48 protein-coding genes and 1 pseudogene (2 of these 49 cut by a window edge) are annotated in these 57,671 nt (G+C 51.0%); 29 read left to right on the top strand and 20 right to left on the bottom strand.

Features of this window, described 5'->3' with window-relative positions:
- From FDP08_RS02085 to FDP08_RS02100, 4 genes are all read right to left on the bottom strand, one after another.
- A protein-coding gene (locus FDP08_RS02085; protein WP_137434383.1) for an ABC transporter permease crosses the window boundary here: on the bottom strand, window positions 1–1,751 show its 5' portion. The gene continues 754 nt to the left of window position 1, outside the view; only the first 1,751 of its 2,505 coding nucleotides appear in the window; its start codon is at window positions 1,749–1,751; its stop codon lies off the left edge, out of view.
- Complete coding sequence (locus tag FDP08_RS02090; protein ID WP_137434384.1) at window positions 1,748–2,434, bottom strand: ABC transporter ATP-binding protein; 687 nt, start codon at window positions 2,432–2,434, stop codon at window positions 1,748–1,750. Before FDP08_RS02090 ends, FDP08_RS02085 begins: the two co-directional genes overlap by 4 nt.
- 9 nt (window positions 2,435–2,443) lie before the next feature.
- Entirely contained in the window at window positions 2,444–3,190 is a 747-nt protein-coding gene (locus FDP08_RS02095; RefSeq protein ID WP_137434385.1) for an outer membrane lipoprotein-sorting protein, read from the bottom strand.
- Between the two features lie 275 nt (window positions 3,191–3,465).
- Window positions 3,466–4,296, bottom strand: a complete 831-nt coding sequence (locus tag FDP08_RS02100) for a hypothetical protein (protein WP_137434386.1) — start codon at window positions 4,294–4,296, stop codon at window positions 3,466–3,468.
- Between the two features lie 307 nt (window positions 4,297–4,603).
- Between FDP08_RS02100 and FDP08_RS20360 the strand changes: the two genes are divergently transcribed.
- The 3 genes and pseudogenes from FDP08_RS20360 to ccoG all read left to right on the top strand — a co-directional run.
- On the top strand, window positions 4,604–4,981 hold the full coding sequence (locus FDP08_RS20360; protein WP_206077261.1) for a hypothetical protein: 378 nt from the start codon (window positions 4,604–4,606) through the stop codon (window positions 4,979–4,981).
- Between the two features lie 92 nt (window positions 4,982–5,073).
- Entirely contained in the window at window positions 5,074–6,480 is a 1,407-nt protein-coding gene (locus FDP08_RS02105; RefSeq protein ID WP_137434387.1) for an aminotransferase-like domain-containing protein, read from the top strand.
- A gap of 120 nt (window positions 6,481–6,600) precedes the next feature.
- Window positions 6,601–7,506: pseudogene (gene ccoG / locus FDP08_RS02110) on the top strand (cytochrome c oxidase accessory protein CcoG); the annotation flags it as partial.
- A 15-nt stretch (window positions 7,507–7,521) separates the two neighbouring features.
- Here the strand turns inward: ccoG and FDP08_RS02115 are convergent.
- Window positions 7,522–8,663, bottom strand: a protein-coding gene (locus FDP08_RS02115) for an IS3 family transposase (protein WP_137434388.1) whose coding sequence is annotated in 2 segments (ribosomal slippage) — window positions 7,522–8,402 and window positions 8,402–8,663 — 1,143 coding nt in all. Because the reading frame shifts where the segments join, the coding sequence is not laid out codon by codon here.
- A 76-nt stretch (window positions 8,664–8,739) separates the two neighbouring features.
- On the opposite strand from FDP08_RS02115, the gene FDP08_RS02120 reads away from it, so the two are divergent.
- From FDP08_RS02120 to FDP08_RS02135, 4 genes are all read left to right on the top strand, one after another.
- Window positions 8,740–9,228, top strand: a complete 489-nt coding sequence (locus FDP08_RS02120; RefSeq protein WP_137434389.1) for a FixG Ig-like domain-containing protein — start codon at window positions 8,740–8,742, stop codon at window positions 9,226–9,228.
- A gap of 46 nt (window positions 9,229–9,274) precedes the next feature.
- Window positions 9,275–9,346, top strand: a complete 72-nt coding sequence (locus FDP08_RS20665) for an integrase core domain-containing protein (RefSeq protein WP_137437190.1) — start codon at window positions 9,275–9,277, stop codon at window positions 9,344–9,346.
- Between the two features lie 131 nt (window positions 9,347–9,477).
- Window positions 9,478–10,215, top strand: coding sequence for a DNA/RNA non-specific endonuclease (locus FDP08_RS02130; RefSeq protein ID WP_206077262.1), 738 nt, complete (start codon window positions 9,478–9,480; stop codon window positions 10,213–10,215).
- Window positions 10,216–10,557: 342 nt separating this feature from the next.
- Window positions 10,558–11,214, top strand: coding sequence for a hypothetical protein (locus tag FDP08_RS02135; protein ID WP_137434390.1), 657 nt, complete (start codon window positions 10,558–10,560; stop codon window positions 11,212–11,214).
- A 589-nt stretch (window positions 11,215–11,803) separates the two neighbouring features.
- Here FDP08_RS02135 and FDP08_RS02140 read toward each other — a convergent pair.
- From FDP08_RS02140 to FDP08_RS02145, 3 genes are all read right to left on the bottom strand, one after another.
- Window positions 11,804–12,394 carry an exopolysaccharide biosynthesis protein gene (locus tag FDP08_RS02140; protein ID WP_137434391.1) on the bottom strand — a complete coding sequence of 197 codons (591 nt, stop codon included), beginning with the start codon at window positions 12,392–12,394 and terminating at the stop codon, window positions 11,804–11,806.
- Between the two features lie 310 nt (window positions 12,395–12,704).
- Window positions 12,705–12,836 (bottom strand): hypothetical protein, encoded by a 132-nt coding sequence (locus tag FDP08_RS20575; protein ID WP_257791947.1) that lies wholly within the window; start codon window positions 12,834–12,836, stop codon window positions 12,705–12,707.
- A 287-nt stretch (window positions 12,837–13,123) separates the two neighbouring features.
- Window positions 13,124–14,002, bottom strand: a complete 879-nt coding sequence (locus tag FDP08_RS02145; RefSeq protein ID WP_137434392.1) for a PhzF family phenazine biosynthesis protein — start codon at window positions 14,000–14,002, stop codon at window positions 13,124–13,126.
- A 126-nt stretch (window positions 14,003–14,128) separates the two neighbouring features.
- On the opposite strand from FDP08_RS02145, the gene FDP08_RS02150 reads away from it, so the two are divergent.
- Entirely contained in the window at window positions 14,129–15,016 is an 888-nt protein-coding gene (locus tag FDP08_RS02150; protein ID WP_137434393.1) for a LysR substrate-binding domain-containing protein, read from the top strand.
- A 579-nt stretch (window positions 15,017–15,595) separates the two neighbouring features.
- Here FDP08_RS02150 and FDP08_RS02155 read toward each other — a convergent pair.
- Window positions 15,596–16,408, bottom strand: a complete 813-nt coding sequence (locus FDP08_RS02155) for an MFS transporter (protein ID WP_228263335.1) — start codon at window positions 16,406–16,408, stop codon at window positions 15,596–15,598.
- Window positions 16,409–16,411: 3 nt separating this feature from the next.
- Between FDP08_RS02155 and FDP08_RS02160 the strand changes: the two genes are divergently transcribed.
- The 8 genes from FDP08_RS02160 to FDP08_RS02195 all read left to right on the top strand — a co-directional run bounded on the left by FDP08_RS02160 (window position 16,412) and on the right by FDP08_RS02195 (window position 24,448).
- Window positions 16,412–16,783, top strand: coding sequence for a hypothetical protein (locus FDP08_RS02160; protein ID WP_137434395.1), 372 nt, complete (start codon window positions 16,412–16,414; stop codon window positions 16,781–16,783).
- A 102-nt stretch (window positions 16,784–16,885) separates the two neighbouring features.
- On the top strand, window positions 16,886–17,215 hold the full coding sequence (locus FDP08_RS02165; RefSeq protein WP_137434396.1) for an MBL fold metallo-hydrolase: 330 nt from the start codon (window positions 16,886–16,888) through the stop codon (window positions 17,213–17,215).
- Between the two features lie 820 nt (window positions 17,216–18,035).
- Window positions 18,036–18,827 (top strand): hypothetical protein, encoded by a 792-nt coding sequence (locus FDP08_RS02170; protein ID WP_137434397.1) that lies wholly within the window; start codon window positions 18,036–18,038, stop codon window positions 18,825–18,827.
- Between the two features lie 741 nt (window positions 18,828–19,568).
- Window positions 19,569–20,900, top strand: a complete 1,332-nt coding sequence (locus tag FDP08_RS02175) for a hypothetical protein (RefSeq protein WP_137434398.1) — start codon at window positions 19,569–19,571, stop codon at window positions 20,898–20,900.
- A gap of 18 nt (window positions 20,901–20,918) precedes the next feature.
- Window positions 20,919–21,734, top strand: coding sequence for a hypothetical protein (locus tag FDP08_RS02180; RefSeq protein WP_137434399.1), 816 nt, complete (start codon window positions 20,919–20,921; stop codon window positions 21,732–21,734).
- A 423-nt stretch (window positions 21,735–22,157) separates the two neighbouring features.
- Window positions 22,158–22,985, top strand: coding sequence for a hypothetical protein (locus FDP08_RS02185; protein ID WP_137434400.1), 828 nt, complete (start codon window positions 22,158–22,160; stop codon window positions 22,983–22,985).
- Window positions 22,986–23,012: 27 nt separating this feature from the next.
- Window positions 23,013–23,993, top strand: a complete 981-nt coding sequence (locus FDP08_RS02190) for a MotA/TolQ/ExbB proton channel family protein (RefSeq protein WP_137434401.1) — start codon at window positions 23,013–23,015, stop codon at window positions 23,991–23,993.
- Window positions 23,994–24,163: 170 nt separating this feature from the next.
- A complete protein-coding gene (locus FDP08_RS02195; RefSeq protein WP_170978957.1) occupies window positions 24,164–24,448 on the top strand; it encodes a hypothetical protein in 285 nt (94 codons plus the stop codon).
- A 648-nt stretch (window positions 24,449–25,096) separates the two neighbouring features.
- Here FDP08_RS02195 and FDP08_RS02200 read toward each other — a convergent pair.
- A protein-coding gene (locus FDP08_RS02200; RefSeq protein WP_137434388.1) for an IS3 family transposase occupies window positions 25,097–26,238 on the bottom strand; the annotation gives its coding sequence in 2 pieces (ribosomal slippage) (window positions 25,097–25,977 and window positions 25,977–26,238; 1,143 coding nt in all).
- 142 nt (window positions 26,239–26,380) lie between these two features.
- On the opposite strand from FDP08_RS02200, the gene FDP08_RS02205 reads away from it, so the two are divergent.
- The 7 genes from FDP08_RS02205 (at window position 26,381) to FDP08_RS02235 (ending at window position 34,959) form a co-directional block, all read left to right on the top strand.
- Complete coding sequence (locus tag FDP08_RS02205; protein WP_137434403.1) at window positions 26,381–26,761, top strand: hypothetical protein; 381 nt, start codon at window positions 26,381–26,383, stop codon at window positions 26,759–26,761.
- A complete protein-coding gene (locus FDP08_RS02210; protein WP_137434404.1) occupies window positions 26,758–29,253 on the top strand; it encodes an Hsp70 family protein in 2,496 nt (831 codons plus the stop codon). The genes FDP08_RS02205 and FDP08_RS02210 overlap by 4 nt, the downstream gene beginning before the upstream one ends.
- On the top strand, window positions 29,253–30,743 hold the full coding sequence (locus tag FDP08_RS02215) for an ATP-binding protein (protein WP_137434405.1): 1,491 nt from the start codon (window positions 29,253–29,255) through the stop codon (window positions 30,741–30,743). The genes FDP08_RS02210 and FDP08_RS02215 overlap by 1 nt, the downstream gene beginning before the upstream one ends.
- Window positions 30,744–30,745: 2 nt before the next feature.
- Entirely contained in the window at window positions 30,746–32,392 is a 1,647-nt protein-coding gene (locus FDP08_RS02220; RefSeq protein WP_137434406.1) for a hypothetical protein, read from the top strand.
- A gap of 19 nt (window positions 32,393–32,411) precedes the next feature.
- Entirely contained in the window at window positions 32,412–33,440 is a 1,029-nt protein-coding gene (locus FDP08_RS02225) for a peptidoglycan-binding domain-containing protein (protein WP_137434407.1), read from the top strand.
- 366 nt (window positions 33,441–33,806) lie between these two features.
- On the top strand, window positions 33,807–34,571 hold the full coding sequence (locus tag FDP08_RS02230) for a Crp/Fnr family transcriptional regulator (RefSeq protein ID WP_137434408.1): 765 nt from the start codon (window positions 33,807–33,809) through the stop codon (window positions 34,569–34,571).
- Window positions 34,572–34,755: 184 nt separating this feature from the next.
- Window positions 34,756–34,959 carry a hypothetical protein gene (locus tag FDP08_RS02235; protein ID WP_137434409.1) on the top strand — a complete coding sequence of 68 codons (204 nt, stop codon included), beginning with the start codon at window positions 34,756–34,758 and terminating at the stop codon, window positions 34,957–34,959.
- 287 nt (window positions 34,960–35,246) lie between these two features.
- Here the strand turns inward: FDP08_RS02235 and FDP08_RS02240 are convergent, their stop codons facing one another.
- Window positions 35,247–35,597 (bottom strand): MbcA/ParS/Xre antitoxin family protein, encoded by a 351-nt coding sequence (locus tag FDP08_RS02240; protein ID WP_137434410.1) that lies wholly within the window; start codon window positions 35,595–35,597, stop codon window positions 35,247–35,249.
- Between the two features lie 114 nt (window positions 35,598–35,711).
- Window positions 35,712–36,062, bottom strand: a complete 351-nt coding sequence (locus tag FDP08_RS02245) for a hypothetical protein (RefSeq protein ID WP_137434411.1) — start codon at window positions 36,060–36,062, stop codon at window positions 35,712–35,714.
- 528 nt (window positions 36,063–36,590) lie between these two features.
- On the opposite strand from FDP08_RS02245, the gene FDP08_RS02250 reads away from it, so the two are divergent.
- The gene (locus FDP08_RS02250; protein WP_137434412.1) at window positions 36,591–37,235 is read left to right on the top strand and encodes a metallophosphatase domain-containing protein; all 645 of its coding nucleotides are present in this window, start codon (window positions 36,591–36,593) and stop codon (window positions 37,233–37,235) included.
- 237 nt (window positions 37,236–37,472) lie between these two features.
- Here FDP08_RS02250 and FDP08_RS02255 read toward each other — a convergent pair whose 3' ends face one another.
- The 5 genes from FDP08_RS02255 to FDP08_RS02275 form a co-directional block, all read right to left on the bottom strand.
- Window positions 37,473–38,075 (bottom strand): hypothetical protein, encoded by a 603-nt coding sequence (locus tag FDP08_RS02255; protein WP_137434413.1) that lies wholly within the window; start codon window positions 38,073–38,075, stop codon window positions 37,473–37,475.
- A 900-nt stretch (window positions 38,076–38,975) separates the two neighbouring features.
- Complete coding sequence (locus FDP08_RS02260; protein WP_137434414.1) at window positions 38,976–39,839, bottom strand: hypothetical protein; 864 nt, start codon at window positions 39,837–39,839, stop codon at window positions 38,976–38,978.
- 716 nt (window positions 39,840–40,555) lie between these two features.
- Window positions 40,556–41,524 (bottom strand): ATP-binding protein, encoded by a 969-nt coding sequence (locus tag FDP08_RS02265; protein WP_137434415.1) that lies wholly within the window; start codon window positions 41,522–41,524, stop codon window positions 40,556–40,558.
- A complete protein-coding gene (locus FDP08_RS02270) occupies window positions 41,521–43,071 on the bottom strand; it encodes a hypothetical protein (RefSeq protein WP_137434416.1) in 1,551 nt (516 codons plus the stop codon). The genes FDP08_RS02265 and FDP08_RS02270 overlap by 4 nt, the downstream gene beginning before the upstream one ends.
- Window positions 43,072–43,439: 368 nt before the next feature.
- Window positions 43,440–44,117: a hypothetical protein gene (locus FDP08_RS02275; protein ID WP_137434417.1), complete on the bottom strand. Its 678-nt coding sequence runs from the start codon at window positions 44,115–44,117 to the stop codon at window positions 43,440–43,442.
- Window positions 44,118–45,090: 973 nt separating this feature from the next.
- Between FDP08_RS02275 and FDP08_RS02280 the strand changes: the two genes are divergently transcribed.
- Entirely contained in the window at window positions 45,091–45,831 is a 741-nt protein-coding gene (locus FDP08_RS02280) for a tyrosine-type recombinase/integrase (RefSeq protein WP_137434418.1), read from the top strand.
- A gap of 632 nt (window positions 45,832–46,463) precedes the next feature.
- Window positions 46,464–50,330, top strand: coding sequence for a PIN domain-containing protein (locus FDP08_RS02285; RefSeq protein WP_137434419.1), 3,867 nt, complete (start codon window positions 46,464–46,466; stop codon window positions 50,328–50,330).
- Window positions 50,331–50,642: 312 nt separating this feature from the next.
- On the opposite strand, the gene FDP08_RS02290 is transcribed toward FDP08_RS02285, so the two are convergent.
- Window positions 50,643–51,386 carry a hypothetical protein gene (locus tag FDP08_RS02290; RefSeq protein ID WP_137434420.1) on the bottom strand — a complete coding sequence of 248 codons (744 nt, stop codon included), beginning with the start codon at window positions 51,384–51,386 and terminating at the stop codon, window positions 50,643–50,645.
- A gap of 726 nt (window positions 51,387–52,112) precedes the next feature.
- On the bottom strand, window positions 52,113–52,937 hold the full coding sequence (locus FDP08_RS02295; RefSeq protein ID WP_137434421.1) for a MipA/OmpV family protein: 825 nt from the start codon (window positions 52,935–52,937) through the stop codon (window positions 52,113–52,115).
- A gap of 205 nt (window positions 52,938–53,142) precedes the next feature.
- On the opposite strand from FDP08_RS02295, the gene FDP08_RS02300 reads away from it, so the two are divergent.
- Together FDP08_RS02300 and FDP08_RS02305 are read left to right on the top strand one after the other, a co-directional pair.
- Window positions 53,143–53,334 (top strand): DUF1127 domain-containing protein, encoded by a 192-nt coding sequence (locus tag FDP08_RS02300; RefSeq protein ID WP_137434422.1) that lies wholly within the window; start codon window positions 53,143–53,145, stop codon window positions 53,332–53,334.
- A 128-nt stretch (window positions 53,335–53,462) separates the two neighbouring features.
- Window positions 53,463–54,206 carry a Crp/Fnr family transcriptional regulator gene (locus tag FDP08_RS02305; protein WP_137434423.1) on the top strand — a complete coding sequence of 248 codons (744 nt, stop codon included), beginning with the start codon at window positions 53,463–53,465 and terminating at the stop codon, window positions 54,204–54,206.
- Between the two features lie 11 nt (window positions 54,207–54,217).
- Here the strand turns inward: FDP08_RS02305 and FDP08_RS02310 are convergent, their stop codons facing one another.
- Window positions 54,218–56,218 carry a hypothetical protein gene (locus tag FDP08_RS02310; RefSeq protein ID WP_228263213.1) on the bottom strand — a complete coding sequence of 667 codons (2,001 nt, stop codon included), beginning with the start codon at window positions 56,216–56,218 and terminating at the stop codon, window positions 54,218–54,220.
- A gap of 214 nt (window positions 56,219–56,432) precedes the next feature.
- Between FDP08_RS02310 and FDP08_RS02315 the strand changes: the two genes are divergently transcribed.
- Window positions 56,433–57,671, top strand: the 5' portion of a protein-coding gene (locus tag FDP08_RS02315) for an ATP-grasp domain-containing protein (protein WP_137434424.1). The gene runs 69 nt beyond the window's last position; 1,239 of the gene's 1,308 nt are visible here — the first part of the coding sequence; its start codon is at window positions 56,433–56,435; the stop codon falls past the right edge of the window.

The raw sequence follows: 57,671 nt of genomic DNA on the forward strand, positions 1-57,671 counted from the left end.
TCCAGATCGTCTGCCAGTTTCTGGCCGATCACGATGCCGTCGCCGGCGGGTTCCACATAATGGCCTTCAACGATGTAATTCGCCAATCGGGTCACCTGCCTTTCCCGCTCCGGGTCCACGCCCACCACCTCCACCGGGCGGCTGGTCTTGGGATTGGCGACCATGGCCTTTACCTGCACCCGCGGGGCGATGGCTTCGACGTTGGGCCGCTGCGCCAGCGCCTGCACGCGGGAGGCGGTATCGGAGATACGCAGGGCCGGAGACAGATCCACATCATGGCCCCGCTGCATCACCTGCACATGGCCACTCAACTGTTGGGTGGAGTTGCGGATCATCTGCTCGAAGAAGCCATCGGTGAAACCGTACAGGAACAGATAGGCGGCGAGCCCGAACGCGGTAGCCGAGGCGGTGATCAGGGAGCGGCGCGGATTGCGGAACACCGAGCGCAGGGCCATCTGGGCAAAAATCAGCAGACGATTGTTGGCGGTGACCTCGGCACGGACCCGGCGCAGACGGTTGCTGGCGCTGCGATGGGCGTCCATGGCTTCCAGGGGCGTATGGCGACTGGCAATCCAGGCCGGCACAACGGCGGCCAGCAGGGCCACAATGACCACCACCACGCCAATGATCAGCCAACGGCCGGGACTGGTGGTGGGATAAACGATCCCGCTCAGCCCCGGCATGGTGTCCATGGCCTGGATGTAGGCGGTAAAGTCGAGGCCGTGGCTGGCGTAATAGGTGGTCACGGCCAGGCCCAGGATCAGGCCGAGGGCATAGCCCACCAGGGCCAGCAGGGTGGTTTCCATCAGCACCAGTTGCACAATACGAGACCCGGAGGTGCCCAAAGCCATCATCACCCCGAACTCCCGGCCGCGCTCCATCACGGACATCAGGATGGTGTTGACGATACCGGCCGCCACCACCACAAACACCACGAAGATAACGATGTAGGTCACCACGTTGTGGAAATCGACCATTTGCATCAGCGACGGCATCAAGGCGGGCCAGTCGAGGACTTCCACACCACGCTCGTCCAACTGTGTCTCCAGGGTTGCCACGACACCGGTGAGGCGGTCGGGATCATCCACCCGGGCGGCGATCTCCGTAACCCGGCCCCAGAAGGCATACAGGGACTGGGCTGCATCAAGAGGGATCTGCGCCACACCGCCGTCTATGCGTTTCACGCCGGTTTCAAACAGTCCCACCACCTTGAAGCGGTCGGCGCCAATGGAACCGTCCGCTGCCTGCACCACCAGGGCTAGTTCGTCGTCCAGGGCCACCTCCAGTGCCCGGGCGGCGCCCGTACCAAGGACGATTTCGTTACCGGATTGCAGATAGCGGCCCAGGACGATGGATCGGTCCAGCCGCGTGACGGAGCGCTCCTGCTCTGGCGCCACCCCCATTACCTGCAGGGCCCGGGACTGGTCGGCGAGACTGGCCAGGGCGTGGCCGGTGACCCGGGGCGTGGCGGCGTCCACTCCGGGGACATCGGCGATAGCCTCCCTCAGCTGCCATTGCTGCGGCAAAGCAATGTTCATTTCTCGATCGTCGTGGAAGCCGCGTTTGTGCACCTTGAGGTCGCCGGTCACGTAGCCGGTCATGTTATTGATCATCTGGGCGTTGATGCCGTCGATAAAGGCCCACAGGAACACCAGTCCGGCCACACCGACGGTCAGGGAGAGCAGGGTGATGCCAGTACGGCGGCGGTTGGCGCGCAGGTTGCCCAGGGCCAATCGCAGCCAGGCCATCATGACCGGTGCTCCTCACGCTCGATGCGACCGTCCTTGAGGTGCACCACCCGGCGGGCCCGCTCCATCACCATGGGATCATGGGTCGAGAAGACGAAGGTAACGCCGTGCTCGTCGTTCATCCGCCGCATCATGTCCAGCAGGGCGGCGCCGGTTTTGGAGTCGAGGTTGGCAGTGGGTTCGTCGGCCAGAACAATGGCCGGCTGGCTGACAATGGCACGTGCCACCGCCACCCGCTGCTGCTGACCGCCAGACAGTTCGTTGGGCAGGCGACCTTCCATCCCTTCCAGACCGACCTCTGCCAATATCTGCCGCGCCTTTTCGCGTCGCTCGCGGAACGGCATACCGCGCAGCATCAGCACGTATTCCACGTTTTCCTGGGCCGAAAGCACGCCGATCAGGTTGTATTCCTGGAACACGAAACCGATCTTCCACAATCGCAAGGCGGTGCGCTTCCTGCGGTTGAGGCCGGTGATCTCCTGACCATCGATCTGGATACGGCCGGAGGTGGGTTCATCCAGGGCACCGATCTGGTTGAGCAGGGTGGTTTTGCCGGAACCGGACGGCCCTACCAGGGTAGTGAATTCACCGGCCTCGATAGCCACGGAAACGTCATCGAGCGCTTTGACGGCCACGCTGTCCTGACGGTAGATGCGCGAGGTTTTTTCCACATTCACAATCGCCATGACGTGTCCTCACTGTGGATTGCGCAGGCGGCGCAAGGTGAAGAGCTCTTCCTCTAGGGGGACGTTAAACTCTATGGACTCAATCTCGATCACGGTGCGGGATTTGGCGTCGTCGGAATCCACCATGGTCCAGCGGGTCGGGATGCGGCGCCCGCCCATGGTCTCGATGGCGCTATAGGTCATTTCCTTCACCGACTGATCCCGCTCGCCGAAGTAGGTCACGGCTACGGGTATATGGTCATCGCGGATTTTGAATTCCAGGCGGCTCCACACGACCGGAGCGTCGGGCTTGGGGGTAGAGCGCACGAGGTAGACGGTCACCCCGTCCTGCTCCTCGCTGCCGGTGATTTCGTGGCTGTAGTCGTTGACGAATGAGCTTTCCTTGACCAGGTCGTCATTGCTGAAGTTGGAGCCCATCCAGGGTTGTAGCATCATCGAGGGCGGGATCTTGATGGTCCGATCCACCTTGGGCAGGTAGTTCCACATGGCATCCTTGATGCGTAGCGAGCCGATGCCGGCTTCTTTCTTGGGCGCGTGGATGCGGATCAGGGTTTTTTCGGGCCGGTCCATCCATGCTTCCAGGTCCAGCTCGCGGGTCCAGTACTCGGTCTCGATGCGCATGGTAAAACGGCCATGATTGGAATCGCCCCAGAGGGTGTCTTCCATTCCATCGACCAGCTCCTCGCCGCCAGGCGACGACTCGGCAGCGACCGCAAACAAAGGAAACAAGAGCAGGGCTGGGAGAAGCCTATTCATCACGAAGTCCTTTGTCGTTATCCTGAGACATGGCTACGTCCGACGATTACTTGACTCTTTTCCAGATTGAATCAAGTGACGTTGCCCCGTAATGACCTCCATCAAGTCCAGGGGCAGAACAATCATAAAAGCTATGAGGGTGGCGCTGCGGCCATTGATGCTTCTCTTGAGCGGATAGGGTCTGACTACATCGACCTAATGAGAATCCCCAGCCCGCAGTCTCGGGACCACTTTGGCGAGGAAGACCGGTTTGTGGCGGGAAACAGTCCAGCCCACTAGAAGTAAAACGATCCGTATATCCGTGTGCCCCGGTAAAGGTCGTCCACACGGCCTTTGAAATCGTCGTCATCTACATCAACCGCAATGGCCAATCTAGATAGTGAGGCACCCACAGAGAAATTCCGCAGCAAGCGGTACCCGGCGCCAACCTGAAGTTCTAGCAGGGAGCCACGGATTTTGTCTTCGAAGTCGAAGTAGAAGCTGTCAGTTCGGAACCTGGCCGTTAAGCGTGGTGTTACCGCGTAGTCCATCCTGAAACCAAAAACCGGCATGGGAGCGGTGGTAGACGCCGTTTCTGCGAAGTCTCCCGCAGATGAGGCCAGCCGAACCTCATAGTCCAGTACGTTGAAACCCGCAGATATCGCCAGCTCCACTCTATCTGCGTGATAAAAACTGTAGGCGTACGCAAGTTTGTAGATATCGTTATTGATAGAGCTGTCGATCTGGATACTGCGGGAGAAAGTCCGATCCCGAAAGGTGATTTCCCGCGTGATCACTCGGCTGCCATCGCGTTCAAGCTGGAAAACTGCCAGCTCTAGTCGGTGCCGGCTATTGAAGCGGTAATAAGTCTCGAATGACGGAGTGGTAATGGTGGAATCTCCATCAAGATCATTCTCGAAATCAATGGTTGTGCCAATGCCGGTTTTTGCGCCGCCCGCAGAAAACGACGTGTCTGAGTCGAAGACAAATAATGCCCCCAGCTGGATCATTCCACGATCGGGAAAGTTCTTGCCATCGGTCTCGGCCGAAAATGCTTCAGTTGAGGTCAGGGTGGTTCCGAGAAGTATCGGTAAGCAGGCGAGCTGCAGTAGCTTTTGCAGTTTCATGCGATCAAGCCTCCGGCCTTTTTGTGTTCTGACAGGACGGCTTAATCTGTCTGTTTAACTGATTTTAGTTTAGTTCGGCGATGGTGATGAGCAACCCATTTTGTGTAAAAGACGGGGCGACTACACGCCAGAAAATTCGTGAATTTTGAAGAAATCCAATCAAGGCTTGATGCAAGCAAAGCTCAATTGCTGGGTCTTGTGACTGGCCCGATATTATTCCATGTGTTCCTAAACCCTAAAAAGTGACCTAATCTGATAAGGCCATTGAATCCTTTGAAAATCATCCGAATTGCTGGAGATTAGCCAGATGAAAACAAAACCATCGATCCTGCTCGGTCTTGCATTAGGCATTGGGGTGACCGGATGCTCTGCAATGAAATCTTCTGAGCCCTCTGACACTGTCACAAAGACATCCGACTCACCAATGGCTCAGTTTAAATGCGCGGACCGTAATGGCAATGAATATATTGATCAGTCTGAGCTCGTAAATTTGCGCCAATGCGGTATCGGAGAAGATCTCGCTTGTGGGAGTGTTCCAGAGTCAAGCAAAGAGCGACCTGCGAAAACCGACTTCGATCTTGGACTAAGATTTCTGCAGATTACAGACGCTGACGGAGACGATCGGATCAGCAAACTGGAATTTCGGGCTCATTGTAACGACGACGAATTTCGTACTTCTTATTAAAATTTAGTACGTTCTGTGGCTACTCTTTAGCACTTTGAATAGGTGCAGGTGTATGAAATTGCCGATGCATCAGGGCAAGATAATGGCGATAAATGACTGACGAGTACCGCTATCAGCAACTGGAAGGCTGGTTATTGAAGGGAATCCTGGACCAGCGTTGGCGGTTGGGAGAGCGCCTGCCTTCGATCCGAACACTGTGTGCCGAACAGAAATTGTCCAAGGCAACGGTTCAGCACGCCCTGCAGCGACTGGAGGCCCAGGGCCTGATCGAGGCCCGCCCTAAAGCCGGCTACTTTGTTTCCTTGCAGCCGGACGGAGTGAAGAAGCCGGTTAGTCGTGCCCGGATAGAAGCCCCACGCCCGGTAAATGTCAGCGATCTGCTGCTGGATATCATGGGCCGTAGTGCGGCGTTTGATTTACTGCCGGATCTTCACCGTGGCGACCTTCCGCCAGGAATAGTGACTCTGAACCGTTCGATAGGCCGGGCACTGCGGCGCCAGAAGGGCGAAGACTCCCAGTATTACGATAAGCCTGCAGGGTTTGTCGGCTTGCGGGAGCAGTTGGCGCTCCATCATGCCAGGCGAGGGTGGGCCGTCTCACCGGAACAGCTTTGCATCACCTCAGGTTGCCAACATGCTCTGTTTCTGGCGTTGATGGCATCCTGTGAGCGTGGGGATGTGGTCGCTGTCGAATCCCCGGGATTTTATGGTGTATTGCAACTTCTGGAACAGCTTGGCCTTAAAGCGGTGGAAGTGCCCACGTCCTTGGAGACGGGCATGGACATGGATAGCCTTGAGGAAGTACTTGAGCGTTGGAAGGTAAGAGCCTGTATTGTATCTCCTTCATTTTCGACACCGGGAGGTGCGTTGATGCCGGAGCCCGACAAAAAACGCCTGCTTTCGTTGGCGGAACGGCATGACCTCGCGGTGATCGAAGACGATATCTATGGAGATACGGCACTTGGTCGTTCTCCTGATCCGCTGAAGGCCCTGGATGGTGAGGACCGGGTGATCCTGTGCAGCTCTTTCTCCAAATCCCTGTCCCGGGATTTGCGGCTTGGCTGGATATCCGGTGCGCGATGGCACGACAGGATCCTTCACCTGAAGCTGGTCACCCAACTGGCCAGCAGCCGCTATCTCCAGCAGGGCGTGGCGGACTACATGGCCGATGGCAGTTTCACCTCCCATCTTCGCCGTCAGCGCCATGAACTGAGCGCTAACAGGGACAGGTTGATTGCGTCGCTCCATACCTGGCCCGGGGAGGTGCGCGTCAGTACCCCGCAAGGTGGCCTTACCGTCTGGGTGGAGTTGCCGGAGACGGTCGACACACTGGCGGCATACACGAATGCCCTGAAGCACGGCATCATCATCACACCGGGCCCGCTGTTTTCGGTATCTGGCCAGTTCGAAAACTGCGTGAGAATAAGCTTCGCCCATCCCTGGAACGAATCCCGAATGGACGCTCTCCGGCAATTACCCGGTTTACTGCACATCGAGTAGAAACGTCTGGCCGTATCTGAAAAACTGTACCCATCAACATTATAAAAAGTGAGACTGTGCCCATTAGGTGCTAAGCATTACTCTCCCCGCCAGTCCAATTATTGTCGGGGAGAGTATCCGTTGAGTAACGCCATTCCTGTTCGTAACCTTGCCGTAGGGCCTGACGACAACGGCAAAATCCACACCCGTAAGTTCCAGGGCTTTTTCAGACGCTTGAGAATTGCCGGCGGAACACTTCTGTTTACCCTGTTTTTCGGCACCGTGTGGTTGTCCTGGGGCGACCGCCAGGCGGTGTTGTGGGACTTGTCCGAAAAACAGTTTCATATATTTGGCAGCACCTTCTGGCCCCAGGACTTGGTACTTCTGTCCGCTATCCTGCTCATTTGCGCCTTCGGACTGTTCTTCATAACGGTCGTTGCCGGCCGCGTATGGTGTGGCTACACCTGTCCACAAAGTGTCTGGATGTGGGTATTCATGTGGGCCGAAAGGGTGGCAGAAGGTGACCGAAACCTACGCAAAAATCTGGATAAGGCGCCTTTGTCACCATCGAAGATCTACAAACGGGCGTTAAAGCACGGAATATGGCTGGCAATCAGCCTGGCAACCGCTGTGACTTTCGTTGGCTATTTTGCCCCAATCCGGCAGCTGGTTACGGATCTGTTCACCCTGCAGGTCACTGGCATGGCCGCGTTCTGGGTGTTCTTCTTCACTGCCGCCACCTATCTCAATGCCGGCTGGCTTCGCGAAAACGTCTGCCTGCACATGTGTCCCTACGGGCGCTTTCAGTCCTCCATGCTGGACAGGGATTCCCTGGTCATCAGCTACGATGCCCAGAGGGGAGAGAACCGGGGGCCCCGCAAAGCCGGCTCGGATTACAAGGCTGAAGGCCTCGGTGATTGTATCGATTGCCAGATGTGCGTTCAGGTCTGCCCAACCGGCATTGATATCCGAGATGGCCTGCAGATGGAATGCATCGGATGTGCGGCCTGTATTGATGCCTGCGATTCCATCATGGACAAAATGGATGACCTTAACCCCGTTTTAGTACCGCTCATTGTCAGAAAAATCCGGCTCTAATTGCGGTTCCAGATAACCTGAAACAGCGTGTTTTCGGGCGTAGTCAGAGGGCGTCGACCACCCCAATGCGGAGTGGGGTCTGACTTGATTATAGAACGTTCTCCAAGCCTCAATCTTCTGCTCGGCATCTGTCAGTGACAGGAACCAGTTCTCGTTCAAGCATTCCTGGCGGAGTCTGCCGTTGAATGACTCCACAGTCGCATTGTCCGTGGGCTTGCCGGGCCGAGAGAAATCAATTTCTATCTGTCTCTCATAGGCCCACCGGTCCATGACCTTGCCGGCGAATTCGGAGCCGTTGTCTGCTTTTAGTAGTTTCGGGTTACCTCGAAAACGAGCGATCCGCGTCAGTGCTTCTTTGACGTCTTCGCCTTTCAGGCTTTGTCCGACGATGATGCCAAGGCACTCCCTAGTGAACAGGTCAATGATGGTCAGCAACCGCAGCCGGCGGCCGTCAAACAGGGCATCCGATACGAAATCCATGCCCCAGATGTGATTGGGAAACTCGCCCTGAGACACGGGCTGCCGGTTCTTCGCAGCCTTGTTCCGCCTGGGGCGTTTCAGGCGCAGAGACAGGCCCTGCTCACGGTACAACCGGTACACGCGTTTGTGGTTATCCTGCCATCCTTCACGTTGCAACAACACGTGGACACGACGGTAGCCATAATGGATCCGCACCTGGGTGATCTCCCGGATCCGCATCGATAGCGCAGAGGCGTCACGAGTCACCGATTTGTAGTGATAGGAGGCTCTGGAGAGTCCCAGGACCGCACAAGCCTGCCGCTGGCTGACTCCGAATCGCTTCTGGAGATCATCGACCAGCTGACGCTTGCGAGGCGGTCTCAGATCTTTTTTGACAGCACATCCTGAAGCATGGCCTTGTCCAGGCTCAGATCCGCCACCACCCGTTTCAGGCGCTGGTTTTCCTCCTCCAGCTGCTTCAAGCGTCTGAGTTCGGAAGGCCCTAGTCCGCCGAATTTCTTGCGCCAGGTGTAAAACGTGGCGTCAGAAATACCCATTTTCCGGCAGACTTCCGGAACCGGCGTTCCCAACTCCGCCTGCTTCAGGGCGAAGGCAATCTGCTCTTCGGTGTAACGGGATCGCTTCATGGCATGACCTCCTGTTCAAGGGTCTATCATGCCGGATTTTCCAGTTTTAAACGGTTAAGAATTCCGGGTCAGGGTCATGGACTATGCTCCGGGCCTTATCCGTTATACCAGTGAAAGGGAACTGGAAGGTGGACGACTGAGGATCCTCCGCCCAAGGCTGCTGGGATACGGCGCTCTGTTGGTGTCGTTTATTGCCATCTTTTCCTGGGCGATGATGGTCAGACCCATGGTCGAGTTTGGTGTGGTCAAAGACAGGGGACTGTTCCGGTTCGACGAAAAGGGGAATATTGAGAACAGCTATATCCTGAAAGTGCTCAACAAAAGTCAGGATAGCCAGACCTTCGAGTTAAGTGTCAGCGGTATGGACGGCCTGAGCCTGATCGGACATCAGAACATCGTCGTGGGTGCGGGCGAATGGCGTGAAATGCCAGTATCGGTAACCGCGGTACCGGAGGCACTTGATCGTGGCGTGACTGATATAGCGTTTTACCTGGACTCAGTAAACGACGGCGGCCAACGTCTGGTCGAAATCAGCCGCTTTATCGGGCAGCCGATGGCGCCGTAATCGGTGTGTTCCTAAAAGCACTTATTGAACGACCACAAGAACTTTTTTGTCACTGGCTGATGCCGAACACAAGGTTGAGGTTTGGAGAACGTTCTATAATCAAGTCAGGCCTCATTAAGCGCTCATAATTTTTCGATCTGAATTCTGTTGGAGATAGCTTATTCACCAATAATTGATCTCTCTAACTGGCACTGAGTATAAGCTGAAATCACACATGCATTATACGAAGCCACAGTTCGAGGTAATGATTTGAAACACTTGGTTTCGACAGTGGTTATTGTGTTCTTCTCCGCGACCGCAGCAGGCGATGTACTGTCAGTTCATTGTCCGCTCGGTTGTCCGTCAGTTGCTATCGGCAATGACGTGGTGTTTGGGCATGTCTATGCACTATCCAACAATCCAGACACAAAGTTTGCAGACTGGGTTGCTTATGAAGTTAATGTCTTGAATTTTGGACCTTCACCTGGGCGTGTGTGGAAAGCCGACCCTTTGATAGAGGGCGACAAAACTCTTGAAGAGGATGACTACCGAGGAGCGAACGCTAGCGCCCTTGAAGCAGACCGCGGACATCAAGCTCCTCTTGCGTCGTTTGCAGGTTCGCATTACTGGCCAGAGTTGAATTACCTTAGCAATATCACTCCCCAAGATAGGGATTTGAACCAAGGACCGTGGCTCGGATTAGAGGAGGCTGTGCGTAATGCAGTCAGCTACGGGAATTCTCTTTACGTTATCACTGGCCCACTCTACGTCCTTTCGATGATAACCCTGCCTAATGCAGATGAGCCTCATCTCGTCCCAAGCGGTTATTTCAAAGTCGTTTACGACAAGGATAGATTGGGAGCCGGTTTTGTTATGCAACAGAATGTCGACAGAGGGAAGGACTATTGCGAGACAAAAGATTCATTGCTTGATATTGAAGCCTTGAGTGGTGTGAAGCTGCCCCTGTTAATTGAAAGTTCGATTATTTATCAAAGGCTTGGATGCTAGGTTTGAAGGGCAAGGAGCGGTATAGCCGTTGTCCAGGCTAGGTGGGCCTCCCTGTTTTTCTGAGCACCCATTCCAAACCTATTAATTCAGCATCCCTTTACTACCTTGCTTTTCACCAACAATTTTTTACAGACTTTCAAAATTGCTGGAGGGGTATACCGTCGCCGAATTGTTCGAGGCCAAGAGTGAGGTTCTCAGGCTGCGTGCCCAGACGCGACGGATTGGATCTATCACCAGCCACTTAATTATGACTGGAAATGCAGCACCGTCGCAGAGAATGTTTGCTATGTTTCTATCTAATATGACCCCAACTGCACTTGCAGGTGGTAACCGGTTTCCTTCATGGACGCATTAAAAATGAACGCTACAAAGAAATGCCCCCGATCCAACGGTTTTTTGATCGCCACCATCCTTGCCTTCCTGTTATTTGGCGGGTGCGCCTCTGGCCCGGAGGTAACAAGCGTTCGCAAGTCACCCGACGTTTCGCAATCCCCCCGGAATCTGCTGGTGCTGGCGATCAGTTCCGATGAGGAAATTCGGGCAGTAATGGAAAAAGCCCTGGTGGCCCGCCTCAAAAATGCAGGATACCAAGCTGAAGCCTATGGCCCTGTGACGTCGATGCCCTGGGACGATCCCGAAGCGCTGCAAAAGAGGGTTCAGCAACGGGGGCAGCCACAAGGGGTCGACGGGGTATTAACCGTTTCTCTGGTTAGCAAGAAAAAACAGATTGACCACATTCCCGGCCAAGTCGTGTTTAATCCAGTAGTAACAAGCATTGGACCGCTCGCGTCCGTCACCTATATGGAAACCATGGTGATACCGGAACGCTTTGAGGAATCAACCCGATACGTTTTGCGTACCACACTCTTTGACAGTAAATCCGGCGACTCCATCTGGCAGATGTTCTCCAGTACCGTCGACCCGAAATCCTTGGAACAGGCCACCAGAGACTTTTCCCGCGTCGTCGTTCGCGAACTACAAAAATCCTTCACGGAATGAGCGCCCCCTGACAAGCCGTACTCCCTCGACCACACTGAATACGAACCATATCTCATCGAATATCAGGGCTATGGTTTGGATGACCTGTTCAAGCTTAATGCTGAAGTGGAATCGGTTGTCGACTTTAGGGGAACGACGGTCCACTTCAGGGGTAGGATACGAACTGATGACCCTGGAATCGAAAGGTTGCGACCAACGACCTATCTTCATGCCTACATTCGTTTCTCGGGTCTGCGTTCTGGGACTGATTATTCAGAACACGCTAAGACACTCAAGGTGTTAATCGACCATTGTGCCGGGCAGACCATTCTCGTATTCAAGAACGTCGACTCTGAGTGGAAACAGCACGTTGATTCATGGACGCCTCAGTAAATTGAACCGGGGGACAGAGTTGAATTCTTTCCCCCGACTATAACCTGTCCCGCTGTAATTACCCGATCACTTGAGCCAGGGCACTTTTTCACGTTTTAAGGGGGCAGTCAGTCCAACTAAATAGTTAATATACCTAAGCTGAAAAACGTTAGTCTAGAAGAGAAGGCTCAATGCCAAAACCGTTAATTGCCCATTGAACCCGAGTGAAAACGAACTTCTAAGGCCCTGTTACGCTAGAGAAAACCAGCCAGAGGGTAGACGTTGTGACAACGATACCCAAAAGGGCAGCCAATCCGTCGTGTGCTAACAGGGCCAACCCAAGCAGGGTGAGCGACAGCCCCGCGCCAACCGCGGAGAAAGGCACAAGCTCCATCGGCGGCATCATTAGCGCTATAACAATGCTGATAAGGGCGATGACATAAACCCCAACTCCATTGATGAGGAAGGTGAGGCGTGGACGAAGGAAGAAGTCAATAAATCTGGCGGGGCGAAGCATCCAGCGGCGGGACGTTTCAAGCTTGGAGCGAGATACGGAGCGATTGAGAAGCCAAGCAGGAAGCCAAAACGATCGCCGACCGAATAACAACTGCACCGACACTAGCAAGATCAGTACGGCCATAACTGTAGGGACACCCGGGATACTTCCTATGGGCAATAAGGTGACGAGTCCGGGCAATAAAAGCAGTGGCGCAAAAGAGCGACGCCCCAGCGCGTTTACCACCGCTCTGGTAGAGGTATGGTCACCGTCATGGTCTTCGGCTTTTCCGATGCGCGTCAGGATGTCTTCAAGACTGGCGGGCTCTTCCATTACGATCCACCTCTGGGCGCTGAATGGTCTCCGTGAATTTACCATCCCCAGGCGACCCCCATCCGTGCGGTAACGGACTGTCGGAGGTGTTGGAGTTAGCATAGAGTTGCCCGGGCCAGGGCATTCCTACCGGGTTGCCGGTAGAGCAACCGATGTGCAAGTGAGGATCAAAATCCAGTCCTGACAGGTCTAGCCTGCGCACCAGCACCCCTGCGGTCCGCGCCCCCTGGCAGAAGAAGGCCTCCGCCAACGCTCCGCAAAAGCTATCGGCGCGGGGGTGCCTACAAAAATTCCGGCTTCGAGACAATTGCTAGCCGATCAGTTGATTTTCGTTACGCTTCTCAATGGCCTGAATTTTGCCAGCAGCATAACTGAGTGTAACGGCTAGAGTGAAAAATGCCGCCAAGCCGCCAAACAGAGTAATTACAGGGATAATGTTCATTAGTTCAGAAACCTCCAGTGGTTTGTCGTTGTGGCGTGCTTCCGTTTCCAGAAGCCTTTCCTATCGATCAGGTTCAGCGAACACAATTCGTTGGCTGCCACATAGGTTACATGCTCATCATTAGTGTACTAGGTATAGGCTCTCCAAGCCGTATGGAGAAACCATTACTCGGTAGACGAACACAGAAAGTACTAAATTCGGCATCCAAGTCAGAAATACCGCGAGCGGCGCGGCCCCCCTCGGGACGAATATCACCAGAGCCCGGATGTATTAAACGTGTCTCAGAATCACCATAATTCAACTTCTGTGGTTTCTTTGAGAGCTCCCCGTCCTCCGGCAAACAGGCTTTCTACGTTGCCATTAGCGCCAATATGTAAACGGACATTGATAACGCTAGGTGAGGGCGGTGACATCCAGCGTCCCTGCTCAAGTGAGAACTCCGCTTTATCGATGCCGAGATGCTCCCGCAGATAACATGCTAATGGGCCAGCAGCCATGCCCGTAGCGGACTCTTCCTGTATCCCATACCGGGGCGCGAACATTCGGGCCCCTGCGTCCCGTCCATATTCGACGCCATCAAAGGAAAAAACGTAAAAACCGATCAAATCAAGAGCGTCACTGAGCTTCTCAATCAAATCAAAGTCTGGCTGGAGACGCTTGATAACCTCAGCGTTGCGAATACCGATCACGACAAAGCTATTACCTGTATTCACGAGTTTTGGCTCGGCCCCCGCAATCAGGTCAGCGCTGGTTATCCCGAGAGCAGCGAGAACCAACTCCAAATCGGCATCAGTTAATTGCTCGTACCGGGGGGCTTTTTGCTCCATATACGCCAAGTCGCCCTCCATGTTTATTGAGCGTCGTCCATCAATCGTTTCCTTGGATGACTGATCGTGGGTCAGCAGACCGTTTTGACGCAGATAACTGAATGTCGCGATCGTCGCATGGCCGCAGTGAGCGATCTGCCGGGCTGGCGTAAAGAATTCCAGCTTTATATCTGCTGACTCAGACGGAGAAACAAAAGCCGTTTCCGACAAGCCGACAGCCGCCGCGATCTTCTGTTTTTGCTCATAACTGAACCGCTCAGCGTTCAAAACAACACCTGCCGGGTTTCCACCGGAATCGCCGTCAACAAAGGCACTTACGATTGGAACTTCAATCTTCATGGTGGTTTCTCCTTAGTGCTGATCTGGTTTGTGTCACCTGAATTCTTTCAGTCGACGGTGATGGGAACAAACGGGTAAAATGGTTCTATGCTTAATTAAAAGTTAACCGTAAGCTGAGCGAATCCAATGCAGAAACTCCCTCCACTCAGGGCATTACAGGCCTTTCGCTACGCCGCCAGAGAATTGAGCTTCAAGGCCGCAGCGGAGGCGCTGAACATTTCCCAAGCGGCCGTCAGCACCCATATCCGTGGCCTCGAAGATTTTCTGGGTTTGAAGCTCTTTGTTCGTTTAACCCGGCAAGTGCAATTGACGCACGAAGGCAGGGCGCTTTCAGGGTATGTAGAAACGGGATTTCAAGAGCTGGAGAGAGGCATAGCGCTGTTTGCGCCGAATTCTGATCCCGGGCGTTTAACCGTGGCAACGGTGCCATCCTTTGCCAGTCGGTGGCTTGTTCCCAGAATTGACTCGTTCCTGAAAGCTCACCCGGAGATCCAGCTAGGCCTGCAACCCAGCGTCCAGTTGGTGGATTTTCAGGGTGATGGTGTCGACCTCGCGATTCGTTTTGGGAGGGGGGACTATGCCGGGCTCGAATCCAGACCATTACTCGAAGAGAAACTGCTGCCGGTCTGTCACAGCATGCTCATTGATAACGAGCCTGTGACGCCCGAGAGCCTGGCGAGGCTTCCCTGGCTTATCGATCAATCGATCGACATGGAAAGCTCGTGGATTGCGTTTCAGGAAGAGCTTGGCATCGAAATATCTGAAAGCTCGATAACGCTGCGAGTTACAGAGGGAACGACGCTTGTAGAAGCCGTGCTTGCAGGCAGAGGTATTGCGTTGATGCGGTACAGTCTTGTTGCCGATCTACTTAAAGCCGGCTTGCTTCAGTGCCCAATCGACATTTCGGTGCCGTCGGAATACCAGTATTACCTCGTTGCACCAGAGGCAAAATTTCGCACGGACAAGGTTCGTGCATTCGTTTCGTGGATTACCGGGGAAGTGGGCTCAAATTAGCGCTGAAGACCCGAGCTAATGGCCAATTTTGGGGGAGACATCAACTCCCCCTTAAATCAATGTCCCAGTATATCGGTTTCATTTTTCTTTGCGTTTTTCTCCTTCTTTTTTTCCTTGGCGGTTAAAAGCGGTTTCTTTTTAGTGTCTTTTTTTCTGTCCTGGCTTTTACTCATGCGGTCTGTCCACCTCTGTCTGATGCCCATGCTTTCAGCATCCAGTATGAACCCAATTTCGAGTAACTGATAGGATTTAGAGCGTGGCTCACACATTGGCAATCGCTCACTCGACCTGGCGCTCGTGAGGAACTTTCCAGGACTCAGCCGGAGGACGTTAAGAAGAAATACTACAATCATGGACGACCACAGAAAGTACTAAACCCTTCCCAACCACGAATCAGTAACTTGCACCCACAATTCCACGCAAAGTACTACACAAACTTAAAGTGAATTCTAGAATAGAGGGCTAGTTTCGATTTGCACACAAAGTACTAAATTAGGCGTCCAGGTCACGACTGGAAAAGGTCAGGGCAGAAGGGAGTTATGGTTAACCGACTATTCCATCGTTGCCTCTCGGGTACTGTTAGCGGTACCCCTTAAGAAGCCTGTTGCCGGACCCAACCAGTAAGATCGCCAAGCCGGATAACAGGGCGCTGCCGATAAATGTCGCATGGATTCCAATCAGGTCCAGCAATATTCCGCCGAGCCCGGCGCCCAAGAGGATAGACGCCTGAATGGCGGCAACGATCAAGCTGCCTGCTGCCTCGGGTGAATCATCAACATTCTGTGAAAGCCATGCCATCCAGCTAATGGACATTGTCGTTTTCATTGCTCCCCAAACGGCAAGCAGCACCGCCCTGACAGCCACAAATTGCCCAAAGCCAAGTAGTCCCAAAGTGACGGCCGCCATGACCAAGGGCACCAACTTCAGCAACCGGGTAACGTGGTTATTGGCAAACTTCCCACCAGCCCATGTACCAATAAAGCCGCTACAGCCGAGTACCAGAAACAACTGGGACAGCGTGATCACATCAGCACCTGCGACGTTTTCAAGGAAGGGGCGCAGATAGGTAAACATCGAAAAGGCACCTGCAAATGTGAAGATCACGGCTGCAATACCCCGAGCAAAATAAGGGCGTTTTAACACGTCTAACAGTGAGCGGAATGATTGCCGATCATTTGCGGGCATGGAGGGCAGCACAAGGAGTTGCCACATAAGAGTCACGGCAACAATGGGAACCAGAACCCAAAATACCCCGCGCCAGCCGATGATTCCACCCAGGTAACTGCCGATCGGCGCGGCAAACGCTGCAGCGACAGCCTGGCCGGTATACATAACGGCCAAGGCTCTGGACACGCCTTCCTTTGGTACCAACCTCATGATAACTGCCGCTATGAAGTGGAAAAAGTTTCGGGCCTCTTCGCCATCGTGATCGCATCACTGGCGTTGAGTGGGTACGCCTATCTGCAACATCCAAAATTTGGTGCGATTGCAGAGGTAGCTAGCCTGGATCGTTCGCCAAATTACGTCGATGGTCGATTCCAGAATCTGCAGCCCGACCCGGAAACAACAATTAATGAGGATGACCAGAAGGGCTGGATCGATATGTTGATGGGCGCCGACAACGACAAAACCCCGCCGGGCCCAGTGCCGACAGACGTCACTGACCTGAACAGCCTTGACAGGGCAGAGGACATAGTCGTTTGGCTTGGGCATTCCTCTTTTTTATTCAGCTTGCCGGCAAACGGATATTTATTGATCCAGTGCTGAGCCAGAACGCGTCACCTGAACCTTTAACGAATGAAGCCTTTAAGGGCGCAAGCCCGTTTATCCCTGACGACATTCCCGATGTCGACTATCTGTTGATCTCCCATGAATTGGGATCACCTTGACCATCCAACCCTGATGGCCATGAAGGGCCGTATTGGTGACGTCATCGTTGGCCTGGGCGTCGGTGAGCATTTTCGCTCCTGGGGGTTTCCCGAGGATCAGATTTATGAGGCGGACTGGGATACAACTCTAAACCTCGATGAAACTCTGGCAATCCATATCTTACCGGCCCGTCATTACTCAGGCCGCTGGCTTGAAAAGAATCAAAGCCTTTGGGTGAGTTTCGCCCTGGAAACAGCGGATTGGAAAATATTTTTCAGCGGCGACAGCGGTTACGGCGAGCACTTCAAAGCTATCATCCCTGCTCATTAGGTCCGTACTAATATGTTCGTAGATGGTTTTGTTAGGTTTCTTTGCCACTTCACAGCCATAGTCAAAAGTTTTTTTCGGCGTCGGTATGTGTCTAAAAAAAATTCTTTGTTTGTCTTTTTTCATTTTTCACCTTTTAGTTTTATATATTTAAATAGCTTAAATACACGATATTTAATTTAGAAAATAAATTCATTATTTAGTAATAAAAAAAATTCCGAGCAATCAGTGCTTTACAGATTTTAAATTGGAATATAGATTGCTTTAATTTATGATCATTCAGATGCGTTAATAACTGATTGCTAATAAAATAATTGAGAAATTTTTATTATTTGTTATGAAAAGTGACGGCAATATCATTGGCCAAGTGCTATGGGGTATTACCGTTTGGCTCAGGGGCCATTCAAAGTCTCGATAAAGCCTGTCTAATCGCTTTTTAGCAGATGCTTGGCGGGCGAATTTCATACTGGCAATGTCTTGAAAAAAAATGTCGATTTTTTTTACGCCGGATATTTCAATATCTTTTATCGAAATTTAAATACATTTTAATACAATGACATATATTTACTGGTATGGAATTTGCGCGCCAAAGAATGAAGCTTGGGATTCTAACAACTCTTAGAAATGAGCCATGGATTTTGAGTAAAGAATAATTGTTACCCTCTGTTTCTTTGCTTTATCAATGCCTGCATCAAGAAGCTGTCAGGCACCAAAGAAATCGAGGTACTTGCTAGCGTAGAAACTGGCTTACCGAAAGCCAGCCTAAGTTACTTGTATATACCACAAACACATTATTAGTTGTTATGCGGCAGAAGGGGACCTTATGGCACAGGGCAAGCTGACATTGACAGACAGGCTCATCGAGGGCTACGAGGTCGCGAAGAAGCCGATCGCCTACATTGTTATGCTCGCTGCGCTTCTTCTCCACTCGCTGCCGCCTGACCTTCTGCCTGCCAATGTAGCGGAGCTTTCGTACTCGGTTCTTCTGGTAGTTCTGGCCCTGATCCTCATGCAGATCATGTTCGAGATATACGAGAAGGTCGTAAAGAGCCAAAAACAAATGAACATCATTTACTCGAACGAACTCCATACCAAGATTTCGGAAATTGTTTCCAACGAACGCGTCGTCACCATTAAGTATCTTGGTGTCGCCGGTCGGCATGGCTGGACGAGCGTTCTCGAGAAACTTCTGAACGAGAATGACCCTGACTCGCTGATCGCCAATCGTACGCAATTTCAGATCGACATTGCACTTCTCGACCCCAATGAGTGTAAGACGAACGAGCGAATCTACCGTCGTTTTCAATCGGTTTCATCCATATCTGAAACCGTCAAGTTCACCGCGAAGCATGTTGCGGAGATCGCACCAGAGTCCGAACTAAGACTTCACTTCTACAGCCATATGCCAAACATGCTTGGGTTCCTGATCAATGATAACTACCTTTTCGTCACATATGCATACTGGGAGTACTTGCAAGGTGAGCTAACGCTTCGAGCTGGCGGTACCGACTACTTTGTCTATGACAAGAATGACGATTTCGGTGGTCAAGACATTATCAAGCGGTTCTCGGGTTGGTACGACTTCATTCTCGAATCAGAAGAGGGCGCCCTGTAACGAGGGTTGACCCGCCCCTCGCTTAACACACATATGCTTTCTCGGGTTCAATAGGCAAAATACTCAGGGCACTCGGCCAAGCAGTCACAGTAGTTCCACTGAGCGATCCCCATTCAAGCGCAAAGGGGCTCCGCGCATTGTCACTTTTGAACATCCGAAAAACATTACTGTAAAAAATCTCAAAAACACTACAGAATCATAGCGTGGAAAGGTTTAGCACTTTGTGTTGTCGTTCAATTAGTGGACGACCACAGAAAGTACTAAACTTCCGTTACCAAATAACAGTGACTTACCCACTAAAATCCACACAAAGTGCTAAACAAACTTGAAGTAGATTCTAGAATAGGGTGTTTCTTCCGGTTTCCACACAAAGTGCTAAATTCGTCGTCCGGCTCAGAAGCCGGATTTTTCCAACTCCGGGTGGACCTGAAACGGGGTCAGGGTCAGGCCCGCTGGACGGATTGCAAGTCCAGGCAACTTCTTTCATCTAGTCATTAGAAAATTAGGCTTAATTGCCCTAGCACTAGAAAAGGCCATAAGAGTGGACTATACCTTATGGGCAGGATGCAGCCCGTTCTGAAATTTAATCTATACTGCTTGAGTCATGAGTCCCAGGTTTTAGAAGAGAATGTCTAAGTCACAGGAATGACTCTCGAGAAGTCGGCCACGTTTTAGAATGTTTTTTCGGCAAATAGTTAAGCCGAGGCTGTCGAGGGCTATCCATCAACCAAGGAGCGGATGATGCTTTTACAAATAACAAGGCGTTCTTTTCGGATAAATGTCGCCTCACTGACCTGGGTATTCTTGCTTATTTTCTCCCCGAATGTTTTTTCGCAAGACGGGGATGCGTCTTCTGAAACTGAGCAACCGTTTGATCAGCTTCTTTCAGTCCTCCGCAACCTAAACGCATATGAGCCATTCGCGAACTCCAATGACTATGATGCTATTAACTCAATCGTTTCTGAAATTGAGGCAGTCGCGCGTGATTCTAAAGAGAGTCCAAAGTTTAAGGAGGAAAAGCTCACCGAACTGAGGGACATACTCGCAAAAAGAAGAACTGAGTTCTTGGAGTCTATTAGGGAAACAGGCGAGGACGTTCTTTCTGAAGAATATAGAAAGAGCATATTGGACGTTTGCAATTTTGATCCCGCAGCTCAGGACGCGCTTGATAATGAGATTCGCGCAATAGCATCCCTCAATGATAGAGCAGATCAAGAGCGGGCCGCGAAACGCCTCTTAGCCCCAAATAAGCAGTGTGAGGATACGCTGCTACTTGTTGCGACATCTCTCGATGACGATATTGCGAAACTAAGCGGCGAAATAGATGTGCTTGATCGCCGGGTAGAAGAGCTTCGAAGTGAGATAGAGGACAGCCCCGATGATTCCACTCGCGAAGAAAAACAAAAAAAACTTCAGGGCGTGCTGCAAGAGCGGGAAAGAAAGAAGCAGATCATTGAGAAAAAGAAGAAAGTCCGTGGGGAGATAGATGTTGGCTTGTTGTTATCGGGTATTGCCAATATCGCGGTCGGATTCGCGATAACTGTGTTCTCCGGTGGCACTCTTTGGCCTGTGGTTGGGCAAGCTCTAATGTCTGGCGGCGCTGCAATGGTCGGGAAATCTCTTGAGCCTCTCCTGAAACACGAGGAGGTCACCGAGCGTGAGGTTGCAGAAACAGGTAAATATGAGCGTTCTGTGAACGACGCGCACGAACCATCGGACATAGAACGCCGGAAGGCGTCGAACAGTCCGGCAGTTAGAGGGTATTCCAATATATCGCCCGATCAAAACGGCAACTTCGCTGTGTACCAAAACGTGGATGGTTCAATAAAAGTTGTACAAGTCGAGCCATTTAAAGTTGTTGCGACTATTCCCCATGACTTCCCCACGACTGCGGGAAATGAGTACGGGATCAGCAACCTTTCCGGCGTTGCCCAAATGAAGGTAACTGACATATCGGATGTTCGGACACGAATCACTATTAGGTTTACCGGAAGAACCTCTGACGGTAAGAATTTAACCGGCGCTCTCATCGAGCATTCGCAGGAGCCGGGATTCCTGCTTGCATTTGAGTGAGCAGCCGGAGCGTTGACTATGAAAGGGCTCATCTCACTCGCGGAACTGTTCATATTGATCTCAATATTGTTTCTGATTCAAACAGTTGTTAACTATGCATCCCATTCGGGCGAGCAAGACACAAAAGTCGAAGACTACGTTGTATTATCAATCTCCCAAGTACCTTCCGGAGGGCATTTTATCGATCATATCCGCTCCCTTCAGATTGGATCCCAATTAATGATATTCAATCCGCAAGGGTGCAACCCTAGGTTTGGTCCGCCTCCTCCGCATCCGAATGTGGCTGCATTCAAAAGTTCAGAGGGTGATCGCTGTGAGTCGTTTTCACCCAATGTACGAAAGGAGTATATCGGCCAAAATAAAGACGAAGTAAGTAAATTTGTTGAAGCAGTTGAGGTGTTATCGAGAGTTGACGTGGCATTCTCAAATACTGAAGGAAAAGCTACAGGCTCTCAACGCTGGCCAATTGATATCACAATATCGTTTCGACCTGTCGAACTAGAAGATGACGTCAGCATTTCGGTTTCTTATTGTTTGTGTGGATTACTATCAGATGCGACTACCCTCAGGGCTCCTTCTATTTGGAATCTTAATACTACCGAACTCGTCAAACCCCATCCGGTCGTCGTGCGCGGAACTTTAGTTTCGGACCGACTGCAGAGGGGCTTACATCTCGATTATTTTCACTATTCTGCCCCGAACAACAATGGAGAGTTGAGTCAAGCCTTCAAAGTAACCCGTTACGATTTACATGCGGAATCGTCGTGCCCGAAAAAGAGTAGAGCGGACGCTGTCCGCGTTATTGAAATTTCCGCGAATAAAATCGACCTATGAACGCGAGGAGGAATCCTGCGATTGTAATGATCGATGTATTCTCGATTTTGGCAATTTCCGTTTTTGTTTTATACACAGTGTCTGCAGGCTCGTCTTCATCAAGTGAACGCCCAGATGTTTGTATTGTAAATGTTCGACTAGCTTTGACTGCAGACAGTGCCATGAGGGCGAGGCTACCTGAACACCTCAGTGAAATGATCCAGTTCTCGGTTGCAGGGTCATTTTCGTCGAACGAGAATAGAAAGTTCGTAATTCAGACGACACATGGGTTCCAACTCATTTTAGAGAACCCAAGCTCAGATCCCGTTCGATTAGTAGCAGATCGAATCATGGACCCAAGGGTACTGGGGATGGATATTGAAGGAGAAGCAGAAACGGTTGGTGGTAATGTTCGGCCAATAGAGGGATATGTTGGACAGTGGAATGACCCTGAGATATTTGACGGTTGTGATCGGCCTTAGTGCCAGCTTGGCGCAGGCAGATACAAAAACAGAATTTGAAGCGGTGGCTTACCGAAGTGTTCCTTATGGTAAATATTTCTATGAGAACCAATTAATTAAAGGCGGACCTGCGGTTGCTGACTCCTTTTATTACCTTCGGACTCTTGCGATTGATCCTGTGACCGTTGTTGCCGACACCGAGTTCAGAGGTGCTTGTTTTATATGGGGTTTTGTTCCATCGGAGGGTGGACTTACACCGTTGCAGACTAGTGTAGGGAAGGAAGCCACGAACTTTTCGATTCGGAATCAGAACCGCTGCATGGGATACGCTTGGGAAGAGGCCGATCGAGCATACCTTGTGCTTCTGGCTCAGCACGGCGGTCAGCGGATTGGCCAGCTTCACCGCTTCCCGTCAGATTTACTCTTTTCAGTGGAAGATTTGCAGTTGAACGGGAACCGATGGCAGCTAGACGCCCGTGCTGTCGGTACCACTCTTTACGCTAATCACGAAACATCAACCACGTTTGAGCGATTAGGCTTATATGGTGATCTGGCTAATGGCGACTCTATGCGTGCGATTGAAGTAGTTGATGATAATTGGCTTCTCCATGTCTATTGGGGGGAAGGTTGGCATCAGCGTTTTGAAATTTGTATTCCAGAGACTAGCGATTCTAGATTCAAAGAGTTAACCGCAGGTACACAAGAAATGCTTAGCGGCATAAACGAAGAAAACTTAAAGCGAATATTGGTTCCTGCAGCGGTATCTAATAACGCTGGGCAGCATCCCTTGCCTTATATCCTCTGCAAGTAGGGCGGTTAATCAGAAAGGCGACCAAGCATGAGTGATGAGAGATGGCAGAGCACGGTTTTTGTGAGCGATATTCCTCTAGGACGATTTGCGATCTCAGTTGCCATTATCGTTCTTGCATACATACTCTCTGTCGGCCTTTTTTGGCTTAGCCCTGGACCGGACATCGGAGATGCGCTTCCAGACATTGATTCCTGCACCACTCGAAGCACGATTGAAGATTTCAAAATTCTAACGACTTGTCAGATTGACGAACCCGCGAAAGTCTCATCGATTATCTACATTGATCGCGGCGTTCCACTCGTAACGATCAATTCTGTTCGCAAAGAAACAAGTCTGACGCTCGAATGGGAATATGCGTTTAATTTGTTTAGTGGACTAGATCGAACATTCGGCCCTCGCGCTTGGCAAGGTTCATCGAACATAGTCCGCTATCTGGAGGGGCCCTGGTGGGCACCAACTTCGTGGGAAACCGTTTACGACTCGCCAATCGGAGCCATTTCACCTCGAATAAAGCAAATACTTCAACGAGCTATCTTTGTCTACGACGACAATATCAAAGATGGAGTAAGAGACCTTATCGCGAACCGGGTCGTAACAGACATTTCCCGTTCCATAAACATGGAAAAGGTGGATAGGAATGCGAAAAAGTTAGCGCTTTATAGAGGACCAGTGCAGTTCGTTACACTCTGGATCTTTCTCATCACACTGTGCCTGATGCTGCTGGGGACGAGATATCGGGAATACCGAGAGTCGGCAGATATCGTTGTTCCCCTGATTCTTTACGTAGGTTTTTTTGGCACATTGCTAGGGATGTCTGGTGGGCTTGGTATCCTCGGTGATGCTGACCTTACAGATGACCTCTCCAAGGGTATTCGTCTTGGTCCAATTGGGAGCCAAATTGGCTTAGCGTTGAACACTACTTTATATGCAGTCTCTCTTTTTCTCTTGGCTTCTTTGATGGATTTCCTGTTGCGACATGTATTTCCTGACGCCTCGACGAGTTCTTGATGCTCATCCGGGCCGCCTCCTGGCATAGCTTGAAGGTTCAGTGGCAGTTAGTGACTAGGGCCTCGCCATTTTTACCGGGGTAAGGCCACCCGGGGTTTGCATAGAGTCGAACGTTAATGCAGTCGGTGATCAAGGTCCCGGATCCTTATTGGGAAGAGAAAGGAATTAGTATGAAGAAGCATTCAATGATATTTGTAATCCTGGCGTCTTTCTCTTGCCTGATTTTTGCGGCAAATCCGAATGCTACGTATCGAGAAGCTCTTTACGACAGTCAAATATATGGTGATGGAAGCCCAGACCACGTTTTCTTATTTTTTGTCTATATCGGTTCAATCATTATTGGAGGGTGGCTGCTCTTCAGTAGTAGATCACCGATGGCACGAGTATTTTGCGGCGACAAGAAAGCTGAGAAGGATGGGCATACGTTACAAGCAAAAGGATGGTGTTCTGTATGATTTGGAGGGAAAAGTCGTAGGTATCGATCCAGAAAGGATAGACCCAGAGACTCTTCTTCTAATCGAGCGATGAGGCAAGGTTTGCCTTGCTCTGACCACAACTGACTTCCTATTCGGTGATGCGAATTCAGTGTTGGCTACTTTTCCATAAATACTCTGTCGCTACGTTCTTTCAGCTATAGGTATCCAACACTCTGCAACGCTTCTGCTAAGGACTGCTCAAGCGGCTCATCGTAGATCAATGTGGTCGAAGGGGAGGCGTGCCCCGCGATTTTTTGCGATTTTTAACAATCTACTCTAATGCTCGCGATTTACCGCGATGTTGTTTTACCTCTGGATAGAAATCCTCAGGTTTAATCGCTGCACCGGGCTTCGGCATAGTCTGAATACAAAATCTCGTCCCTGAACTCAAACTCTAGATTTAGAGTAGGCTCTTCGACTGGCCATAAAATCCTCAAGCTCAAAGCTCTTCTATGTGCCAGGACGCTGTGAGAGCAAGTATTCAAAGATCCAATAGAAGAAAGCGATAGATGACCTGCTCCCTGCTAGTTTGACCGGGCACTCCTTAGGTAAGGTCAATTATGACCTTAACCCCGTTTTAGTACCGCTCATTGTCAGAAAAATCCGGCTCTTGACCTTAACCCCGTTTTAGTACCGCTCATTGTCAGAAAAATCCGGCTCTAATTGCGGTTCCAGATAACCTGAAACAGCGTGTTTTCGGGCGTAGTCAGAGGGCGTCGACCACCCCAATGCGGAGTGGGGTCTGACTTGATTATAGAACGTTCTCCAAGCCTCAATCTTCTGCTCGGCATCTGTCAGTGACAGGAACCAGTTCTCGTTCAAGCATTCCTGGCGGAGTCTGCCGTTGAATGACTCCACAGTCGCATTGTCCGTGGGCTTGCCGGGCCGAGAGAAATCAATTTCTATCTGTCTCTCATAGGCCCACCGGTCCATGACCTTGCCGGCGAATTCGGAGCCGTTGTCTGCTTTTAGTAGTTTCGGGTTACCTCGAAAACGAGCGATCCGCGTCAGTGCTTCTTTGACGTCTTCGCCTTTCAGGCTTTGTCCGACGATGATGCCAAGGCACTCCCTAGTGAACAGGTCAATGATGGTCAGCAACCGCAGCCGGCGGCCGTCAAACAGGGCATCCGATACGAAATCCATGCCCCAGATGTGATTGGGAAACTCGCCCTGAGACACGGGCTGCCGGTTCTTCGCAGCCTTGTTCCGCCTGGGGCGTTTCAGGCGCAGAGACAGGCCCTGCTCACGGTACAACCGGTACACGCGTTTGTGGTTATCCTGCCATCCTTCACGTTGCAACAACACGTGGACACGACGGTAGCCATAATGGATCCGCACCTGGGTGATCTCCCGGATCCGCATCGATAGCGCAGAGGCGTCACGAGTCACCGATTTGTAGTGATAGGAGGCTCTGGAGAGTCCCAGGACCGCACAAGCCTGCCGCTGGCTGACTCCGAATCGCTTCTGGAGATCATCGACCAGCTGACGCTTGCGAGGCGGTCTCAGATCTTTTTTGACAGCACATCCTGAAGCATGGCCTTGTCCAGGCTCAGATCCGCCACCACCCGTTTCAGGCGCTGGTTTTCCTCCTCCAGCTGCTTCAAGCGTCTGAGTTCGGAAGGCCCTAGTCCGCCGAATTTCTTGCGCCAGGTGTAAAACGTGGCGTCAGAAATACCCATTTTCCGGCAGACTTCCGGAACCGGCGTTCCCAACTCCGCCTGCTTCAGGGCGAAGGCAATCTGCTCTTCGGTGTAACGGGATCGCTTCATGGCATGACCTCCTGTTCAAGGGTCTATCATGCCGGATTTTCCAGTTTTAAACGGTTAAGAATTCCGGGTCAGGGTCAGTTAAGCAGGCCAAAAAGCCAGTTAATTGCTAGGCTACTAACAAAGTGCTGTGTAGGAGTGACACATGGATGAAACCGGAACGCAGGTCGCAGAGACTCAGGCAATGCGCGAGTCGGTGCTGACGATGGCTGTCGAGGCTTGGCGATTTGGAAGGGTCTTCGATCGATTATTGGGGCGTCTTGAAGCCGGCGAGACCAAGCGCTACAGGAATCAATTTAACTGGTTCATGAGGAAAGTCGATGAGTCTTTAACTCAGGCCGGCCTTCGCATTGTGAATGTAGAGGGTCAGTCATTTGATCCTGGCATGGCCGCCACTCCGCTCAACATCGAAGAGTTCGACGCCTCTGATACGCTGGTTGTGGATCAAATGCTGGAGCCCATCATCATGGGTGATGAAGGAATTGTGAGAACGGGCACCGTGACGTTAAGGATCGCAGAACAATGAAGCACTTTGTAGGAATTGACCTGGGTACCACCAACAGCGCGATATGTTCATACGATGGCACGGACACGCGAATCTGGAAAAGTCCGGAGCAGAACGACGTCACTCCCTCAGTCATCTATATTGATCGTCGCGGAAACAAGTACGTAGGGAAGAGGGCGTACGATTCCGCACCCCACAGCCCGAAGAATTCAGCAATGCTCTTCAAACGATTGATGGGGACAAGCACTCCTGTCGAACTACCGGCAGTCAATCTAACGAAAACTCCCGAGGAGTGTTCTGCGGAGGTCCTCAAAGCGCTCTATGGCTACTTACCGGAAGAGGTCAGGAGCGATCCTGACACGGGAACAGTGATAACAGTTCCGGCTGCCTTCAACCAAATGCAGCGAGACGCGACTATGCAGGCTGCGAACATGGCTGGCATAGGTAACGTCGCTTTAATGCAAGAGCCTGTCGCGGCAGTAATGAGTGTTATGCGAGCCCGAAACGTTGATGGGATGTTTCTCATATACGACTTGGGCGGCGGTACGTTGGATATTGCGGTAGCTGAGAGCATGGGCGGCCGAATCAACTTGCACGCCCATGGGGGTATCTCTATGTGCGGCGGGCGAGATTTTGATCGTATGTTGCTTGGTAACGTTGTAAAGCCCTGGTTGATGGAAAATTTTAACTTACCAGAGAACTTTTCGACTGATTCGGAATTTGAGCCACTCATTAGGTTGGCGGCGTGGGCCGCAGAACGGGCCAAGATTGAGCTATCAGCGAGTGAGGAGGCCGTAATAAGTCTGACGGAAGTGGAAGCCAGAGCCCGTGATCTTGATGGTGAAGAGATTTACTTGGATATCCCGCTAACTCGGCAGACTATGGATGGGTTAATTGCCGATAGACTTTCAGAAACTATCGATGCTGCGCGAGATACATTGGCAAAAGCCAGCTTGAGCCCCCACGACCTCGAGCGAATAGTATTTGTGGGCGGTCCCACCAACTATAAGCCACTTCGAGATAAGGTTGCATTTGAACTCGGAATCCCTGCCAACACAGACGTTAACCCAATGACAGCTGTTGCAGAGGGAGCGAGTATTTTCGCTGAGTCGATCGATTGGAGTACGCAGCGGAGAAGTCGAAAGGGGAACCGGGGAACGCTATCAAATACTGGCAGTCTAGATATTTCGTTCAATTACATTTCTCGAACACCAGACGTCAATGCAAAACTTGCTGTAAAGATACCGGGCGAAATTCCAGAGGGCGCAGAATTCCAAGTCGATAGCGCAGACACAGGCTGGACATCAGGGCGTGTTCCTCTGGCCAATGGCGCGACATTAACTTTGAGCCTATCAAAGTCAGGTGAGAACAAATTCACCGTTTCAGTGTTTGATGGGAGTGGTGGGAAAATTCCACTCTCTCAAGACTCAATTATTATCACACGAACCGCTGCCACAGTTGATGCGATCCCCGCTTCGCATTCAATTGCGATAGAGGTGTTGAACAAATTGGGAGGGCGTCCTGAACCCGATTATTTGGTTCGGGCAGGAGATCATCTTCCGGCCAAAGGAAAGCGGATCTACAAAGCGGGTGAGTCTCTGAAGGCGGGAGCATCAGGGTCGTTGAACTTCATCCTCTGGGAGGGTGAGATTGGGGATCCTATTCGTGACAATCGTCCCGTCGGTTCGTTAAAGATTTCTGGTAGTGATTTTGACGAAGGCGTCATTCCCGCTGGTGCTGATCTTGAGTGTGAGTATGAGATTCTCGACTCCGGGAACATTGTATTTAACGTATCAATCCCGGCGATTGGAGGCACTTTCCATTCAGACCGAAGCTTTTACTCCCCGCAAGAAGGCATGCATGACTATTCGGCGTCTGCCGACTCTATTGTCCAGGAAGGCGAAAGAACGCTCTCTCGCGTTGACGATTTTAGCTCGAAGATTGACGATCCTAGGCTAACGAAGGCTAGTGAAAAACTGCGTTCAGTGAATAGTCTGGATGAGAACTCTGACCCTGAGTCTACCAAGCAGGCGATGGAAAATATCCTGGACGCAAAGCGTCTGATTGCTGATGTTAAAAAATCACATCTTAAGGAAACGAGAGCCATTGAACTCGAGAACGTTGTAGAGTTCTTCAACACTTATATTCGTGAGCATGCCCGTCCATCCGAAGCCTCTGCATTTGACGCTCTGGTCCATACGGCACGTACTGCAATTCAGGATAACGACACTAGCTTTGACCACCACCTTGATGAACTGAAAGGAAAGAACTTTGAGATTCTGTGGCGTCAGGATTGGTTCGTTGTGGATAAGTTCAAGTCTATGGCTCAGGCCCCCCAAGAATTTACAGATCAGCAGAAATATACTCAGTTGGTACAGGCTGGGGTAGAGGCAATGAAGAACGACGATATTCAGCGGCTTCGGACTGTCATCGCCGAGCTTGCCCAGATACAAGTCGGCATGGCTACGGGTGATGAATTATTTGATGCTGCAAACATTATTAAGGGCCACTGATGTCTACTGATCAGTGGCTTCCCAATGGCGCTGATTTGGGAACGGATTTTAAACTTCGTTCCTTACTGCAATCCGGCGACGGGTGGCAAATCTTTCGAACGAAGGGACGCAGCCTTGTTCTAGTTGTAGATGCTGCTCTTTTGGATTGGTGGTGTAGTTTGGCGCTGATTGAAAAAGATTTGTTCAGTGCGCTGAGCATTGGCGGGAAAGATTTTTTTTATCTTTCCTCCGGGGCGGACGCTACTATCGAACCGGTGTCTGCTGGAGCGGGGCCACAGACAAAAGCAGACGCCCTCAGCTTCGTTTATGCATGGAAGGAAACCAGAAAGCGCCTTCCAGATGGATCACTGCAAAACTCCTTGTTTATTGAACGATATTCTCGTCTGCTGCCTCTGACTTCTGAAGGTTCAGAGATTCCAGACGATGAGCTACTCGGCAGATGGCTTACTGGCGGTGTTAACGTGTCCGTATCTTCATTCCGACGCATCCACGCTCTTTGTGGATGGATGTCGGTAAGGGACTTAATTGACGTTGTTAGATCTGCCGGGTTCGAAGTACCGCCAGGTTCCGAACTTTTGGATAAGCCCGCGGCTCTCGGTTCGTCAAATGCGTGTTTACTGGGCAAGGATGAAAATAAGCGAAATGATGGTGGGATAGAAGATCCTCTCGTGCCCGAAATAAACGGCAATGCAGATATTCAGAGATCATTCAATCTTCCCGGGCGCGAAGCACTCGAGGATTTTTTCAACGAGCACGTTGTGGACATCATTTTCAATCCTGAGCGCTACCGAACAATGGGAATTGATTTTCCCTCCGCCATTATCCTCCATGGGCCGCCAGGGTGCGGGAAAACCTTTGCTGTGGACCGCCTGGTTGAGTTCATCGGCTGGCCCAGCTATGCGATAGATTCTAACAGTGTGGGGAGCCCTTACATTCACGAGACAAGCAAAAAAATATCCGAGCTATTCGACAAGGCTTTGGATAACGCACCCTCGGTCGTTGTGATTGATGAGATGGAGGCATTTCTTACTGACCGACGCTCTGGAAGTAGCTCTGGTCTTCATCATGTCGAGGAAGTAGCTGAGTTTCTAAGGCGGATTCCAGAGGCGATCAGTAACCGGGTGTTAGTTATTGGCATGACCAACATGATTGACATGATTGATCCGGCAATACTCAGGCGTGGGCGGTTTGATCACGTAATTGAGGTCGGTATGCCTTCGGCCGAGGAAATCAGGTCGTTATTAGGCTCGTTGCTTACAGGCATTCCTTTGTCACCAGGACTTGCGGTTGAAGGCTTTGTGAAGGCGCTCGTCGGGAGGCCCCTTTCCGATGCAGCATTCTTTGTCCGAGAAGCCGCTAGGCTGGCCGCAAAAAATGGCAAGGCACAATTGGATGACGAAAGTCTGGAAGCAGCTTTCGCCAGCTTGCCTCAGGAAAAAGTAACGCGCGCGACGAGTATTGGTTTTGTTTGGGGTGAGGAAAAGGATTAAATATGGACTTGTTTGATAATCCTTTTAAAACGCTTGGCGCAACACCCAGAGACGACCGCCGCCGAATCATGGAGTTGGCGGATGAGGGCGCTCTATTGCTAGACCCCCAGGAATGTTCTGAAGCCCGCTCTATTCTTACGATGCCGAGAAAGCGCTTGGAAGCGGAGTTAGCCTGGCTGCCCGGGCTTGGACCCAAAAAAGCTTCAGAGGTACTGGCGGCCGTTGAGAGCAAACCCAACGATCTTTTTTCTTTGGAGGGCATTCTTCCGATCGCCCGTTGTAATGCAGTCGGTGCTGCTTTAGCTCAATCCAATCTTACGGAACCTCGTGCTGTATCTGACTGGCTACTTGAGCTTGGTTGGGCGTTTGAAGATGTAGACCCCGAAACGCTTCGGCGCATCATTAATGAGGAGCGTGTCGTTTCCGGTTTCGCAGAAATCACCGATATTTCTATTGTTGAATCGGGGATTGCAGAAAGGAGGCGCTACTACCGTCAGGTAATGAAAAGTGCTTTAGGCAAGATGGATTCACTAGATCTGGTGAAAGCCATTACTTTGACCGTAGAGAAAGCAACTGAACTTGGCGAAGTTTCGGGGCCAAAGCTGCTTGCTGATCTTGTCGAATCATTTGAGGTCGAAGCTCAAGAGTTTTTGGAGCGGGAAGGGGAAAATATCAATCTTCTGATAAGCCGAGTAGAGGAAGCTCTCGACCTTGAACTGGCAGACGCTGACCTGGAGCCCATAATTGAGCGGCTCTGTCAGGTTACACGGAACTGGGATCTCGTTGCCCAGCCGATTCAGGTGGTTCAAAAAAGCCGTGGCTTACCTCATGAGGCCAGTCAGGACATAGCTTATTCTGTGCGAGCCCTCGCCGTTACGCTGAATAATGATTTTGCAAAACTTGAATTGGCCAAAAAGCTTACTGAGATGCTTCGACAAGTTTTCGCTGAGGTCGTCGACGTTGCAGACAGGGTTGCTGAGGATGCTGGAGCCCTCGATGATCTTGCGGAGCAACGCGAGAGACTGGTTGAAGATGCTGCGCGACAAGAGGAAGAGTGGCAAAGAGAAATCACCTATGAGGCCGAAGTTGGGGCTCTGTTCAAAAATAAGCTCCGCATTTCACCAGATGGTATCGAGTGGAAAGGAAGGCGCATTCCTCTTGATGATGTAACCGGGGTTCGCTGGGGAGGAGTCAGTCGTTCAGTTAATGGTATCCCCTCAGGAACGACCTATACCATCATGATCTTTAGCAAATCTCAGAGTATGGAGATTGAACTGAAAAATCAGGCTATTTACTCGAGCTTTGTCGATCGTTTATGGCGGTCTGTAGGTGTTCGGCTCTTGACCGAATTTCTCGATAGTCTCCGAACGGGGCAGAAATTCCGGTTTGGTCCACTGGTGGTAAGTGACTTTGGCGTGGAATTAACCAGACGGGGAATATTGTCGAAAGGGAGCGCTCAGTTTTGCAAATGGGACGATCTTTTGACCGGGACCGCTGACGGAGCTTTCCATATTGGCCATAAAGACGATAAAAAATTGGCGGCAGGCTTGTCGTATCTTGACGTCAATAACGTTCATATTCTTCAGGGAGCGATGAGCATCTTGTGGAAAAACGGGGGCGAGCGACTTAGCAGTATCTTGAACTCATGAGTCAGAAGGTGAAGCAACGATGGCTGCCGGCAGCAAGGGAAACAGAGGTTTTTCAGGGTTAGCGGATCTTGTTTCTGATCTAAGTGACCTAAGGCCGCTTGATGATTTACATAAACAAGAAACAACCAAAACACCGCCTGACAGGCAGGTAAGTAAGCGCGAGCCAAGTAGTGATCAGAACCAGGCTCCAACATGGACCGCTTCTTCTGATTCTGAAAGCTCGGCTGGCATGAGCGCAGATACACAGTTTGTACTCTGGGCGTTAGCGATCATATTTTTGGTGATTCTCTACGCGGCATCCCAAGGTTCTGACCAAGAGTCTTCGATTTACTCACCTAATTCTGACGCCAGCACCAATTCAGACTATGAGGGGGCAGGAAAAAATAACGACATTGAAGCTGACTTCTCGGACTTATCTTCTGAAGATCTAAATTCTGACTCTACGGTAGAAACTCAATCGGCAGCTTCAAATAGCTCCGAGCCAAGTCGCTATGACGATGTATTGCTGCGATACATAAAGCCTTCGGTGGGTACCAATAACGTCCTTTCTATCGCTGAAATTCGTTGGTGTGTGAGGGGGGGCATGGAAATCGAGGCGATGAGGGGTGTATTCAGCTCAAACGACGGCATAGACAAGTTCAATGCGATTGTTGATGACTACAACCGCCGTTGTGGAAGTTACAGGTATCGCGAGGGAAATCTGGGACTTGCGCAGCGTCAAGTTGAAGAGTGGAGGGCTGCAATAGAAAATGAAGCAAAGGACAAAGCACAACAAATGGATCAGATTGCTTTTACGTCGACCAATGCTCCGTCATCGTCTCTCTCTGGAGATTCCGCTCCCAGCAAAGCCATGGTTAAAGAAGCGCAGATGTTGTTGAGAGTGCTTAGATTCGGTCCTGGCGTAGCGGATGGAATTATGGGACCAAGAACTGAAGAAGCAGTGAGAGCGTTTCAGCGCTCAAAAGGAATGCACGCGACCGGTCAAATCAATTCGTTTTTATTACAAGAACTGAGACAAGAATATAGGAGGAAGTACCCCTCGCAATAAGACCTGCTTCCCTCTGGCTTACCCGTTTTCAGTCTAGTAAGGCTCAAGTAGGGCAAAAGGACCGGCTACTCGATAATAGAGGTAATTTTCATCACTTGAGATTAACCGATGTCAGCTTAGCAGTGCTCAAAAATGGCATACCCAAGAACTGAACGTTTCTGCAACTTTGCTTCGGTTAAACACACGGTCGAGAACTGACGCTGCGTCACTTTGATTGTTTACGATGGCACATCCGACTCCATGCCTATCCCAGTATTCGTCACTACCAAGCACTGCCAAGGTCTTATTAGCCGGCGCGAGGATGATCTGAGCTATAACCGACGCCCAATCATTAAGTTAAAGAGTTTAAGGAACGCACGAAACGCCATGGCCGATCAACCAAAACCCAGTCAGAATCATCTTCTGGCAGCTTTGTCACCTGAGGTCCAGGGTCGTTTGTTTCCGCACCTGGAACTTGTGCCAATGCCTCTCCGAGCAGTTCTGTACGAATCCAGACAGCCCATGCGTCACGTTTACTTTCCTACCGACGCCATCATCTCGCTACAGTATTTGTTGGAAAACGGGGCTTCAACGGCCATTTCAGTAGTAGGCAACGATGGCTTAATCGGCGTTTCTTTATATATGGTCGGCAGTGACTGTGCGCCAAGCCGATCGGTGGTACAAAGCGCAGGTCATGCCTTTCGGCTCCCCAGGCGAAAAGTTCAAGAAGAATTCAACCGCCACGGAGAGTTGCTTTTGTTGATGCTTCGCTACACGCAGGCTCTGCTTACGCAAGTTTCGCAGACTGCGGTTTGCAACCGAAATCACCACGTTTCTGAACAGCTCTGTCGTTGGCTACTTATTTCCATGGATCGGTTGCACGATAACCGCTTGACCATGACGCAGAGTTTCATCGCTGACATGCTTGGCGTTCGCCGCGAAGCCGTCACTGAGGCAGCGTTTAAATTACAAGGGCAGGGCGTGATTTCATATCAACGAGGATTAATCAAAGTACTTGATCGATCAAAGCTGGAAGAGCTGAGTTGTGAGTGCTATCGCGTAGTCCGGGATGAAAATGACGTACTGCTACATTACCTGCCACAGCGGCAGGTGATTAAAAAACCTGAATCCATTCCCATCGCTGTTCTCTAGGTGGAATGAGAAAAATTAAACATATGGGGAAGGAAGGAATGCTTCCTTCGTTTGGATCCAACCAAACGTAAGGCGTGTTCTCCGGACGCTTACAAACAAACACCTTTTGTGTGGCACTTCCATATGGCCAGGGTTCAAAGATCCGGATGACGCTGTCGCGCAGGTGCGGCGATCTATCGAGGCAATGCTTGAGAAGTCAGATGATGTCGTTCATGTTTGGGTCACGCACGACACGATTGTCGCCACTCTCGCGAGTCGGTTGCAGAAGACGCCATTGAAGCTCAAGGATTGGCCGGATTACCTGGGTGGGCTCACGATTCAACTGAGAGAGGAGAGTGGTCTGGAGATTTCCTACTCGGCGTCCGGACTGGCCCAGCCTGATACCTGAGAATGAAAGGGCTCAGGTATCTACTGGTGACGGTAGTGGGTTGTTGCTTGCCCCATTGAAACCGCACCTGGAAAGTTTTGAAAACCAGAAACTTAGATAACTTTTGGGCCAACCATGACGCACTCCTTCTTGAACAATTATTGCACTACGATACATCGAGAACGACTAGAGCGCTAGATGTGAGCGGATGTTGCGACATCTATAGTTGACCACCGTCATCTGTCTCGCTCACTCCAATCAGTTGGAACCTTGGTCTGAAATACGCAGTACCGGCCTAAATCAGATGCCTACGCTAACTGTCCGTCCAGATACCTCCGTACCGTCAATGGGTCATCGATCAGCACAGACAGGGCGGTCCTTCCATCAAATTCTCTGTTAGGCTTTTTGATCCAACTGTTTGCTTGTTGCTCCGTAGGGAAGAAGATCCTGAGGCTTTTGTAAACGCCAAAAATACAGGAAATTCGCTCCAGACATTCGTCAGAAAGTCCTGAATCAGAATTGCCCGATTCCCCAAGTAGCTCAAGCTCCTCGCGTTCTGATAATCCCCAAGCCAAGGCGATTTGGTGAAGTACTTTGAGTGCAGTCTCAGAGACGATCGCGGGATCAGTATTGGTAAGGATGTCTTGTGTTTTCTTCATGGTAATCCTTCTCGGCTTACTCGAGTTATTAGTCTGTTTGTACGCGCAGCTCTTGAATTTTCCGACTCTGACAAATGGACTTTTGCTTGCTGTTCTCAGGCCGCTCCAGCCCAGTCACTTTCCAGCGTTTTCCTGTTCATTCCATCGCTCAACGATCTCATCGATGTCCAGAGAGTTCTCCGTATCAGCACCGATTTCGTCGAAGACCACGTAGAGGCCACCTCGGCTGTAGTGACAATCTGAAATGACCAGCGTCTGATTATTATGCTTGGCAGCTGAGTTCATTTTCTGGAACAGAAGCTCTCGATTTTTCGTTGCCAATTCTTCCGAGTACAGAAAAATCAGGTTTGGATAACTGTCCGAAGGATCGGGCAAGGCCGTTTCCCATGTTTTAGCGTGTTCTATCATGTGCTGTTTTCTGCGGTAAACGCACAGCGAAGAAATCTTTTTTTGAACGTTTTTCATAAATCACCATAAGAAAGATATTTGTTATCAACAATATAAGAATATCGCCATATATTTATGCTTAAAATAAACTAAATACTTAATTATACAGTAATTAAATCGTTTAAAAGCAACGCTTTACATATTCTTCATCATAGTATACTTTCATGTGCATTGAAATTCATTTAGCTGATAAAGTATTCATATTATGGTCGACACAATGATTAAAGATTGGTTTATAGTTAACTCGAAAATGAAGATAGTGTATTGCACAAGTACTTCGGGAATTGTTGTTGAGGTCAGAAAGAGTCGATGGGCACCGGGGAACTTTGTATGCACAAACCCCGTTAGGGCTTTACCGGACAAGAAACAGTGAGTATCTATGCCAATGAGAAGGCCAGAAGGTCGCTTTACAAACTGAGGCGTTAATTGAACTACGTGCCGGTTAGCCCGATGAGTTTCTGGCGCGAAAAGCTCTGGGAGAAAAGGAATTCCATGTCCAATGATGGCTGGCTTGGTTGGCAATGTTTCGGCGAATTGAGGTGATTGATGCGAATTGTTTGTATTTCCGATACTCACAGCAAACATGAGGAAATCGACCATGTGCCTGATGGTGACCTGCTGATTCATGCAGGTGACTCACTAGCGCTTGGGTCTTTGTTCGATCTAGAGGACCTTGACGACTGGCTGGGTGGGTTACCGCACAGGCATAAGATCCTCATTGCTGGAAATCATGATACATGTTGTGAAGACAGAGCAGAAAAAGCTCAAAAATTAGTAACTAATGCGATCTACTTGGAGGACTCTGGCGTCGAAATCGAAGGTTTCAAATTTTGGGGCAGTCCCTGGACTCCTCGCTTTTTTGATTGGGCATTCAATGCAAATAGGGGCCCGCAGTTATTTGAGAAGTGGCAGAGAATCCCGTTAGACACGGATGTACTGATTACGCACGGTCCTCCGAAGGGCATCCTTGATACGGTTATCACAAGCGATGGCAGGGAGCAGGTCGGCTGCAATGATCTTTTCAGTCGGCTGTCTGAACTGAAAAGCTTAAAGGCGCACATTTTCGGCCACATCCATGGCGGCTATGGTACTGAGGTTCATGGCAGCGACAGGAAAATTCGGTTTGTAAACGCAAGCATCTGTACGGAGCAGTATGAGGCCTCCAATCATCCTATCGTTTTCGATATCTAATGGTTGGCTACGCTGGAGGGGCTGGCAACGTGGATTCTAGCGCCCCCCCTAGAGCTATGGGTCATTATTATTGACAATGCTGGAAGATGCATAACCAATGGTGCCGCCCCCTTCTGGTGACAGCCTCCGTCCAAATCTGGACTTACCCCGATACGCATGACACGCCCCAGCCTCACACAGAGGCCAGTTCAAGGCCGCTTTATTAGGAATTCAATCTCTATAGATAGGCAGGGGCCTTCAGTTAGCACCAGCTACTTGTTTCTCTGGATGCTTTATAGTCACCACGGAGGTTCCGTCTTCGTTGAAAGTGACCACGATCGGTGCTTCTGGAAACTTGGCAATCCTCACGACAGCGCCATCTCGAAGGTTAATTGTGCGCCAAGACGAGGCCTGGGCTACATCAGAATCAGCTCTTTGTTTCGTTGGCCCAATTGCTTTTTCTGTCTCTTTATCGAGAGCTGCTTGCCGCTCCTCTCTGACCGCTTTTCCTTCAGACGTACTAACCACTAGCGAGATAGATAAAGTTACTGCCACAACTAAAGCACCAACGACAGAATAAATATTATCGCAGATCGTCTTGCGCGTGTTTTTTGACCACAACCCCAAGTTTGAGCCAACCAAAACACCTTTAAGTGAAATACTCAAAACTCCTACCGCCCAAAATGTGATGAATACCCATTTCGGAAAATCGAGTGTCAGTATGGATGTTGCCATGTAAAACATAGCCAACATTGATGCTGTATATCCGACGATGTCGAGCATGCCAGCCAAAAACGTACTAAGGGCCAATCCAGAAGTTGGTTTGGGTGTATTTCCTTTTTCTTCCATTTCACTTTTCACTTGGGAATCTCAGTAATTGATTTTTTCCGACTGTACGTTTCTTGACTGTTTAGTTGCGGCTCGCAGTGCAACACGCTACGTCGTTCGCTATTCTGGATCATTCTGCTTAAAACCAAAGTAACATCTACCCATCGAACTATTTTGAGAGGGCCGAGTTCTTGGCCTCAGGAAGCTAGCAAAATATCGACAACAGTTCTACTAGAGGCGGCTAGTAATAACTGACCTGCTCCACTTCTGGGGTGGCCCCTGGACGCCCAGGTTCTTTATCTGGGGGTTCAATCTCGACCGGGGCAAAGACATTAGCGCCAAGTGGATGATGATTCCGAAAATTACCGATGATCTCATTACACTCGGCCCGCCTGCCGGGTTACGAGACACCGTCGTTGGACTGAAAGGGGACGCTCAAGTCGGTTGCATGGACCTGCTCAATCGCGTCTACCAGCTACCCCTAAAGGTCCAGATTTTTGGTCACATCCACGAAGGGTACGGCGTTGAGTTTCGAAGTGAACTAGGGACTCGCTTTGTAAATGCCTGCCCGTGCAATCGGTGGAATGAGCCTGTGAACTCTCCCATTGCATTTGATCTTTAGCCCCCTATCGATGCTGCTTAACTCAGAAACTCGCGCGGATGACCTCTTGCTGGCCTCTAGGGCCGGGTTTTGATCGTCCCTCGACGAGCCAAAATCCCGTTTTGTATTGGAGTACCTTTGAATCGCGACGGGAGCGAAGCGGACGCCACTGGCGTTGTCGTTTCCTTTCCATTCAGGGCAGCCCCAGTTGTCGTCCACCCTTGAGAGAGAGGTGCAAGAAGATTTCCATCGAGTGGAATCAGCGCTTCAAGGACGGAGCCAACGTTAAGCCTGCACCGCCGCATAACGGCTTTATTCTCCGGCAATAACCGCTAACGTCCTACAATGACCCGCAAATCAATGTGAGCATGGTCATTCCATGGGTACAAGTAAGGGCGCAATTGAGCCTGGGGTAGGGTTTCATCCACCAGCTTACCGATTGTGGTTCGGTGCATGCAGCTGGGGTCTGGATCTACGGACCATACACGCTGACAGTTGCATTGCAGGAATGCCGAACACCGCTGCGCCTTTTTCAACTCAGGCTCCGACAGCACAGCATAGTCCAACGGTGACTCAGGCCAGAACACCGCCTCTAGTTGATCGCTCTGATGCATTACCTCCAGAAGTTCCGAAGGCAAGGTTGGGGGGCGGAACGTCTCGCTTGATGGGTAGGAGGTTTGGTGGTAACCCATATTATTGTTGGCCGCTCGTTGATGAATCCATGACGCGAGCTTTACGAACTCCATGAAGGCGTAGTCCGAGGCGCGCAAGAACAACCATCTCTCAAAACTTGCTGAAGGGCGATAACGCCTGCCTTGCCCGTCTTCAAGATAGACTCCCTCCGGAATGTTGGGGTATTGGGAGTAGTGGGCAAACCGGCAGAGTTCATGATCACCGGGACCGCCACCCAAAGACGAGTTAATGAATTTGAGTGAAATGGCCCGACACCAAAAACTGAAGGCCATACAAAGGATGCAGGGGGAAGCTCCCTCTCGCACTTGTTCCGGGCGGATTGAACACAGGTCGTACCAAGTCAGGCGGTGTTGGATGCCGATGACCTCTTGCTGCCAGCGCAGGATTCGGCGGATCGCGAGAGCCACGAGAGTGAACACGGTCTGTTGCTGCGGATAGTACGACAATCGATAGTATTGAAAAATTGTCAGTTCTTCAGTCCTGGGGCCCGGATCCCACGCCATAAGTTTCGATTTCCGGGAACGCAAGCTGCGCTCGTGGGTGAGGACATGTAAACGTGATAACCGCTGGTTAGCCGCCCCGCCACGTTTTTGTGACTCGAAGCTGGCGTAAAACGGATGGTGCAGGCGTGGTTGTGTGAATCGAGGGGACTCGAGATTACTCCTGGGCCTCAGCTGGTTGTAGATGTCGTGTAACTCAGGGTAAGTCTGAGCCTCCCGCTTGGATTGGCAGCGCGCCAACCAATTATCGAGCCACTTCAATTGGCGGTAGGTGCGTTGCTTTAGCCGATGACGCCCCCGCATTAGCCAGGGGAGTGCGTCGCAGAGTTCACACTCAGGGTTTCGTCGGGAGAGGGGCCGATCCCAGCTCTGGCCACAGGCTGGGCAATGGTGTGAAAAGGGCACGTGATGGACGGGGCACAAGGATAGTCCATCGACGCCATACACCGAGGGATGAAACAAACGCCTGGCGCACATCACGCACTGCCTGACGGAACAACCTGGGGCGTCGCGCAACAAGTACGGCTCAATGCTGTCAACGGCCTCGGAATCTTTGATTGTCTCGATGTACGCCGAACAGTCTTTCAGACTGAGAAGCGGGTTCGCAACGATAATTCGCAGAGCCCTCGCGTAGCTGCTTTGGAGCGGATGGGCCAGCGAGCTGCCCGAGTTTACCCTCGGCCCCGTGAAAGTACCCGCTTTCTGTATTCCGCCGCCCATTATCGGATGACCTCGACAGGAAGCGCTTGCACGAAGTCATCAGCCACGTGAGTTATCAGCACGGCCTCGCGTAACAACTCATCGTCCACGTCCTTCCAGCCATAATACGGTAAAAGATCCGTTACCAAGATATTCAGTGTGCCGATAACATACTCCATCCCCCAAGATCTTAACTCACATGCCTTTGCGATCTCTGCATATTGCCTCCAGAGATCTTTGGAGAGGCCCGCCAAACGCCAACCCCCGTTGACGGCCTCGGGGAGGAAGGTGGCGCAATATGTGGGGCCATTTTCCGGGTAACGCAGGGTGTCATACTGCGTCATCAATGCCGTTAATTCGTCTCTAGTTCGGATGCCATGGTATTCGTGGAACCGTTGAAAAAACCGGCCCCGGATTCGCTTGTAAGCGCCTCCGGTCATGGCCTCCAAGAGCTTACGAGCTTCGGCCTTATTGCCAATGAACACGACCATAATCATTCGATGCAGCTGATCCAATCTATTGAACAACTCCGCGAAGGCGTTGAACTGGCGGGGTATTAAGTGATCGAACTCGTCAACGATCAGGATCGATGTGCGAACACCGGCCTCAGTTTGGACATCGCAGACATGGGTTAGAAACTGTTCCGCGAGGCGATCGGCATTTGCCCGCCCGGTGATGGGGAGTTGATGGTCAATGCAGGCTCTGCGAGGAACCTCCGCGATGGATTTGATGTCACGATCGACGATCGACATGTAAAAAACCGGCACCACCTTTCCATCACGCAGTCGCAGGCGATTGGTCAAGGACCTCGCCGACCAGCTTTTGCCGATACGCGGCGCTCCCACGATAAAACCACCTGTGGCACCAGACCAGAGCCATTCCGTCAAGACTTCCACTAGCTTATCGAAGGCGCGTGTCTGGAATTGCACCCCTTTCACGGTCAACAAGGGATGGCCTAATAGGTCGATGCTGGTCGCCTCGCCTGTCATCGGGAACCTCCCGGATTAAGGTCCATCGACCAGTAGTCGTATGGATGCCCGGTCGTTCGGTTCGTTACCAGGGAGCCAGCGTGGCTTCGCGTGGACCGCTCTGTCTGACTGTCTGTTGCTTCACTCTGGTCAGTCGGCGGTTTGGGCCAGAGGGCGGTGGGTAAACCATACCCTCCGACGAATTCCTGGTATGTGCTTAAATACCGAGCGGCATCCGTTGGGTGAGAGCACCGTTCCCGTAGGCGGAGAAGATATTCCGTCAGTGGATCCTGACTCTTACGAACCAGCTCGCGACAGTGTTGGAAAAGGTAACGGCGCGTCGCAATAGAGTGCGGATAGGATTGCCAGCTAACAGGACATTCAAGAGTTCCCAGTGCCTGGCCATTGAGTCGGTATGCTGCCAACTGACGAACATTCCGACGGTCGTATTGGATCAGTACCCTGGATTCCCGTCCAGGAAGTGCGAGTAACCCTGGGCCCTTGTAGCGGAGGTATTCAAAGTTGACGTACGGTCGCCGTCCAGGGGCGGACAGGTCATGTACGGTGATTTCCCTCGTTTCCAGAAACGGGTTCCATGCAGCGCGTTGATCGTCGTCCACATCCACCAAATAGGTCCGCTCAGCCTGGTAGCGCAGGGTCTCTAGCGGTGTTGCTCCGTTAAGGTAGGGACGGGGTCGATGGTTGGACTCGGCGAGGGTAACGTAGAGCGCATCCTCAAAATCGGAGAGCGAGATAGTCGGCACACCTTTGCGATTCTTCGCCGACTCCCGCTTGTCATCGGTAACACTTGAGCCAGTGGTGGAGTTTAGGCGATGAGTGAGGCCATGATTTACACGGTTGAAACTGGTTTCAATGGCTAGTCGGAGGGTAGGCGTTTTTGGCTTACCGTAACTTACTGTAGCCTTCAGTTTCCGCGTGCAAAACGCCTTGACGCTGAACGCGTGGTGAATCCAGGCATTGTCCAAGGCGATTTCACGGGGTACTCCAAAAGGCAAGCTCGGGTCCATGTTGGGAAAGGCTGGCCCAGGAGGGAGTTGTAGTCCATCCGTTGTGATCGCTCGCTCGGGGCAGGGGGTCAGGCACTGGAAAAGCAGCGAGAGCACGTCGTCCTGTGTCGCGTGGGCCTTCAATACCAAGTGGAACGCCAGGCAACAGTCGGTCGCTTTGTCAATGGCCGCGATCAGAGTGAATCGTGGTAACCGCAATGGCGGCAGGTTATCACCCAGAATGAGTTCAATACCCTGGGTTGATTCCTCACAATCCACGAGCTGTTCATCAATCTCGATTCGGTCGTAGAGCAGAGGCCGGGAGTGATCGGTTGCTGATCCGATAAAGGCCGCTTTCCGGGCCTTAAAAGCTTGGCAAAACAGCACCCAGCGTTCCTTTAAGTCTCGCCGAACTGATTCGTAGGCCAGGGACTTGGTTGTGTACGGATAGGCATCGAGCGGCATGTTCGCCCGAGCAAGCAGCGCCTTAAACAAACTATGATACGCTGCCGGTGAAGGAACCTCCGCCCAAGGCTGGTCCTTCAGTCGGTCTAGCAGCATCTGGTCCAATCCCTTACGAAGCCCTGGGACCTCTGCCAACAACTGAGCAAAACGACCTCGGGGCCGCTCACGGCCGTCGTCATTCACCGAGACGTGGACGCAGCGGGGTACTAGCCCCTGAAGCAAAGCGGGTGCCCGATTCTCAGACCCACCGAGACAGCGATCCAGAAGCTGGGTGATCCGCCCGGCACTTAGGCCTTCGAAATCCGCCACTGCGGCCTCCGTCGCGCCGTCCAACACCGCCCGAACCATTCGCACATTTCGCAAATACTCTGCCCGGTGTTTTTCAGGAACCAGAGAGGGATCAAGGGCTGGCCACCCGGAGATGTCCGCTAGCCGGGGGTAAGCTCGTAAGCGGTCACGCCAGTTCATAGGCATGGCCGTAACTCCGTCCCGAAGCCAAAGCGGTGCGTGGTGAGATCCGCAGTCAATTTGCCCCGGTGCATTAACCGCAAAAGGGCAATCTCATCAACACGGGAGGACTGGCGATCGCCCGGTAACACCCGCTCCCCGAGGCAGGTGCCTCCGTTTCGCACAACCTGATCCAGAAGCTCCAGCTCCCGGCATCCGGTGTCAAGATCGCGGTGGATGGCCAGAGCCTGAACGATCATTTGCCAATTTTCAGCCTCGATACGACGGGACACTACGGCCTCATTCGAAATCACAACAAATCGCATACGATGCGGCCGTAAAAAGGCCACCAGAGCCTGACGCCGGTGCTCATCGAATTTCGCTTTCGGACGCAGCTCCACGACTTCCTCTTGCCCATCACGCACGATGTAACAGTCCGGGGTGTAGTGGCGTCCGTTAATCTTGAAGAAAAACGGTTGCGGCACGTATCGGGTCACGGACGGGTCGCCTTCAAGCAGTAGCGCGTGGTAGTACTCCGCTAGGGAATGGAACTCACAAGGCTCGGCATGTTTGAGCAGCTGAGCGACCCGGTAATCGGTGGCAATCTGAAAACGGGGGTTGGTCTTGACCTGACAGGGGGTCAGGGAGGGTGCGCGAATTCGAACCGTCGTGTCTCGGTTATCGGGGAGGTTCATGAACACCTCCGACCATCGGCAACGCCCAATGGTTCGCGTGGCAGCCTTGCATCCAATTAGACACTTTACAGCCTGCCCGAAAGTGCCAAGGAGGAAAATTGGGGCTTGATCGTTTCTGGGCTGTGGGTCCGTCTAAGTTCGTCATGGTTTTCCTCCTAAATGCGTTTCTATTTTTATAATACATTGTCGGAAAATTCTAAATATCGCACGCAAATTAAAATTAACATGGAACGGACAAAAATATTGCTATTTAGATAAATATAAATAAATTATTGGAACAGCAGAAATGGTCGGCTCTTACATATATTTTTAACAATAATTTAAAATCATTAATTAACAGATAAATAACTGGTTTCTCAAGTGGTTGAATATCTTGAACTTATAACCTTTTATTTAAAGAGAAATTAAATATTCAATGGGATTTTCAAGTTTGTTTATGCCTCGCTTGAAAAAAACGATTTTTTATGAAGGAAGAATGTCGGGTTTAACGGATGGTTTCGTGATAATTCAGAGAATCTTTACTTGGATTTTTAATTATAAAACAGTCTAAATGGAATCGTGGATTAACGTCTCGAGGCGGGGGTGTTTAGCACGGAATCCGCCATAACTCGGTGGTCAGATAGCCCGGAGGTTGCGCGAACGCGCGCCGAAATGGGGGCGGCGTTAGCCTCAGCGGCGCTGAACGCCGAGTGCCGTTCAGGCTTTGGGGGCAATTTGGAAGCCTTACCAGCCCCTTGTCGACGTTGGTGTTGAGGTCGGAGGCCGGACCTCAAAAGAGGGCCTGCTGACCGGTGTGGTTAGGGGCGGAGGGCGAAAGGGGGCACACGGTGACCGATTGACGTTTGCTGCTTGTTCGTCAATCGCCTCCATTTCTTGCGGTTTTCCCGACGCTTGCCATACTGAAAGGGTCGGAAGAGGGCGCTTGGCGAGGCCTTTAATTCCACCCCGAAATTGACAGAACCCCGGAGGGGAAATGTCAAAATCCATCACCAGCGCGCGGTCATTTCCCAGAGCCCGACCCAGCAAGCGCCCGTTCGGCTTCGAAGAGCGGCCTCTGGTGTCGTTCCCGATTCAGCGCGTTGAGATCGACTGGGACCGGCTGATCGCCAAACGCCCGATCCTCCTCGAAAGCCTGGACACCATGCCCAAGTACCTGCTCAAGCCGGAAGTGCTGGGCCTGCTGGAGAGCGAGTCGCATCCCATGTACCGGCTGATCCTGGACTTGATGTGGTGCACCGGCGCGCGGGTCTCCGAGGTGCTGGCGATCACCCCGGCCAGCTTCCTCGACGACGGCTACGACTTCGGGGTCATCCTCAAGACGCTCAAGCAAGGGGCAGGGCGGCCGAGCAACCGGAGTCTACAGCGGTCCCCGAAGCGCTTCATCCCGATCCTGGACCGGGATTTTCAGACCCGGATCCAGAGCTACCTTTATATGGGGAAGTTTCGGAAGGACGAGCGGATCTTTCCGATCACGCGCCAGGCGGTCAGTGCGAACATCGATCGCTTAATAGAACACGTTGGGGGAGAGCCGCCGTTCAAGATCGGCTGTCATACCTTTCGGCACAGCTTTGCCGTGCATTTGCTGCTGCATGGACGGCCACTGAAGTTTGTGAGCCAACTCCTCGGTCATCGAAGCGTCGAATCCACAGAGGTGTACACGAATGTGCTAACGTGCGATGGGTCGCATTTTTTGGAATGCGTTGAATTTCATTGACGCCAGTTGAGAGAGATTGATTCACTTTAAAGGACGCACAGGAAAAAATGTAACTGGGTGCACAGCAACACCTCCTTTGGGATCAGTTGAAAAACTAATGCAGGGTTATTAAAAATGGACGACTTTACCTGGGACCCGCGTTGGGAAAGCATAATGTGCCCAACCGACACACGAATTCACATGAGCCCTTTCGAAATTGGTGATGAGGTTCGCCTTGAAGAAATGGTCACGAATTTGACCTTGTTGTCGAAATAGGCCATTGACGTGGAGTTTGTTGCAACATTCATCAGAATCGGTCTCAAACCGTGGACAGGGGTCGATGAAGCCTATAGAGGATTTAAAGTTTCTTTTTCAGAAAATCGCACTGTTAAAACAAAGCGTACCTGATATTTTTCTAGTTGATGAGTTATCTCGCGTTTGTTAGAGAAAACTATCTGGAATTATTTAAGATAATAAATAATAACTGTGCTAGCAAAATTAAGGTCTTTAAAATTTTCTGTAAGATAATAATCTTAGGAACAAACCCGAATCGATGAATCTCAGAGAAGACCGCTATATGTATAGGCGCTCCACCACATTCAAATTTTCAGGAATCGTTGCGTTACGAAATTCCTCAACAGCCGGTTGCATAAATGAGTAATTACGCCTCGTTCTCTATCCCAAAACCAAAAAATTGGCAGGACTTCGAGAACAACACATGTATCCTTTTTCAGTGTATTTTAAATGACCCGAATACTGGTACTCATGGGCGCACTGGGCAGTCTCAAAAGGGCGTAGATATTATTGGCCGTCGTGAAAGACAAGACAACCATTGGGTTGGAGTTCAATGTAAACAGAAATCGGAATCCCAAGAAGTCACAAAGAGCGAATTGGAAAAAGAGGTTCTCGAAGCGAAGAAATTTCGGCCTTCTCTCACAGAATTTATTCTTGTTACAACAGCTCCAGACGACCAAAAAATTCAGAAAGTTGCTCGTGAGATAACAGAAAAGCATCAGAAGGCAGGGCTCTTTTCCGTCGATGTTTGGGGGTGGGGAACCCTGGAAAGGGAAATCGCAAAATACCCTCTCGCAATCAATGCGTTTCACCCAGATTTAAATCCTTATACTGAAAGGTTAATCTCCCTAGGTGAGCAAAGCATCGCAAACCAGCAGGTACAAGAATCAAAACACGACCAGATGCTGGAACTCTTACAGCAAATGGCCGCTCAAAAATTGAGTTTCGGAGAAATTGCCACCGACAAAGCGTCCGCATCGACGGAGGCTGTTGACCAAAACATCCATAGCGAAATCGACGGCTATCGCGACCTTATTCAAAGAGGGAAGGCTAGGACCGCAAAAGATCTCTTGGAGGCTCTAAAAGCAAGAATTTGGGAGTCGGCTAGTGAGCGAATACGATTTCGCATTGTTACCAACATTGGCGCATGCCAACTTGAGCTTGGTGAAGAAAAGTTAGCGGCCGACAGTTTTCTTGAAGCACAAACAATTGTTGCAGATGATCCGGTAGGACTCGCCAATGTTGCGCTCGCTTACCTAATACTAAAAGAGCCCGAGAATGCGATAAGTTCTGCTAGAACGGCACTTGCGAGTGACCCAGCTAATGCAGCTGCTGCTAGTTATTTGATAGCAGGTCACATTCATGATGAGTCCGTGTCAGATCCGCTATCTTTGGTTTCCGACTCTCTCCAGGGCGCGGCCGAAGTCTTAGCAAGCGCTATTAATTTTTATGCTCGACGCGATGACCCAGCCTGGCGCGATCTTGCTCGTTCCGCGGCATTAAAACACGCTGACCAAAAACACCTCCAACGCCGGGCTGCGGAGGCTGTTTTGGATCAAGCCATGTTTTCCCAAGACATGATTATTGGAGCCGTATCGGGGAGCGATTTAAAAATCCAAGATCTACGCGACGCTGTGGCTGTATTGCAATCGCTGTGGAATGAGAGTTTTGAGGCAGAAGGTAACCTCACTGATAGCTCTCTCCCACACAACCTTTCCGTTGCGTTGTGGGGACTTCGTGAAACTGAGAAGGCTGCCCTGGTACTGGATCAGGCTCTCGAACGCTGCGTAAACACAGAAGAACTCCGAGAATTAAGAGCAGCACTGTATCTCGAAACAGGAGACCTCGAGGCCGCTCAAAAATTAATTGACCAGCAATCCCCCACGCCCGGCCTGATCATTATGCTTGCCCAAACGCTTGCTAGTCATGACCCGAAGCGGGCTCGGGATCTCATCGAAAAAAATGATTTCCGTTCAGCACCGGAGCATCAAAGATTAGCCGCAGATCAATTGATTGTGGAATCCTTTGTAAACGAAGGCCAACACGACATAGCTCTTGAGCGAGCAAAATGTCTTGTCAATGATTACCCATTCAGCATCATTCCGCTTATAGAAGTCGCCAAGATTCAACGAAAGCATAGTCCCTCGGATAGTGATTTGAGTCTATCCAAGGCTATTAGTGACCTTGGTAACGAATCGCGCTTCGCCGAACGCTTTATGCTCGCCAAACACCTTGAAGAGATTGGGCGCTATGATGACGTAATTGCCGTCATCAAAGACTTTGTAGACACGAACCATGACAGCCCTGCTTTACGCTTGCTTGTTTATGCATACATTAACGCGGACAGAAGGGCTGCGGCTCACGCACTATTAGATTCACTCTCTACAAACCTGAAATCAAAACCAGCTTATTTAAAAGCTCTAGTGGCAGTTAACGCTAATCGAAAGGATTTCCATGCTGCGCTTGAGGCTCTAGACCAATATCTTCAGGCTAAACCAGGCGATCTAGAAATGCGATTGCGTTGGTTTCAGTTCTGCCTACGCCTGAACAAACAGTCGAGGGTGCAAGATTATCTGGCGAGCGAAGGGGAACTGCTCTCTGGGTCACCGGAACAAAGGATTGAACTCGCACATTGGTTAAGTCAGTTCGGTTTTGAGCAAAGAGCCCTGAAGCTAGCTTATTCTATATTCCTGTATAATTCTGGCTCGCCGGAAGTTCACCTACGGTATGTAGGATTACTTCTTGCCCCCGGCAAGACTGATTCGATTCCGTTAGATTCAATGACCGTCCGTGAAAATGTAGCATTCGAAATTGATGATGGCCGAGGCAGGAGACTTTGGTTCGTAATAGAGCCAGAGGAAGGCCTTCGTAAGGATGAAACATATATTCCCCCAGAGAATGATATCGCCCAGAGGGCTATAGGCCTGTCTGTGGGCGACCTAATAGAGTGGGAGGGAAGCCCAGTTCCTTGGAAAGTGCTCTCCATTAAACATAAATATCTGCACGCGTTACATCGGTCGATGGAAAATTACGAGCGACTCTTCCCGACGTCCACTGGCTTGCGCCAAGTTGGGATCGACCTCGAAGCAGAAGAGCCGTTCAAAGAAGTAATTCAGAGTGTGAAAAGCAGACATGATCATGTGAATGGGGTATACGAACTTCTTGATGAAAAATCGATTCCTATTCACGTAGCCGCCAGCGCCCTGAATGCAGACATCATTGAGGTGCGCCACGGGCTACAGAAAGCTGGCCGAAAACACAAAGTGTGTACTGGAACAGCTGCCGAGCGCATGCAAGCCTTCAAGGCATTGGAACAGAATCAGGGGCGAGGCTGCGTGGTTGATGCACTTACTTTGGATATAATTCGAAGGCTCGCGATCGAAAATGTTGTTGAGACCGTGTGCGGTCCCATTTCCATTACCGGTTCAACGCGGGACGTCTATTGGAGCCGTCTCAAGCAAATGCAGGCGGAGACGGGCCCCTCTATGAGCATTCATTGGGAAGATGGAGAGCTTGTTCGCCAGGAGTTTTCGAGAGAGGAGTGGGACGACGCCATAAAATTGAGGGAAGAGGACCTTGCGTGGATAGATAATTGCGCAGAGATCATTCCAGCTGAAGGATCCCAAGATCCTACTGCTGATCTTCTTAGGTTAAATGAAGCCATCGGCCAAAATTTTATTGATGACATGGTTGCAGCTGAGGGGAGCGGAAGGCTTTTGCTTTGCCAAGATCAGGCATACCGAGTTCTTGGAGAAAAATCTCTTGGAGTTACAGGAGCCTGGCTGCAACCGGTTTTAATGGTCGCTCGCGACAAAAGAATGTTATCCAATGATGCGTACAACAAGGCTGTTATAGCGCTTTCTGAGATAGGGGATCAGTTCATCTCAATTGATGGTGGCAACCTAATATGGGCGGCGCAGCACGGAATCGAGGTATTCGACCGAGTCGTCCGAAGGCTCGGGGGGCCGGAAGCTGACATTAATTCTCACGTCCATGTCGCGAATAATTTTCTCGGGGCAGTGTGGTCATCAGATACACCTGTACCGCTTGAAACCCTCAAACAAACTTCAAGCCTGCTCGAAAACCTTCTTCGAGGAAGAACCGAGTGGCGTGGTATTGTAGCTTCCCTGATGCGACTGTTTAAGATTTGCTACGGGCGAAATGCGGAGCTTGAACGTCACGTAGTACTGTGGCTAAAGGGCCACTTTCTAATACCGTTTAAATAGATCTGCCATTTCTAGCAAAACCTAAGTTTCCTCTACGCCAGTTTTTCCATGGTCTCAATCTTGCGCACAGTCTGATAAAAATAGTGAACACAAAAATTGATCCCACGCCGTTGATACGTTTATTTGGATCGCTTTAACGAATCCGAACCTTAACTGTAAATTACTGACCAAGACTGTCTTTATTTTCAACGATGGATAGCTAGAAGCCAAGTGGAGTACGCTGGTCTTTTGCGTGAAAGAAAAGCCTCTAAGAAACCAAGCCATAGAAAGGTGGGAATAGGGCAATGACCTCCAGATTCTTAGATACTGAAACTATAGTTCTTTAATGGCTTTTTCCATCCATATATTATCAATTTTACTGACCATAATAGGTGAGGTTTCAGAACCAAATAAATGCAATTCACCCTCTTGTACTATCCCTGCTAATTCCATTAGTGATACTGGTTCATGGATCCACGCGAATACCGGACAGCCGCTGATTCCTCCTAGTGCAGTAAGCTCTTCCCAACGCCGATCACCTCGAACTTCCTCCTCAAACTCCTTTTCCATCAAACATGAAAAAGTGGAATCGCTAACGCTACTCACTAGACAGCCGCCATGTGAAAATGTGTCAAAATTATAGCCGTCCTTTGTTTTCGATCTGAAGCAACCCGGATAACCACCAAAATTCACGTATTGACCTGGCTCGATGATTACGGGGTTCTCAGCGAGCTGGATAAACCTAGGGTTTTCGCCCCATATAGTAAAGTTGTTAACTATCTCTCTCTCGACTTCAAAACAACAAAGGTCACCTGCGTCATCGACGAATTTTTTAGCCTTCACTAAGTTGAATTTTGTATTGCCAATTTGACAATAAACTTCACCACATATTTCTTTTTCAAGCTCTGTGACGACGTGCTGGTTAGTTACGCAAAAAAACCTATCCTTGTACTGCACAAGCGTGACAGTGGCGCTCCCAGGACTGACGATCCCACTTTTAGACAAACAGGAAATTGGGAGGGTATACCGCAACGGCATCCTCATAAGTTCTTTTTTAAATTCGGATTCGTCCATCATGCTCAAATTCACCAAGCCCAGAAAAGGAACTGGTATTGAATTTCAACCGGTTGTTCCTTTACCCAAACGCCTTCCTTTGGTAACGAGGCATCCTGCTCCTAAAAGCTACTCCTTATACCGGAGAATTTAAATCGGCAACGCTGTTCTGGAATGGTTCTTCGTGCCGGTCAGTTTAACTGTGATTGTGTTGTAGATACTTACCGAAAGGATCATCGCGTCCACGTTCGCAGTCGAAATCAAAGACGGGCAACGCTCTCGATTGGAAAGTCTCCCTCTATCCTGGCATCCACACTCCGCGAAAGCCGCAGTAACTCCACAGGTCGACCTCTATCCAAATGCGGGCTCCTTACTTAGAGCCTCCAAAAGCTTTTCTGTGGTCGTCCATTCCTGACTTCGAGTTTCCAAAAAGGTGAAATTGGCGGAAACCCAAAAAAAACCACAGAAACATAGCCATAGGCGAGTGCACGACGAATTCAGTACTTCTTGTGAAAATTTAGTACTTTCTGTGGCTATTCTTTAGCACTTTCTGTGGTCGTCCAATTAGACGGTGGCCGCCGGCGGTTCGACATATCCACTACTGCGCATAATGTATATTATGTTAAATACACTGTAGTGACTCGTTTAGTTCACGAGTTTTTTCCAATTCAGCCCTAGCCCAGTAACTGTGAGCTTTCCAAAATACACCACCGGGGATTATCCCTCTTTCTTCCGCGCAGTCTTAGGACATCAAAAAACATAAGTGAAGCCGACACCGATCTCCGCTTCATAATCATTCCGAGATATTGGGCTATCTGAAACGTCACTCCCATAGATTTCGTAAAGAGCTTCACCGAAGATCTGCCAGCTTTCGTTCAAGTAATTTCGATAGTTAACATTGAAACCTGTTGATCTATACCCGCTATCAACATCGGTTTCCGGAAGACCTGAATCTATGGATTGCCGAGTGTTCACACCAAAGTCCCGGTTGGCTAACTTACCATCGTGGAAAGTGACAACAGCGCCAACTTCCCAGCCAGTGCCGTTAGGTTGGCAACCCAAACAAGTTCCTGCGCCGAAAATCCCTAGCGTACCGATTTCTCCTGTCAATACACGGCCATCTAAAAAGTAACGCCAATCTTCTGCAAGGACATGACGCACTTCCAGCAGCAATGTTACCCCTGAACTCGATTCGCCTAATCCATCCAGTCTGCCATCTTCTGAATCACCCTCTTCACGGCCTTCTTCGTAGCCTACAGAGGCTTGAAACAGCCAGACATCCTTGGCCAATGTTCGCCACCCGATTGCTTCACCTGCCCAGAAAAAAAGATGTTCACCAGTTCGCCACTGAACACCCCCAGCGGGATCGATCTCAAACTCGAATTCGTCCGAACCCTCATAAGCAGTCTCATATTCAACGCCCAACCCAATCCCAACGCCCCAACCATCGCCATTTGTAAAATCGCTGATAGAAGGAAGCGGAACGAGAGGAGTTCTCATCTCCGTCGCATTTACCGATCCAAAACATGAAAGAGCGCTAAGAAATGTGGCGACTTGAAGGACTAATTTTTTCATGGTGTTTTTTCACCTATCAAGCGGTAGGCGGTAATACGACTTACTCATCACTATAGATGATTATTTTTAACTCGCGTGGCTGCAGCCTAATACCGGAGCATTCGTAAAGATCAGGCTGAATACTGTACTCCCCCAATTCCACCCATCTGTATCTGTTCGAAAAATGCTGCGGGAATAGAATTTCATGAGGCACCGGAGGTGAATCATGAATATCGAAGCAGTCCTTTCGTCCAGGCTGAAATTCTTTCTGGATCATCACAGAACTCGCACCCGACTGAGAGAACGGCTTAATGGCTTGCCAGCAAGAGAACTGGATCGGTTAGCATGGGATGTCGGCTTATCCAGAGCCGAACTGCTGCGCGAGGCCCACCGCCCGTTTTGGAAAACGGTTCGTTGAGCCCAGGCTTCTGTGCGGTCGCCTTTCCGGGCGTGACCTATTTTTAAGGATACAGCGAGCATCTCGAAACTGTACTATATTTTACAATATTTGACATTCTACCGGTTGGAACATGGAGGATACCCGGGATGGCGACGGAATACGCGTTCTTGCTCGATTCTCAGAAACCGCGACCAAATCATCTGCTTGCCACACTTAAGGCAGACAGCATGTCGCGTCTGTGCCCTCATCTGAAGTCCGTCTATCTTTCCGCGGGAGAAGTGTTATACGAGCCCGGCGTGAAAATAAACCATCTCTATTTTCCGACCGACTCCATCATTTCACTGCTGTACGTCACCCATGATGGTGCCACCACCGAAATCTCCGTGGTTGGCAATGAAGGTGTGCTTGGCGTGCCCCTGTTCACGGGTGGAGAAAGCACTTCGAGCCTGGCTGTGGTGCGAAGCGCGGGAGGAGCCTATGCGTTGCCAAGGGAGATACTGAAGGAGGAATTTGATCGTCACGGCAGGTTGATGGAACTCCTGCTGCATTACACACAAACGCTGATAACCCAGATGGCACAGACTGCCGTCTGCAACCGGCATCATCATATCGATCAGCAGTTATGCCGGTGGTTGCTGATGTCCCTCGACCGACTCCCGGGTAACTCCCTGCAGATGACCCATGAGTTTATTGCCAGCATGCTGGGTGTCCGTCGCGAAGGCGTGACCGAAGCCGCAGGAAAGCTTCAGAAGCTTGGTGTGATCACGTGCGGGCGCGGCAGGATTGACGTGTTGGACCGCGCAAAACTGGAGGACCTGTGTTGTGAGTGTTATGCCGTGGTAAAGAACGAAACTGACCGACTGCTTAATGTTAACTGGGGAGACTCCTAATAAGTCCTCCCCTACTCATAACTCGCCGCCCAACTGGTGCGCCCCAGCTCCGTGGCGCATGTCACGTCTGTTTCCGGAACGACTGTCACATCTCCCAGCTCCCTGGTGTCGTAATGAAACACACACAAGCGTGAGGCAAACTCAGCGAACGGCAGTGATGCTTCGCCGTGACGCTCACCATTACTCTCTGTGGAGCAGTTAATACCCTGGCCCCAATTCTGGCCACTGTCGTTGTTAGGATTAAAAAAGTAGACGCGCATTTCGCCATCGCGATCGAGGTTGACCCGGAGGATGGTTATGGCATGGCGTCCAACCAGGCGCCCTCCACTGTCGGTGACAGCGATACCGGCAGGTTGCGGATGGATAATGGGTATATTGCCGTTGTAATACGGATGATAAGAGGCGTAAAAGTGACGGATGAAGTCCTCATACTCATGGATTTTGCCTGTTTCCCGGCTTATAACACTGAGAAAGCCATGTCCTACCCACCAGCCATACATCTCCGGGTTGATCCAGCGGTGCAGATCGTCGTCGCGTACCCCGCACAGTCGCCCCATCTCGCCATAGATACGGTCAAGGTGAGGCGCCAGAATCAATGAAACCGGATCCACATCGGTTGGAGGCACTTTAGCAAGGCCGGCTTGCAGGTTCTGCGAGTTAACATGCTGACCTTCGAAACGCATGAGGACATCGTCATCGCGGGCGGCCCAGGCCACCAACTGCAACAGAAAATCGGCATCGTTGAAGGACCACATGGAAAGGCCGATGACCGACTGGCACGTCGGGTTATTACCCTGGCCCACACCCAGCGGTTGCCCCAGAAGGCTCAGTACACCGGCGAGAAGATACACTCGTGGCGGGTGCGCATCACCGAAAACCACGCTCAGCCTGTCGGACGCCGCCTGGCACAACTTCAGTTCAAGTTGCCGCCAGAGGCCTGCAGCGACTGGCGGCGTGAACAGAGCACCACGTTCAAGAAACATGGCCAGGCCATAGACGGCCTGACTGGTTTCCGGGTGGACCACTTCGTCAATCAGTTGGAGCACTATCTGTCGGTAGCACTGGAGCACATCGTTGCCTGTGATGCTCAGGCCCAATGCCATGGGTATCAGGTCATCCCGGTTATCCCGCAGGTGGCGCAGCAGCATGGGATGGTAGGGAGAAACCATGCCCGTTTCATGCATCGCGCTGGCAAAGCCTTTTGCCTCTTCAGATAACGCGATTTCGTCCATGGCAGCCAGGCGTTCGCCGTAGACTGCAAAGCCCGGATCGTCGCGACAGCCTTTGGTTGGGCCGAACAAGGCGCTGACAAGACGCGCTGCTTTGTGCATGCCCGTAGTATCTATTTCCGGATCAAAGAGGCACTTGGCAATCTGGCTGACCATCTGCTTGATGCTGTCAGTCTGTATCGGGCGCTGAGCCAGCAAACGGCGTACTTCGTCCACCAGGCTGTCGAGAATGCTTTCATAGCCCAGCCGGTTGAGCAGAAACTGGTAAAGCGAATTGACGATCTCACCCAGCCCTTGTGGTCGTTCCCTGTCCGCTTCGCTCATCTGGCCCGATAGCAGGTCCAGATTCAGTGCTGTCACCTGAGTGAGGAAGTTTCTGGCCTGCTCCGCTGAAATTCCGGGGTGGCGATAATCGCCCATGGCCACCGCTAGCAGACGAAGTTCGCTCAGAGCCTCGATTGCCGTGAAGTCCGGCGCTCCCTGGCGCAGCGTTCGTACGGCGAGTGCGGGCCGCAGGATGGCAGGTTGGCCCCAGTCACCGTTGGTAAATACGCCCTTGGCCTCCATTGCCGGCACACGGGCATAAAGCGCGTCCAGTCCGTCAGGAGCAGCCATAACGTCAAGTGCCGCTTCCAGCACCTCCGTGTTAGGCGCCGCGAGGTCGCTCTGGCGAGCGAGCGCAAGCTGTTCCAGGGCCTCGTCAAACCTTGCAACAGACGTATTGGTGTCTGGATCAGAATCGGGAATAGTCACATTGTCGTCCTTGCTTACCTGATGCGCCATTTGGAAATCTCCCAGCCACAAAGATGCTCTCAAGGCGGTTCAGAAGCAAACAATTCCGGGCTTTCGTTTCAATTTGTAACCAGGCCGACTATATTGGGGTTGATGATCTGGATGCACTCATCCTCCGTAAACCACAATACCCAACAGCTCGGTTTACCTGATGCGCTCCAAATTCAATGCAGTTTTCTGAGTAAACGAGTAAGGAGAAAAGCGAATGTCTATGACGTCGGAAAAAGAGTTACCACAAGAAGTTGCGGCCTGGCTCGATCCGGACATGGACTCGGTTAAAGGAACTGAGACTCCTAAGGATCCGAACAAGGGCTATATCGCCCTGCTGGGCTGGAGCGTCAATGCGATCAAGGCCGCACAGAAATTTGATCGCCGCTATGTCGTTGTTGCGCCCGAATGGGCAGCAGATTTCTGTACCGCGAACAAAATACCTTTCATACCATGGGATTTTATCCGTCTGAATGATCGGTCCATGGAGATTGCGGAAACGCTGAAGGCGGAAGGCGTCGATGTCGCCATCCCGCTGTTCGAAGAAACCGTTGAATGGTCTGGTGCCATCAACTCTGTCCTGCTCGACAGCCCTCGTATGTACGGGCAGTCGATACTGTTCCGGGACAAGGCTCTGATGAAGCGCCGTGCGCAGCTTGGCGGCATTCGCGTCGGGATCTTCGAGGAAGCCCACGAGAAGGAAGACATCGTCCGTTTCATGAAGCGTGTTAACCAGACACTGCTCAAGCTGGATGGTGACCCGGACGACCCGATTCACGTCAAGGCCTTCGACAAAGCCGGTTGCCTTGGACACCGGATGATCCGCACGTTGGAGGAAATTGACCAAATTCCAGACGAGGAATATCCTCTGCTGATGGAAAGCCACCTGAGCGGTTGGGAATTTGCCGTTGAGGCCTGGATCCACGATGGCAAAATCCAGTTCCTCAACATTTCGGAATACGTGACTCTGGGCTACTCGGTGTTCGTGCCCGCTACAAAGGAACTCGAGAGCTGGCGCAACGCGATTACCAAGCAGATCGAATTGCTGATCAAGACCTTTGATATCAAGTTCGGCCTGATTCACCCCGAGTACTTCGTCACTGCCGACGGTGAAATGTACTTTGGTGAGGTTGCCTACCGCCCACCCGGTTTCAAAGCCTTCGAGCTTATCGAGATGGCCTACGGCTTCAACGCCTACCAGGCTTCCATGTTGGTGTTCGATCCGAAGAGCACAAAAGAGGAAGTGGCGGCGTTCTTCCCGGAGGAAGTGGTCGGTGCGAAAGGCTACGCGGGCTGCTTCGGCGTCTATCCACGCCGTCGTGTGGTCAGCAAGCTGCAAATGCCTAAAGAAACCATTGAGCACCCCTATTTCGTGTCACACGAACTGCATGAGCCAACTGAAGAGACTGTTCCCGATCGGTCAGCCTTCGGTACTCATTGGGGCCTGGTGTTCTTC

The organism is Marinobacter panjinensis, from assembly GCF_005298175.1.
Classification (GTDB): Bacteria; Pseudomonadota; Gammaproteobacteria; order Pseudomonadales; family Oleiphilaceae; genus Marinobacter; species Marinobacter panjinensis.

Coding starts and splice junctions, on each gene's coding strand:
- FDP08_RS02090 (WP_137434384.1), bottom strand. CDS start 2,434: ATGGCGATTGTGAATGTGGAAAAAACCTCGCGCATCTACCGTCAGGAC.
- FDP08_RS02095 (WP_137434385.1), bottom strand. CDS start 3,190: ATGAATAGGCTTCTCCCAGCCCTGCTCTTGTTTCCTTTGTTTGCGGTC.
- FDP08_RS02100 (WP_137434386.1), bottom strand. CDS start 4,296: ATGAAACTGCAAAAGCTACTGCAGCTCGCCTGCTTACCGATACTTCTC.
- FDP08_RS20360 (WP_206077261.1), top strand. CDS start 4,604: ATGAAAACAAAACCATCGATCCTGCTCGGTCTTGCATTAGGCATTGGG.
- FDP08_RS02105 (WP_137434387.1), top strand. CDS start 5,074: ATGACTGACGAGTACCGCTATCAGCAACTGGAAGGCTGGTTATTGAAG.
- FDP08_RS02120 (WP_137434389.1), top strand. CDS start 8,740: ATGGACTATGCTCCGGGCCTTATCCGTTATACCAGTGAAAGGGAACTG.
- FDP08_RS02135 (WP_137434390.1), top strand. CDS start 10,558: ATGGACGCATTAAAAATGAACGCTACAAAGAAATGCCCCCGATCCAAC.
- FDP08_RS02140 (WP_137434391.1), bottom strand. CDS start 12,394: ATGGAAGAGCCCGCCAGTCTTGAAGACATCCTGACGCGCATCGGAAAA.
- FDP08_RS20575 (WP_257791947.1), bottom strand. CDS start 12,836: ATGAACATTATCCCTGTAATTACTCTGTTTGGCGGCTTGGCGGCATTT.
- FDP08_RS02145 (WP_137434392.1), bottom strand. CDS start 14,002: ATGAAGATTGAAGTTCCAATCGTAAGTGCCTTTGTTGACGGCGATTCC.
- FDP08_RS02150 (WP_137434393.1), top strand. CDS start 14,129: ATGCAGAAACTCCCTCCACTCAGGGCATTACAGGCCTTTCGCTACGCC.
- FDP08_RS02165 (WP_137434396.1), top strand. CDS start 16,886: ATGAATTGGGATCACCTTGACCATCCAACCCTGATGGCCATGAAGGGC.
- FDP08_RS02170 (WP_137434397.1), top strand. CDS start 18,036: ATGGCACAGGGCAAGCTGACATTGACAGACAGGCTCATCGAGGGCTAC.
- FDP08_RS02175 (WP_137434398.1), top strand. CDS start 19,569: ATGCTTTTACAAATAACAAGGCGTTCTTTTCGGATAAATGTCGCCTCA.
- FDP08_RS02180 (WP_137434399.1), top strand. CDS start 20,919: ATGAAAGGGCTCATCTCACTCGCGGAACTGTTCATATTGATCTCAATA.
- FDP08_RS02185 (WP_137434400.1), top strand. CDS start 22,158: ATGACCCTGAGATATTTGACGGTTGTGATCGGCCTTAGTGCCAGCTTG.
- FDP08_RS02190 (WP_137434401.1), top strand. CDS start 23,013: ATGAGTGATGAGAGATGGCAGAGCACGGTTTTTGTGAGCGATATTCCT.
- FDP08_RS02195 (WP_170978957.1), top strand. CDS start 24,164: ATGAAGAAGCATTCAATGATATTTGTAATCCTGGCGTCTTTCTCTTGC.
- FDP08_RS02205 (WP_137434403.1), top strand. CDS start 26,381: ATGGATGAAACCGGAACGCAGGTCGCAGAGACTCAGGCAATGCGCGAG.
- FDP08_RS02210 (WP_137434404.1), top strand. CDS start 26,758: ATGAAGCACTTTGTAGGAATTGACCTGGGTACCACCAACAGCGCGATA.
- FDP08_RS02215 (WP_137434405.1), top strand. CDS start 29,253: ATGTCTACTGATCAGTGGCTTCCCAATGGCGCTGATTTGGGAACGGAT.
- FDP08_RS02220 (WP_137434406.1), top strand. CDS start 30,746: ATGGACTTGTTTGATAATCCTTTTAAAACGCTTGGCGCAACACCCAGA.
- FDP08_RS02225 (WP_137434407.1), top strand. CDS start 32,412: ATGGCTGCCGGCAGCAAGGGAAACAGAGGTTTTTCAGGGTTAGCGGAT.
- FDP08_RS02230 (WP_137434408.1), top strand. CDS start 33,807: ATGGCCGATCAACCAAAACCCAGTCAGAATCATCTTCTGGCAGCTTTG.
- FDP08_RS02235 (WP_137434409.1), top strand. CDS start 34,756: ATGCTTGAGAAGTCAGATGATGTCGTTCATGTTTGGGTCACGCACGAC.
- FDP08_RS02240 (WP_137434410.1), bottom strand. CDS start 35,597: ATGAAGAAAACACAAGACATCCTTACCAATACTGATCCCGCGATCGTC.
- FDP08_RS02245 (WP_137434411.1), bottom strand. CDS start 36,062: ATGAAAAACGTTCAAAAAAAGATTTCTTCGCTGTGCGTTTACCGCAGA.
- FDP08_RS02250 (WP_137434412.1), top strand. CDS start 36,591: ATGCGAATTGTTTGTATTTCCGATACTCACAGCAAACATGAGGAAATC.
- FDP08_RS02260 (WP_137434414.1), bottom strand. CDS start 39,839: ATGGCGTGGGATCCGGGCCCCAGGACTGAAGAACTGACAATTTTTCAA.
- FDP08_RS02265 (WP_137434415.1), bottom strand. CDS start 41,524: ATGACAGGCGAGGCGACCAGCATCGACCTATTAGGCCATCCCTTGTTG.
- FDP08_RS02270 (WP_137434416.1), bottom strand. CDS start 43,071: ATGCTGCTAGACCGACTGAAGGACCAGCCTTGGGCGGAGGTTCCTTCA.
- FDP08_RS02275 (WP_137434417.1), bottom strand. CDS start 44,117: ATGAACCTCCCCGATAACCGAGACACGACGGTTCGAATTCGCGCACCC.
- FDP08_RS02280 (WP_137434418.1), top strand. CDS start 45,091: ATGTCAAAATCCATCACCAGCGCGCGGTCATTTCCCAGAGCCCGACCC.
- FDP08_RS02285 (WP_137434419.1), top strand. CDS start 46,464: ATGAGTAATTACGCCTCGTTCTCTATCCCAAAACCAAAAAATTGGCAG.
- FDP08_RS02290 (WP_137434420.1), bottom strand. CDS start 51,386: ATGATGGACGAATCCGAATTTAAAAAAGAACTTATGAGGATGCCGTTG.
- FDP08_RS02295 (WP_137434421.1), bottom strand. CDS start 52,937: ATGAAAAAATTAGTCCTTCAAGTCGCCACATTTCTTAGCGCTCTTTCA.
- FDP08_RS02300 (WP_137434422.1), top strand. CDS start 53,143: ATGAATATCGAAGCAGTCCTTTCGTCCAGGCTGAAATTCTTTCTGGAT.
- FDP08_RS02305 (WP_137434423.1), top strand. CDS start 53,463: ATGGCGACGGAATACGCGTTCTTGCTCGATTCTCAGAAACCGCGACCA.
- FDP08_RS02310 (WP_228263213.1), bottom strand. CDS start 56,218: ATGGCGCATCAGGTAAGCAAGGACGACAATGTGACTATTCCCGATTCT.